This window comes from Bacteroidota bacterium, from assembly GCA_016711505.1.
GTDB lineage: Bacteria > Bacteroidota > Bacteroidia > AKYH767-A > 2013-40CM-41-45 > JADKIH01.
On record JADJSV010000002.1, the window covers coordinates 346,029 to 403,699 of the forward strand.

General features: G+C 39.2%; 46 protein-coding genes (2 of these 46 cut by a window edge). 39 read left to right on the forward strand and 7 right to left on the reverse strand.

The genetic code is table 11. From position 1 onward, the window contains the following. The 19 genes from IPL24_05180 to IPL24_05270 all read left to right on the forward strand — a co-directional run. Positions 1-5,307, forward strand: partial view of an HYR domain-containing protein gene (locus tag IPL24_05180; GenBank protein MBK8363081.1) — the 3' portion only. The gene continues 447 nt to the left of window position 1, outside the view; only the last 5,307 of its 5,754 coding nucleotides appear in the window; its start codon lies off the left edge, out of view; the stop codon is at positions 5,305-5,307. A 256-nt stretch (positions 5,308-5,563) separates the two neighbouring features. Then, complete coding sequence (locus IPL24_05185; GenBank protein ID MBK8363082.1) at positions 5,564-6,322, forward strand: polysaccharide biosynthesis/export family protein; 759 nt, start codon at positions 5,564-5,566, stop codon at positions 6,320-6,322. Between the two features lie 13 nt (positions 6,323-6,335). Then, on the forward strand, positions 6,336-8,795 hold the full coding sequence (locus IPL24_05190; GenBank protein ID MBK8363083.1) for a polysaccharide biosynthesis tyrosine autokinase: 2,460 nt from the start codon (positions 6,336-6,338) through the stop codon (positions 8,793-8,795). Between the two features lie 39 nt (positions 8,796-8,834). Next, positions 8,835-9,515, forward strand: coding sequence for a WbqC family protein (locus IPL24_05195; GenBank protein ID MBK8363084.1), 681 nt, complete (start codon positions 8,835-8,837; stop codon positions 9,513-9,515). Next, positions 9,512-10,435, forward strand: a complete 924-nt coding sequence (locus IPL24_05200; GenBank protein MBK8363085.1) for a glycosyltransferase — start codon at positions 9,512-9,514, stop codon at positions 10,433-10,435. Before IPL24_05195 ends, IPL24_05200 begins: the two co-directional genes overlap by 4 nt. Further along, a complete protein-coding gene (locus IPL24_05205; GenBank protein MBK8363086.1) occupies positions 10,435-11,052 on the forward strand; it encodes a class I SAM-dependent methyltransferase in 618 nt (205 codons plus the stop codon). Before IPL24_05200 ends, IPL24_05205 begins: the two co-directional genes overlap by 1 nt. Continuing rightward, the gene (locus IPL24_05210; protein ID MBK8363087.1) at positions 11,053-11,712 is read left to right on the forward strand and encodes an acetyltransferase; all 660 of its coding nucleotides are present in this window, start codon (positions 11,053-11,055) and stop codon (positions 11,710-11,712) included. 8 nt (positions 11,713-11,720) lie between these two features. After that, complete coding sequence (locus tag IPL24_05215) at positions 11,721-13,610, forward strand: DUF393 domain-containing protein (GenBank protein ID MBK8363088.1); 1,890 nt, start codon at positions 11,721-11,723, stop codon at positions 13,608-13,610. A 3-nt stretch (positions 13,611-13,613) separates the two neighbouring features. Further along, entirely contained in the window at positions 13,614-14,747 is a 1,134-nt protein-coding gene (rffA, locus tag IPL24_05220; GenBank protein MBK8363089.1) for a dTDP-4-amino-4,6-dideoxygalactose transaminase, read from the forward strand. Positions 14,748-14,777: 30 nt separating this feature from the next. Further along, positions 14,778-16,232 carry a hypothetical protein gene (locus IPL24_05225; protein MBK8363090.1) on the forward strand — a complete coding sequence of 485 codons (1,455 nt, stop codon included), beginning with the start codon at positions 14,778-14,780 and terminating at the stop codon, positions 16,230-16,232. Position 16,233: 1 nt separating this feature from the next. Further along, positions 16,234-16,380 (forward strand): hypothetical protein, encoded by a 147-nt coding sequence (locus tag IPL24_05230; protein ID MBK8363091.1) that lies wholly within the window; start codon positions 16,234-16,236, stop codon positions 16,378-16,380. Positions 16,381-16,464: 84 nt separating this feature from the next. After that, a complete protein-coding gene (locus IPL24_05235; GenBank protein ID MBK8363092.1) occupies positions 16,465-17,469 on the forward strand; it encodes an oligosaccharide flippase family protein in 1,005 nt (334 codons plus the stop codon). Next, entirely contained in the window at positions 17,435-17,809 is a 375-nt protein-coding gene (locus IPL24_05240; GenBank protein MBK8363093.1) for a hypothetical protein, read from the forward strand. The genes IPL24_05235 and IPL24_05240 overlap by 35 nt, the downstream gene beginning before the upstream one ends. 1 nt (position 17,810) lies before the next feature. After that, entirely contained in the window at positions 17,811-18,554 is a 744-nt protein-coding gene (locus tag IPL24_05245) for a class I SAM-dependent methyltransferase (protein MBK8363094.1), read from the forward strand. Between the two features lie 184 nt (positions 18,555-18,738). Then, a complete protein-coding gene (locus IPL24_05250; protein MBK8363095.1) occupies positions 18,739-19,836 on the forward strand; it encodes a DegT/DnrJ/EryC1/StrS aminotransferase family protein in 1,098 nt (365 codons plus the stop codon). A gap of 6 nt (positions 19,837-19,842) precedes the next feature. Further along, positions 19,843-20,937 carry a GNAT family N-acetyltransferase gene (locus tag IPL24_05255; GenBank protein MBK8363096.1) on the forward strand — a complete coding sequence of 365 codons (1,095 nt, stop codon included), beginning with the start codon at positions 19,843-19,845 and terminating at the stop codon, positions 20,935-20,937. Further along, a complete protein-coding gene (locus IPL24_05260) occupies positions 20,934-21,473 on the forward strand; it encodes a GNAT family N-acetyltransferase (GenBank protein MBK8363097.1) in 540 nt (179 codons plus the stop codon). The genes IPL24_05255 and IPL24_05260 overlap by 4 nt, the downstream gene beginning before the upstream one ends. 18 nt (positions 21,474-21,491) lie before the next feature. Next, on the forward strand, positions 21,492-22,679 hold the full coding sequence (locus IPL24_05265; GenBank protein MBK8363098.1) for a glycosyltransferase: 1,188 nt from the start codon (positions 21,492-21,494) through the stop codon (positions 22,677-22,679). Positions 22,680-22,778: 99 nt separating this feature from the next. Next, on the forward strand, positions 22,779-23,762 hold the full coding sequence (locus tag IPL24_05270) for a hypothetical protein (protein ID MBK8363099.1): 984 nt from the start codon (positions 22,779-22,781) through the stop codon (positions 23,760-23,762). Between the two features lie 232 nt (positions 23,763-23,994). Here IPL24_05270 and IPL24_05275 read toward each other — a convergent pair whose 3' ends face one another. After that, positions 23,995-24,762 (reverse strand): crotonobetainyl-CoA--carnitine CoA-transferase, encoded by a 768-nt coding sequence (locus IPL24_05275; GenBank protein MBK8363100.1) that lies wholly within the window; start codon positions 24,760-24,762, stop codon positions 23,995-23,997. 233 nt (positions 24,763-24,995) lie between these two features. On the opposite strand from IPL24_05275, the gene IPL24_05280 reads away from it, so the two are divergent. The 9 genes from IPL24_05280 (at position 24,996) to IPL24_05320 (ending at position 36,885) form a co-directional block, all read left to right on the forward strand. Further along, entirely contained in the window at positions 24,996-26,015 is a 1,020-nt protein-coding gene (locus IPL24_05280) for a nucleotidyltransferase domain-containing protein (GenBank protein ID MBK8363101.1), read from the forward strand. After that, the gene (locus tag IPL24_05285) at positions 26,008-26,979 is read left to right on the forward strand and encodes a hypothetical protein (protein ID MBK8363102.1); all 972 of its coding nucleotides are present in this window, start codon (positions 26,008-26,010) and stop codon (positions 26,977-26,979) included. Before IPL24_05280 ends, IPL24_05285 begins: the two co-directional genes overlap by 8 nt. 4 nt (positions 26,980-26,983) lie before the next feature. Continuing rightward, positions 26,984-27,994 carry a glycosyltransferase family 4 protein gene (locus IPL24_05290; GenBank protein MBK8363103.1) on the forward strand — a complete coding sequence of 337 codons (1,011 nt, stop codon included), beginning with the start codon at positions 26,984-26,986 and terminating at the stop codon, positions 27,992-27,994. 4 nt (positions 27,995-27,998) lie between these two features. Further along, on the forward strand, positions 27,999-29,903 hold the full coding sequence (asnB, locus tag IPL24_05295) for an asparagine synthase (glutamine-hydrolyzing) (protein MBK8363104.1): 1,905 nt from the start codon (positions 27,999-28,001) through the stop codon (positions 29,901-29,903). Between the two features lie 2 nt (positions 29,904-29,905). Beyond that, positions 29,906-31,045, forward strand: a complete 1,140-nt coding sequence (locus IPL24_05300; GenBank protein MBK8363105.1) for a glycosyltransferase family 4 protein — start codon at positions 29,906-29,908, stop codon at positions 31,043-31,045. A gap of 78 nt (positions 31,046-31,123) precedes the next feature. Further along, positions 31,124-32,449 carry a hypothetical protein gene (locus tag IPL24_05305; GenBank protein ID MBK8363106.1) on the forward strand — a complete coding sequence of 442 codons (1,326 nt, stop codon included), beginning with the start codon at positions 31,124-31,126 and terminating at the stop codon, positions 32,447-32,449. Beyond that, positions 32,446-33,540, forward strand: a complete 1,095-nt coding sequence (locus tag IPL24_05310; protein MBK8363107.1) for a glycosyltransferase — start codon at positions 32,446-32,448, stop codon at positions 33,538-33,540. The genes IPL24_05305 and IPL24_05310 overlap by 4 nt, the downstream gene beginning before the upstream one ends. Positions 33,541-33,544: 4 nt before the next feature. After that, positions 33,545-35,689, forward strand: a complete 2,145-nt coding sequence (locus IPL24_05315; GenBank protein MBK8363108.1) for a bi-domain-containing oxidoreductase — start codon at positions 33,545-33,547, stop codon at positions 35,687-35,689. An 8-nt stretch (positions 35,690-35,697) separates the two neighbouring features. After that, positions 35,698-36,885 (forward strand): hypothetical protein, encoded by a 1,188-nt coding sequence (locus IPL24_05320; protein MBK8363109.1) that lies wholly within the window; start codon positions 35,698-35,700, stop codon positions 36,883-36,885. A gap of 34 nt (positions 36,886-36,919) precedes the next feature. On the opposite strand, the gene IPL24_05325 is transcribed toward IPL24_05320, so the two are convergent. Genes IPL24_05325 through IPL24_05335 form a run of 3 tightly spaced genes read right to left on the reverse strand, consistent with a single transcriptional unit; the run spans position 36,920 to position 38,445 of the window. After that, complete coding sequence (locus IPL24_05325) at positions 36,920-37,216, reverse strand: hypothetical protein (GenBank protein MBK8363110.1); 297 nt, start codon at positions 37,214-37,216, stop codon at positions 36,920-36,922. 29 nt (positions 37,217-37,245) lie between these two features. Further along, on the reverse strand, positions 37,246-37,917 hold the full coding sequence (locus tag IPL24_05330) for a DUF354 domain-containing protein (protein ID MBK8363111.1): 672 nt from the start codon (positions 37,915-37,917) through the stop codon (positions 37,246-37,248). Between the two features lie 6 nt (positions 37,918-37,923). After that, on the reverse strand, positions 37,924-38,445 hold the full coding sequence (locus tag IPL24_05335; protein MBK8363112.1) for an acyltransferase: 522 nt from the start codon (positions 38,443-38,445) through the stop codon (positions 37,924-37,926). A 105-nt stretch (positions 38,446-38,550) separates the two neighbouring features. On the opposite strand from IPL24_05335, the gene tnpA reads away from it, so the two are divergent. Beyond that, on the forward strand, positions 38,551-39,012 hold the full coding sequence (gene tnpA / locus IPL24_05340) for an IS200/IS605 family transposase (GenBank protein ID MBK8363113.1): 462 nt from the start codon (positions 38,551-38,553) through the stop codon (positions 39,010-39,012). A 1,204-nt stretch (positions 39,013-40,216) separates the two neighbouring features. Here the strand turns inward: tnpA and IPL24_05345 are convergent. Continuing rightward, the gene (locus IPL24_05345; GenBank protein ID MBK8363114.1) at positions 40,217-41,035 is read right to left on the reverse strand and encodes a polysaccharide deacetylase family protein; all 819 of its coding nucleotides are present in this window, start codon (positions 41,033-41,035) and stop codon (positions 40,217-40,219) included. Between the two features lie 658 nt (positions 41,036-41,693). On the opposite strand from IPL24_05345, the gene IPL24_05350 reads away from it, so the two are divergent. Next, positions 41,694-42,854, forward strand: a complete 1,161-nt coding sequence (locus IPL24_05350; protein MBK8363115.1) for a sugar transferase — start codon at positions 41,694-41,696, stop codon at positions 42,852-42,854. Positions 42,855-43,055: 201 nt separating this feature from the next. After that, the gene (locus tag IPL24_05355; protein MBK8363116.1) at positions 43,056-44,612 is read left to right on the forward strand and encodes a hypothetical protein; all 1,557 of its coding nucleotides are present in this window, start codon (positions 43,056-43,058) and stop codon (positions 44,610-44,612) included. A gap of 375 nt (positions 44,613-44,987) precedes the next feature. On the opposite strand, the gene IPL24_05360 is transcribed toward IPL24_05355, so the two are convergent. Then, positions 44,988-46,166 (reverse strand): chromate transporter, encoded by a 1,179-nt coding sequence (locus IPL24_05360; protein MBK8363117.1) that lies wholly within the window; start codon positions 46,164-46,166, stop codon positions 44,988-44,990. Continuing rightward, positions 46,166-47,179, reverse strand: a complete 1,014-nt coding sequence (locus IPL24_05365) for a sulfotransferase (GenBank protein ID MBK8363118.1) — start codon at positions 47,177-47,179, stop codon at positions 46,166-46,168. Before IPL24_05365 ends, IPL24_05360 begins: the two co-directional genes overlap by 1 nt. A 171-nt stretch (positions 47,180-47,350) precedes the next feature. Here IPL24_05365 and IPL24_05370 point away from each other — a divergent pair, with 171 nt between their 5' ends. From IPL24_05370 to IPL24_05405, 8 genes are all read left to right on the forward strand, one after another. After that, entirely contained in the window at positions 47,351-48,862 is a 1,512-nt protein-coding gene (locus IPL24_05370) for an aryl-sulfate sulfotransferase (protein MBK8363119.1), read from the forward strand. Between the two features lie 969 nt (positions 48,863-49,831). Then, positions 49,832-50,143: a hypothetical protein gene (locus tag IPL24_05375; GenBank protein ID MBK8363120.1), complete on the forward strand. Its 312-nt coding sequence runs from the start codon at positions 49,832-49,834 to the stop codon at positions 50,141-50,143. 40 nt (positions 50,144-50,183) lie between these two features. Beyond that, positions 50,184-50,687, forward strand: coding sequence for a hypothetical protein (locus IPL24_05380; protein MBK8363121.1), 504 nt, complete (start codon positions 50,184-50,186; stop codon positions 50,685-50,687). 250 nt (positions 50,688-50,937) lie between these two features. Then, positions 50,938-51,906, forward strand: a complete 969-nt coding sequence (locus IPL24_05385; protein MBK8363122.1) for a hypothetical protein — start codon at positions 50,938-50,940, stop codon at positions 51,904-51,906. 7 nt (positions 51,907-51,913) lie between these two features. After that, positions 51,914-52,459, forward strand: coding sequence for a hypothetical protein (locus IPL24_05390; protein ID MBK8363123.1), 546 nt, complete (start codon positions 51,914-51,916; stop codon positions 52,457-52,459). A gap of 14 nt (positions 52,460-52,473) precedes the next feature. Next, positions 52,474-54,012, forward strand: coding sequence for a hypothetical protein (locus tag IPL24_05395; protein MBK8363124.1), 1,539 nt, complete (start codon positions 52,474-52,476; stop codon positions 54,010-54,012). After that, positions 54,009-54,212, forward strand: coding sequence for a hypothetical protein (locus IPL24_05400; GenBank protein MBK8363125.1), 204 nt, complete (start codon positions 54,009-54,011; stop codon positions 54,210-54,212). The genes IPL24_05395 and IPL24_05400 overlap by 4 nt, the downstream gene beginning before the upstream one ends. Continuing rightward, positions 54,200-57,671 carry the 5' portion of a lamin tail domain-containing protein gene (locus IPL24_05405; GenBank protein MBK8363126.1) on the forward strand. It continues 6,113 nt past the right edge of the window, so only the first 3,472 of its 9,585 coding nucleotides appear in the window; the start codon lies at positions 54,200-54,202; its stop codon lies off the right edge, out of view. Before IPL24_05400 ends, IPL24_05405 begins: the two co-directional genes overlap by 13 nt.

A 57,671-nucleotide genomic window follows, 5' to 3' on the forward strand; every position in this document is an offset into this window, starting at 1 on the left:
ACTGATATCCTTTGTAACGGTGGTACATCAACAGTAACAGTTTCAGCGGTTGGTGGAACAACACCTTATTCAGGTGATGGAACATTCACAGTATCTGCAGGAACACATAGCTACACAGTAACAGACGCTAACGGTTGTACTTCATCCACATCGATCACAGTTTCAGAACCGGCTGCACTTGTTGCATATTCTTCTGCAACTGATATTCTTTGTAATGGTGGAACAGCTACGGTAACAGTTTCAGCAGTGGGTGGAACAACACCTTATTCAGGTGATGGAACATTCACAGTAACTGCCGGAACTTATAACTATACAGTAACAGATGCAAACGGTTGTACATCTTCAACATCGATCACAGTATCAGAACCGGCTGCACTTGTAGCTTCGTCTTCTGCAACTGATATCCTTTGTAACGGTGGATCATCAACAGTAACAGTATCTGCAGTTGGTGGAACAACACCTTATTCAGGTGATGGAACATTCACAGTAACTGCCGGAACTTATAACTACACAGTAACAGATGCGAACGGTTGTACATCTTCTACATCGATCACAGTATCAGAACCTGCTGCACTGGTTGCATCATCTTCTGCAACTGATATCCTTTGTAACGGTGGAACAGCTACAGTAACAGTATCTGCAGTTGGTGGAACAGCACCTTATTCAGGTGATGGAACATTCACAGTAACTGCCGGAACTTATAACTACACAGTAACAGATGCTAACGGTTGTACATCTTCTACATCGATCACAGTATCAGAACCTGCTGCACTTGTTGCATCTTCTTCTGCAACTGATATCCTTTGTAATGGTGGAACAGCTACAGTAACAGTTTCTGCGGTAGGTGGAACAGCAGCATATTCAGGTGATGGTACATTCACAGTAACTGCAGGAACTTATAACTATACAGTAACAGACGCTAACGGTTGTACTTCATCTACATCGATCACAGTAACAGAACCTGCTGCACTTGTTGCATCTTCTTCTGCAACTGATATCCTTTGTAACGGTGGATCATCAACAGTAACAGTATCTGCAGTTGGTGGAACAGCACCTTATTCAGGTGATGGAACATTCACAGTAACTGCCGGAACTTATAACTACACAGTAACAGACGCTAATGGTTGTACATCTTCTACATCGATCACAGTATCAGAACCTGCTGCACTGGTTGCATCTTCTTCTGCAAATGATATCCTTTGTAATGGTGGAACAGCTACGGTAACGGTTTCTGCATTGGGTGGAACAACGCCATATTCAGGTGATGGAACATTCACAGTATCTGCAGGAACTTATAACTATACAGTAACAGACGCTAACGGTTGTACATCTTCAACATCGATCACAGTATCAGAACCTGCTGCACTTGTTGCATCTTCTTCTGCAACTGATATCCTTTGTAATGGTGGAACAGCTACAGTAACGGTTTCAGCAGTTGGTGGAACAACACCATATTCAGGTGATGGAACATTCACAGTATCTGCAGGAACATACAACTACACAGTAACAGACGCTAACGGTTGTACATCTTCAACATCGATCACAGTATCAGAACCTGCTGCACTTGTAGCTTCGTCTTCTGCAACTGATATCCTTTGTAATGGTGGATCATCAACAGTAACAGTATCTGCAGTGGGTGGAACAACACCATATTCTGGTGATGGAACATTCACAGTATCTGCAGGAACTTATAACTACACAGTAACAGATGCTAACGGTTGTACTTCATCAACATCGATTACAGTATCAGAACCGGCTGCACTGGTTGCATCTTCTTCTGCAACTGATATCCTTTGTAACGGTGGTTCAGCAACAGTAACAGTTTCTGCAGTGGGTGGAACAACACCATATTCTGGTGATGGAACATTCACAGTAACTGCAGGAACTTATAACTACACAGTAACAGATGCGAACGGTTGTACATCTTCTACATCGATCACAGTATCAGAACCTGCTGCACTTGTTGCATCTTCTTCTGCAACTGATATCCTTTGTAATGGTGGAACAGCTACAGTAACGGTTTCAGCAGTTGGTGGAACAACACCATATTCAGGTGATGGAACATTCACAGTATCTGCAGGAACATACAACTACACAGTAACAGACGCTAACGGTTGCTCTTCTTCTACATCGATCACAGTATCAGAACCGGCTGCACTTGTAGCTTCGTCTTCTGCAACTGATATCCTTTGTAATGGTGGATCATCAACAGTAACAGTATCTGCAGTGGGTGGAACAACACCATATTCTGGTGATGGAACATTCACAGTAACTGCCGGAACTTATAACTACACAGTAACAGATGCTAACGGTTGTACTTCATCAACATCGATCACAGTATCAGAACCTGCTGCACTTGTTGCATCTTCTTCTGCAACTGATATTCTTTGTAACGGTGGTTCAGCAACAGTAACAGTATCTGCAGTTGGTGGAACAGCACCTTATTCAGGTGATGGAACATTCACAGTAACTGCCGGAACTTATAACTACACAGTAACAGATGCGAACGGTTGCTCTTCTAGCACATCGATCACAGTATCAGAACCAAGTGTTTTGGTTGCATCTTCGTCAGCTTCTACGATCGATTGTATCGGTGGAACAACTGATGTGACTGTATCAGCAACAGGCGGAACAGCTCCATATTCAGGAACAGGATTGTTCAACGAAGCTGTAGGTACTTATACGTACACTGTAACTGATGCGAATGGTTGTACAGCTACGACAACGATCACATTGACTCAAGTCGATAATCAGGATCCAATCATCGTTGGTTGTCCAAATAATATTACGATCAACACTTCAGGCGCATGTACTCAGGTAGTGAACTGGATCACGCCAACTGTAACAGATAATTGTTCTGCAACATTGACCTCGACTCATAACTCTGGCGATGTATTCTTAATCGGAACTACTACAATAACGTATACTGCTGTTGATCCAAATGGAAATTCAGCTACATGTTCATTCGACGTTACAGTTGAAGATCACGAAAATCCTGTTGTAACTTGTCCTGCTGATATTGCAGTGAACAATGATGCAGGTGATTGTGGTGCAGTTGTAACTTATTCAGCAACTGTAGCAGATAATTGTTCAGCAACACTTTCGTATTCTCATGCTTCCGGTTCAACATTCGCTATCGGAACAACAGTTGTAACTGTAACAGGAACTGATGCTTTTGGAAATTCTTCCAGCTGCTCATTCAATGTTGTGGTTACAGATTCTGAATATCCGGTACTTACAGCATGTCCTGCAGATATCATTACATGTTCACCGGTTGTAACATGGACAGCACCAACTGCAACAGATAATTGTTCAGTAACAGTATCTCCTGACATTAATCCGGGATCTACATTCCCGGCAGGTACAACTTTAGTGACCTATTCAGCTGTTGATGCATCAGGAAATACAACTACATGTTCATTCAATGTAACCGTTAACCTTCCATCTACAGATCCGACATCCATTTCAAGTTCAAATGGTATTTCAATGTGTAACAGTGGAACAACAACACTAAGTGTAGTGGGTGGTTCATTAGGAACAGGAGCGCAATGGGTATGGTATAGCGGAAGTTGTGGCGGAACACCTGAAGGTACAGGTGCGTCGATCACTGTGACTCCGGGAGCAACAACGGATTACTTCGTTCGTGCAGAAGGTGGATGTGCAAACACAGCTTGTGCATCACAAACGATCACAGTTTATACAGGAGCTCCGGCAGGAGTTGTTAATACGATCAACGGTGCGATTTCAGTATGTCCGGGTTCTTCAGGAGTATATACTGTAAACGCAGTTCCAAATACAGGTTCATATGTTTGGTCTGCACCGGCTGGTACATTGATCAATGGATTACCTAGCCCGGTTAGTACGACAACAAATTCTGCAACGCTAACATTTGGTACATTACCAATTGGACAATCAGGTTACAATATCTGCGTGTTTGCAAGCAATGATTGTGGTTCTACAGCAGCGAAATGTGCATGGATCCGTGGAGATTTAAGTACGCCAAATTATTTCATCGCACCAACAGTAGTTTGTGCAGGAACAACGGTAACTTATGAAGTAAGTCCACTTGCAGGTGCATCTAATTATATCTGGACAGCAACAGGCGGAGCAACGATATCAGGAACAGGAACAAGTGTTCAGGTAACCTTCCCTGCTAACTATACTACAGGTACAGTTTGTGTTGCGGGTCAGTCGCCATGCGGATTAACAAGTGCACAACGTTGTGTAAGTGTTTCTTCAAGCCCAGGGCTTCCGGGAGTAATTACAGGTTCTGTGAAAGTTTGTCCAGGATCATCAGAAGTATATAGCATTGCAGCCGTGAATGGAGCAACATCTTATATCTGGACTGCACCTGTTGGCGCATCGATCAATGGTCCTTCAAATGGATTAAGCATAACGATAGATTATACGGCTGGATTTGTTTCAGGTCAGGTAACAGTTAAATCGGTTAATTCATGCGGTGCACAAAGTGGTGTTCGTGCTAAATCTGTATCAACAGGAAAACTTCCGACACCGGGTAACATTGTAGGTGATCCGACAAATGGAGTTTGTGGTCAGACCTACCAGTATTCGATCTCTTCACTTGCAAATGCGACAGCAGGTTATGTATGGACAATTCCTGCAGGTGTTACAGTGATCGGACCGGCAACAAGCAATAGTATCACTCTTCAGTTCCCTTCAAACTTCGTTTCAGGAGTATTGAGTGTAGCAGGTAATAACAGTTGTGGATTAGGTTATATGCGTTCGATCAATGTATATGGTAACCCTGCAACTCCGGGTGCAATTACAGGAGCAACAAGTGTATGTTCAGGTAGCGTAGAAATGTATTCATGGGCTCCGGTTCCGGGTACATCATACTATCAGATTCAGGCTCCGGTTGGTTCAACGATCTTAAGTGGAAATATTACAACTAACACATTCGTATTGATTCAATGGGGAACAACCGGTGGAAACATTGGAGTGAAAGCGATCAATGGTTGTGGTGTTTCAGGAACAAGAACTTTGAATGCTTCAATTGCTTGTCGTACTGCTGCAGAAGAAGTTCTGACTGACAAACTTGTTGTAGAAGCTTATCCGAATCCAAATCATGGTAAGTTCTCAGTAAGCGTGGATAGCAAAATTGATGCGACTTATACACTTCGTATTCTTGATCAGACAGGAAGAATTCTGAAATCTTCAGTGATGAATGCAACAGAAGGCATGAATATCCAGGAATTTGATCTGGATGGAATTGCAGCAGGTATTTATATCCTCAGATTAGAAACTGAAAGCAGAGAAGTGATCAACAGATCGATCATTGTTCAGTAAAAAATATACTTACGGGGTATAACTACCGGAACTATATTCCGATAGATATTAAAGGAGTCCAGGTTTGGACTCCCTTTTTTTGTGCCCAAAACGAAATAAGTTTGAGTTTGTAGTGTGTTGTGTGAACATCACACTACAAACTCAAAACTGAATTTAGGGACATTCTTTGCCATATTTCATTTTTTCCCCGAAACCTTTTCGCCCTAACCTAGTAGATATTCATGTGAAGCTATGTCTTCACAATGCCTTAAAAATGATGAAATTCGCACGAATCCCCTTTTTGATGCTTGCCTTTGCTGTAGCAATGTCTTCTTGTACACCGTATAAGAAGATTGTAATATTTCAGCCATCTGAAGCAGATACTACCGCCAGGGTCAGTAATGATGCGTATCGTCCTATTATCAGTCCTAATGATATCCTGGATATATACGTAACAAGCACAAGTCCTGAAGCAAGTAAGTACTTTAATTATTCAGAAAGCCCTGAAAACACTTCCGGACTTATGAATGGTTACCTGGTAGACGAAAGAGGGGAAATTCAGATCCCATTTATTGGATCTGTCAAAGTTTCAGGATTAAGCACTGCAAATGCCCGCGATACAGTTGCCGGTAAATTGGCAAAATACTTGGTCAGTCCATCCGTTAAACTAAGTATCCGGAATTTTAAAGTAACAATTCTCGGAGAAGTCATGCCCGGAATTTTTACAGTACAAAATGAGAAATTAACATTGCCTGAAGCTCTTGCTTTATCAGGTGATTTTACCATTTACAGTAAGCGCGATAAGGTAACCATCATTCGTGACAGTGCCGGTTACAAAACGTATAATTATGTTGATCTGAATTCACGTGATGTATTCTCTTCTCCTTTCTATACGCTTCATTCAAATGATATTGTTTATGTAGAACCATATAAAAAGAAAAGATTCCAGGGTGAAAATTATTACAGAGTCTTTCCTATTGTCTTGAGTACACTGACATTCATCCTGTCAATCTTATCATTTAGTAATAAAAATTAGTACACACATTTAAATGGCAACGGAAGAAAATTATGCCAATTCGGATTTGAATGCTGAATCTGAAAAGGTCAACATCAAACAAGTCTTTTACGACTATGTAATCCGTTACTGGTATCTCTATATTCTGACATTAATGCTTTCATTAATGATCGGATATTATTATGCATGGTATTCTACACCTGTATACAGTGCACGCGCTACTGTTCTCCTGAAACTTGCAAATCCGGGAGCTCAGAAAGGTGATATCATTTCAGCAATGAATGAATTCGATGATGATCGTAATCTTCAGAATGAAATTGAAGTAATCAAATCGCGTACTATGGTTGCCCGGACGGTAAAAGCGCTCAACTTTGATATATCTTATTATTATGTAGGAAATGTTAAAACAAGAGAAGTGTATCTGGAATGTCCGTTCAAAGTTATTAATGATTCCATTAAACTTAAGGCATTAAATGATCCGATTGAAATTCATATTATCAGTGATAAGAAATTCAGACTGACGTTTACCAATTCAAAAACGAAGGAATCATTTAGTAACATTTATTCATTCGATGAACAGATCCATAATGAATTGGGTAGTTATCGTTTGGTAAAACGCGGCTTTTTTAATGCCCGTGCTTATAACAATCCGAGATACGATAAACGTAATTATCTGGTCAGGGTACAGAACATGGAATCAGTTGTAGAGCGGTATCAGTCGTTGCTTACTGTTTCTGTTTTGACAAAGGCTTCTTCTATATTAAATATTTACATTGAAGATAAAGTACCTACGAAAGCAGTAGATTTTATCGATAAACTAATTGAGATCTGGATGCAATCCAGTATCGATCAGAAAAATGAACTTGCTACAAATTCATTAAAATTTATAGATGAACAAATCTTGTTGATCTCGCAGGATCTTAATAGTGTTGAAAAGGAGTTTGAAGATTTCCGCGCACAAAAAGGGATCACAGATTTGAATATTGAAGCACAAGGTTTTGTAAACAGTGCCCGTGAATATGATGTTCGTTTATCGGAAATAGATCTTAAGCTTAGCTTTCTGCAATATCTTCAGTCTTATGTTGAGGACGATAAAAACATCAGCGGTATGTCACCTGCTTCTATCGGAATTGATGATGCCTTACTTCTGAAATTGATCAGTCAGCTGAATGATCTGGAAAGTCAGCGTGAGATCATGCGTGCCGGAGCTACAGAAGAAAATCCAAGGATTCAGGAATTCAATCTGGCAATTCAGAATACAAAAAATGATTTGATCGAAAATATCCGGAGTATAGTTGCAGGGTTAACAGCTTCAAAAGCTGAAGCAAGATCACAATTGAATAGAGTAGAAGGGCACATTGCAACCTTACCGGGTACTGATCGTGTCATTGTAAATATCAAACGTCAGATGGAAGTGAAAGCAAATCTTTACACTTACCTGATGCAAAAACGTGCTGAAACTGCGATCATTCTTGCAGGAACGACTTCTGACAACCGTGCGATAGATCGTGCTGCAGCATCTTTTAATCCGATTCGTCCTGTTAAATCCGAGATCTATCTCATCTCTGTTTTTATGGGCTTGATTCTTCCCGCAGCATTTGTTTACTTCAAAAATATGCTGAACGATAAGATCATGGATCGTTCTGATATAGAAAAACAGACTAAGTTACCGGTAATTGGAATGGTAGGTATGAGTGAGTCTTCTAATGAATTTGTTATTCAGGAAAATTCGAAATCATTTATTGCCGAAGCGTTCCGTTCAATCCGTACCAATCTGCAGTTCTTTATCCGTAATCAGAATAAAGCAAAAACATTCCTGGTTACGAGCTCAATTTCAGGAGAAGGAAAAAGTTTTTGTTCGCTGAATCTTGCTGCAATCTTTGCATTAAGTGGTAAGAAAACAATATTGGTCGGATTCGATTTACGTAAACCCAAATCTATGAGTCATCTTGGACTTAAAGGTGAACTTGGTGTTACAAATTATCTGATCGGCTCCAGCACTGAAAAACAAATTGTGCAGACATCCGGAATTTCAAATCTGGATATCATTCTTACCGGACCAAAGCCGCCGAATCCTTCGGAGTTACTCCTTACTGAACGCATCGATGAACTTTTCGTTTTCTTAAAAGATAATTACGAATACATAATTCTGGATTCACCACCATTAGGATTGATCTCAGATCCATTGATCTTAGCGAAATATTCTGATACGGTAATTTATATTGTTCGCCAGAATTTTACACGACGTTTGCATCTCGATGCATTGAATAAACTTCATTCAGAAGGCCGAATTAAAAATGTCGGTGTCATTCTTAATGCCGTTGCTAAAAAATCTGTTGCTTATGGCTATGGATATGGCTACGGTTATGGTTACGGTTATGGCTATGGTTATGGTTCAAAAGCGAACGCAGGGTATTATGAAGATGTGATCGAAGATGACAAGCCGAAATCAGGTGGCATCTTCAGTCGTAAGAAGAAGAAAAAGAAAGAGTAGTCAAAATATCTTTCATATTCCATTCCGAAAACCTTCCTCGTGAAAAAGATCGCAATTCTTCAGTCAAATTATATTCCCTGGAAAGGTTATTTCGATATCATTAATCACGTCGATGAATTTATTTTTTATGATGATGTTCAGTATACAAAAAACGACTGGCGGAATCGGAATAAAATAAAATCTGCTAATGGTTCTTTATGGTTAACTATTCCTGTTCGGCAGGAAAATCTTTCGCAGAAAATTAATGAAACAAAAGTTTCGCAGGATAATTGGGCAGAAAAACACTGGAAGTCTATTTCGTTGAATTATTCCAAAGCTCCTTTCTTTCATTTATATAAAGACAAGCTTGAGAAATTCTACTCTGAGGTTAAAACTCCTTTGTTGAGTGAAATAAATTTGTCTGCAATCGAACTTCTCAATTCATTTCTGGGTATAAATACTGTTCTAACATCTTCTTCTGACTATAAACTGATAGCAGGAAAAAATGAACGGTTAATTGATCTGATCCTTCAAGCCGGTGGCACTCACTATCTGAGTGGTCCGTCAGCAAAGGATTACATCAAAGAAGATCTGTTTAATGAGGCAGGAATTGAAATCAGTTGGATGGATTATTCGGGCTACCCTGAGTATCCGCAAATGAATCCGCCGTTTGAACATGCAGTAAGTGTTCTTGATCTGATTCTGAATACAGGACCGGATGCATTGAAATATATGAAATGAAAAAAGTAAGTATTGTAACCACCATGTATCACTCGGCAAAATACTTGCCTGAGTTTTATGCCAGAGTCCGAAAGGCTGCTGAGCTTTCCGGTGTACAGTACGATTTCATTTTTGTAAACGATGGATCACCTGATAATTCACTGGCTGTAGCATTGCAACTGCGTGATGAATTTCCTGATGTAGCCGTTGTTGAACTTTCAAGAAATTTTGGTCATCACAAAGCGATCATGGCCGGTTTAAGGGAAGCAAAAGGCGACCTCGTTTTTCTGATCGATTGTGATCTGGAAGAGCAACCTGAATTGCTTACTGAATTTTACAGCAAGATGGAAGAAACCAAAGGTGATGTCATCTTCGGTGTTCAGAATTCCCGCAAAGGAAAATGGCGTGAGCGGATCTTTGGGCAGGTGTTCTATAAAGTATTCAATCATTTTGCAGAACGACCTATTCCTGAAAATATCATAATGGCCAGGTTGATGACCAGGAATTATGTAGAGGAATTGATCAGATACGATGAAAAGGAGTTTTTTCTTGGAGCAACATTTATGGAAGTTGGTTTTAAACAGATTCCTGTTTCTGTTGACAAGAAAGATAAAGGCTCTTCAACTTATAGTTTGAGTAAAAAGGTTGCATTGATGGTGAATGCCATCACAAGCACAAGTAATAAGCCACTGATCTATGTTTTTTACTTCGGCGCTTTGATCAGCTTTGTTTCATTCGCTTTCATAATCATTTTACTTTTTCGCCATTTCTTCATAGAGAAATTACTGACAGGATGGCCGTCATTGATCGTTTCTATTTGGTTTCTCAGCGGATTGATCATTCTTTGCATCGGTTTATTGGGTATTTATCTCTCCAAAATCTATATGGAAACGAAACACCGACCTACGGTAATCGTAAGAAAGAGATACGATGCCCGCTAATGGACAATAAGTTTCTCGACGAATCAATCAATTATTACCGCGATAAGATCAAACAATTTGGCAGTAGTGCTGAAGGAATGGATTGGAAAAATAGCGACACGCAATATTTGAGATTCGAAGTCATTTCACGCTATATCGATTTTTCAACAAGGCCTTCAGTGCTCGATGTTGGATGTGGAAATGGGGAATTCAATAATTTTATCCGTCAGTGTTCTAAAGCCATAATTTATTCAGGTATTGATGCTGTACCTGAAATGGTATCACTGACTAATGAACGTTTCGGAGAAAATACTGCATCACTCCATGATCTTCTTTCATGGGATACAGAAAAACGATTTGATTATGTTATTGCATCGGGAACTTTCAATGCAAAACTAAGTGCAACTGACGAAGAGTGGCAGGAATATTTTTATGGAAACATAAAAAAAATGTTTTCAATGGCAAATAAAGCTGTCATCTTTAATTGTATGACTTCGTTTGTTGATTATAGATACGATAGATTATATTATCCGACTGTACAGGAATTGTCTGATTTTGCAGTAAAGAATTTGTCACGGAAATTTATCATTGATCATTCATATCCGTTATATGAAGTAACAATGGTCATTCAAAAATAAATGAAGAATCTGGTAATAGTTGGAACAGGAGATTATGCACTTGTAGCTTTTCATTTTTTAAAGCAAACGGGATCGTATAATATCATTTCTTTTTCTGAAGAAATGAATTATATCCGTTTTGATATTGTCGAAGGGTTGCCGAATATAGCATTTGAAGAACTTGAATTTAAAGCGCCACCGGAAGATACAATGTTGTTAATTGCAATCGGTCCGAATAAAGTGAATTCTGTGCGCGAAAGATTGTATTTAAGTGCTAAAGAAAAAGGATATTCATTCATAAAATATATCAGTCCGCAGGCAACTGTCTGGGACGAAAATGCCATAGGAGAAAATTCTTTTATATTTCCCAATTGCGTAGTCGAACCTTTTGCTAAGGTCGGTAATAATTCTGTTTTATGGTCAGGAGCAATTCTTGCACATCATTCTGAAGTAAAAGATCATTGTTTTCTCGCTCCCGGTGTATGCATTTCCGGACGATCGGTGATCGGTTCTAATTCTTTTATTGGTATAAATGCAACGATCAGAGACAATGTTACTGTAGGTGAAAGATGCATAGTAGGTGGTGGAGCATTGATCAAAAAGAACATTGAAAATGGCGGAGTATATTCTCAATCAGGAACTGCGAAGTACAATGATGATAGTTTCAACACTAAAGTCTGAGAATTGTTATGTTGCGCCGGAGCTCTTCACTAATTACACGTCTGTACGATAAACAGATCGATGCAACCGGACTTGCACTTTTCCGCATTTTATATTTTACAAATTTGTTTTTTGAAGTACTTCAGATCTTCAATTTTCGTCACCTCATATTTGATAAAATTCCATTTGTAGAAGGAAATGAAATTGCAGTAGGAATCGGACTGGTAGTCTGGTTATGTGTAATTGTGTTGCTTGCGTTAGGATTGTTTACAAGAGTTTCGGGCATTCTGAATTATTTGCTTACAATAATTTTTTTCGGCATGGCCGGAGAATTTGCCTATCATATGTATTATTTATATACAGGAATAAATTTATTGATCTTGTTCCTGCCGGTAAGCAAAGTAATTTCTATTGATCGTCTGCTTACAAAGTTAAAGTACTCGTCTTCGCGATTTCGCTATGAGCCACCAACAACGGTAAGTGCCTTGTCATATCTGATCCCTGCTATGATTGGAATCGGTTTTGTTTACTACGATTCCATTCTCTATAAACTGGTTTCGCCATATTGGCTGAATGGGCTTGGAATGTGGCTGCCTTCCTCATTGCCAATGATCGCTCATGTGGATATGTCGGCAATATTGAATTTAAAATTCCTGATGAAGTTCGTCGGATACTTAACTCTGATTTTTGAGTTTGCATTTTTATTTTTATTCTGGCACAGGAAGTGGCGTTTCCCGCTCTTCCTTATTGGTATAGGATTACATCTTGGAATATTACTTGAATTTCCGATTCCATATTTCGCTATAGGAGTTGTTGCACTTTATATTTTAATGGTTCCTGTTTCTTTCTGGAAAAAAATAAAGTTTAACAGAAGTGGAAAGAGGACACTGGCATTTTATTTCGATGCAGAATGTCCATTATGTGTACGAACAGTAATTGTTCTTAAACATTTCGATATTTTCAGAAGAATAGATTTTATTTCAGTGCAATCTTCTTTAGGAAAAGTTCCTGCGCTTAGTAGTTATACAGAAGATCAGTTATTGAACGATATTCATAGTGTAACTGAAGGAGGAATTGTTTCAAAAGGTTACGATACCTACCGCAAAGCATTTTCTGCAATGCTATGGTCTTTGCCGCTTTCATGGTTGATGTACTTGCCGGGCATCTCACATATAGGGCGTGCAATTTATTCTTACATAGCGGAGAACCGGACCAATGAAAGATGTACTGATGAGACTTGTGGTTACGAGCCTCCTGTGTTTCCTAAGAATGACAATGAATTTAAATTGCTGCATAACCTGACCTTACGTAAATTGAAAATATTTTCAATAAAAGTACTTATCGGATTGGCAGTGTTTCTTCAGATCGCAGTTTCTCTGAATGCTTCACTGGCAAAAAAGGTCAGACATTCAGGAATTTTAAAAGATACTTTTTTGGATGGAGGTGTGACTTCATTTTCGTCTGACATAAAATCAGTCGCAAGGCCATTGCTGGGAATTACGAATCATCCGGTATTTATGGACTTTCATTTCAGGAACTACAATCACATTGTTGCAATCGTATACAAAGGCAAAAAATCAATTGAGTTTTTACCCGTAATAAATGAAAATGGACAACCCGGAAACTATTTAAAGGGCGGAAATTTCGTTAATTGGACATTTAAAGTGAATTCCGCCGACATAAATCAGGCAAAACTATCTGCAGGTATTTTGCGTTACACAGCATTCTGGGCAGGCTCAAACGGGCTTACTTTAAAGGATCTTCAGTTCGAAATAGTTGTTAAAAAAATTGATAATTATAACGATTGGGAAATGAATTTTCTGCACGATCAGCTCAATGCACCTTGGCAAATTGCCGGAACTGCAGAGTGGTCAGATGGAGTATTCAGCGTGAACTTGTCCGATATAGAAAAAATGTAATTTATGATTCCATTCAACAAACCGTTTCTTACAGGTAAAGAAACAACTTACATCAAAGAAGCAGTGGAGTCAGGGAAAATTTCCGGCGACGGAATATTTACTAAACGTTGTCACGAATTTTTTGAGTCAAAATATGGTTTCAAAAAAGTGCTTCTTACTTCATCATGTACGGATGCATTGGAAATGGCAGCATTACTCTTGAGAACAGAGCCGGGAGATGAGATCATTGCACCAAGTTATACATTCGTTTCCACTGTCAATGCTTTTGTTCTTCGCGGAGCAAAAATTGTATTTGCTGACAGTTCTGCTGAGAGCCCGAATATTGATGTAACAAAGATCGAATCGCTGATCACTCCAAAAACAAAAGCAATTTTACCCGTGCATTATGCCGGTATTGCATGTGATATGGATGTGATCATGGATATTGCAAACAGACACAATGTGTATGTTGTGGAAGATGCAGCGCAGAGTATAGATGCATATTACAAAGGCCGGCCGTTAGGAAGTATCGGACAGCTTTCTGCTTTTTCATTTCACGAAACAAAAAATATTATTTCCGGTGAAGGCGGTATGCTTGTGATGAATGATTCGTCGTTTATTGCAAGAGCTGAGATCATTCGGGAAAAAGGCACTAATCGCTCGGCATTTTTCAGAGGAGAAATCGATAAATATGGCTGGGTAGATATTGGCTCATCATTTCTGCCGTCTGAAATTATTGCTGCATTTCTTTTTGCACAATTAGAGAATATGAATAAGATCCAGGCTAAACGTAAATTCAGCTGGGAAACTTATCATGATTCATTGAAGCCACTGGCAGCTAAGGGTTATTTCAAGACACCGCACATTCCTTCGTATGCGACTAACAATGCACACATTTACTATATTGTTTGTAACACTCCGGAAGAACGACAACGATTGATCTCTGTTCTCAGGCAGGAAAATATTTATTCAGTATTTCACTATTTGTCATTGCATAAAAGTGAATTTTATAAAGACAAATACAACGGTCCGGAATTGCCTAATTCTGACCACTTCTCCGATTGTCTTATTCGTTTACCAATGTATTATGATCTTTCAGAAAAGGACATTATGCATGTAGTGAAAGTGATCAAGAAGTTTTATAACGGTAATTCTTAATTCATGAATGCAGTAGTCAGGAAATCGATTATGACAGTGCTACTGCTGTTTTGCGTCTATGGTTTTTTCTTTCCGCAGCTGCCGGTTGTAAATGCAGATGAATTGTGGGAAACATCGCGTGGATACTATATGAAAACGATGCACAAACCCGGAGAGCCTCTGTTGCCGGAATCTGTCGCGCCCTTTTATTCGTCTATTGGAAATATGGGTTGGAAAAGCTGGTGTATTTTATCGGTAAAGACAGGGACATTCGCAGCAATGATGTATCTCCTTCCATTCGATGAACTGACTGCTATGCGTTACGGAATGTTTTTCTGGAGTCTGCTAGCATTGCTGTTTACGTTTCTGGTTGCTAAACAATTTTCCCTTAGTAAGTGGTATGCATTGTTCGCCGTCGCTATTCTCATTGCCCTTCCTGATTTTTTTTCGCAGGTACACCGAGAACGTTCTGAGATCATGATCTGCGCTTGTCTTATGATGGGAGTTTTTATTTTTAACAGATTAATTCAGTCTGAAGAAAGCACAAGGAAAAATATTTATCTTCTCCTGTTTGGAATTATTTCGTGGTTACCATCATTGTTGATTCATCCATCAGCAATCGTAATACCGGCAGTAGCCGGACTGTTTTATTTGTATTACGAAAAGCAAACATTTCTGAAACTTCAGACCTTTGTTTTCGGAGCAGGATTGATGATTGGTGCTGTTTTCTTTCTTTATATTATGAATGAAATGAAGGAATTTGCAATTGCAGCCGGAGGTGGAAATTATTTTTTGTATCAAGGGCCGCCGGTTCTTGTTAAAGGATGGAAATATGTTATTTCTATTCCGTACGCTTTCTATAACAAATTCTTTGTAGCCAATCCGGTTTCACGGCCTGTTTCATTCCTGATATTTGTGTGCAGTTTCATACTTATCCTGATGCAGGCGAAAGGGAAGATAAGATCCATTTCAGTTCAACGTGATTTTATTTTGATCTGTATCTCCGTTTTTCTGACTCTAACAGTTTTATATCTGCTTTCAGGAAGTTTCGGAAATTTCAATGTAATTGTAGCACCTTTCGTAGCAATAGTCATTGCCGGATATTTTAGTAATGTAGAGCAGAGTAAAGGAAAATCTGCAAGAACAGCTATGATTGTTGCTTCACTGCTCCTGATCACTTTTGTAACAAATGCAATAGGTATAGGACAGGATGTAAGAATGGCCAAAGAGTATAAAAGGATTACAACACATGTCCGGTCGATGATCGACGAGGATTCTGCTGTCCTTGGATTGGCACTTTATTATAACCCTTTCAAGGATCAGCCGTATTATTCTAATTCATGGTTTAATCCTTATGGCGGTCGCATTGAGCAGTCGTTCAGCGATGCTGTAAAGGCATTAGATGTAAAATATGTAATTGTAGATGATGCCTTCGTAGGCCGCGCTCTTCTGGATCGTGGTCGCGGATGGACTGATTCTATGTTTACGTATTTGAAAAAATGGTGAAGTGATCGATGAGATCCCAGCAAATTATTTTGTAGGAAATCGTGTTCCTGCACCTGAATTCTACGGCGAACAATGGCAATACCCGGATCAACGTAAGCGGTTTATTCGGAAGATAAGAATTGTGAAGTTGAATGAAAAATTAAATTAATATTCGAAAGTTGATAATTGCTGGTAGTTAAAATCAAGTCGTAGTTTTGCTATTACTACTCACCAATTACTACTCATTAAAAAAATGTTCAAAGGAAAACTCGATACTCAAAGCAAACTACTGTTTAAGAACAGTGGATGGGTATTCTTTTCTAATTTTTTCAGTACGGGACTGGCATTTTTGAGATCGGTGATCATTGCCCGGGGTTTAGGTCCGGGGATCTATGGAACATATGCAATTGTTGTCGCCTTTGTGGGCTTGATCCAGGAATTTCTGAATTTGAATATAGGTACAGCATTGATAAAATTCGGAGCAGTTTATCATACAGAGAATAGAAACGATAAGCTAATGGCCTTTGTTAAATCGGGCTTGCTTGTTAGTTTTATTATGGCTGTATTTTCAGTGATCGTTATTGCACTGCTTTGTTTTATTTCATACGATACGTTTATTGATAAGCCGGATCTTGAATGGTTTATCATTTGCTATGCAATTGCAGCGAGTATTACTTATGTAAACTCGATAAGTAAATCGATGCTGCGGTTGCATTATAAATTCAGGATGAGTTCGATCATTCAGATGATCATGGATGTAGTCGAAACGCTGGCTATAGCACTGGCAGTTTTTATTTATCCGAAAAACCTGAATGTATTTTTTGTAGCAATAATTGTAACCAGATTTCTCAACGGATTTATCTGCAATCTCCTTGCTTATTATGAATTGAAAAATGAATTGATGCCACATTTGAGTGCTCCAATGGTTCTGATCAAGGATGAGAAAAAATCAATAATGGATTTTATATTTGGTAATTCAATTGGTAATTCATTGAAAACGATCATCAGTCAGGGCGATATACTTTTGCTTGGAATTCTGACATCTCCACAGCAGGTAGGTTTCTATGCTGTCGCAAAAAAACTTGCTTATTCAGTTCTTACTTTATCGGATCCATTGGTTTCTTCAATATATCCACAGCTTTCAAAATTGCTCGCAGAGAAAAAGTTCAAAGAGATGAAAAATATGCTGGTACGTATTACATCTATAGCAATGGTTCCGGGATTTGATCTTTATTGTAGCAACATTCTTCCTCAATGAATGGATCATTAAAACAGTTTACGGCCCGGAATATTTACCGGCAACTCAGGCATTTTTCTATTTTGTGATTGGTGCAGTACTCGGTGCATCTACCTTCTGGACTTTGCCGTTAGTTCAAAGTCTGGGTATAGTCAGAATTAGAATAAAAGTTTACATTGCAACTATTATTATCGGTACTACTTTGGCTTACATACTTGTACCAACTATGCACAACGCCGGAATGGCTTTGGCTTTAATGATTACAAATATTATGAATATGCTTATCTTCATCTATGTCGCAGAGAAGAAAGTGAATGAAAAAATATTGATTCAGGATTCAACACAACCACACCACAATTAATATGATCATCCAATACACCAAAACTACTTTCCTTACTCATCCTTTTGCAATATTGAATTTTGTAAGAGGACAAAAGCAAGACCTGCACGAAGCAATGATTGTAAAGGCAGCCAAAACTTTGTTAGGGAAAAAGTATGATAGTACAGAAGCCAAAAAGTATCTTCAGGAAATCCGCTCAGGGGAATTTGTTCCTATGAATACTTTGCCGGGAGTTTCCTTGCCCGGAAATAAACCTGTCCATCTGTTTGGAAAGTTCCTCTACTTCATCGTCCGTTGTGCAAAGCCGCAAGTGATGATTGAAACAGGTGTTGCTCATGGTGTATCATCGTGGACGATATTAAATGCAATACATAAAAACGGAAGCGGCAAATTATATTCCATCGATCTTCCGAACCTTGATCTGAAAAGTTACAATCCGCAGAATATTTCTCAGCAGAGTGGATGGGCTGTACCGGATATTTTAAGAAAACACTGGGAATTACAATTAGGGCCATCGAATGAATTGCTTCCTGTACTTGTTCAGAAACTCGGCAAGGTTGATATCTTCTTTCACGATAGCGATCATTCATATCAGAATATGATGTTTGAATTCAAAGCTATTTTTCCTGCATTGAAAGACGACGGCCTGATCATTTCTGATGATGTACACAAAAATGAATCATTCAGGGATTTTGTGAATGCTGAACAGATTGTTGGTATTCAATTTTTAACTAAAGGTGGTGCGGCGGTAAAACGCACATCATAAGCTAAGACAAGCAGGATTTCTTCTTCAAACTTAATCTTAATCTTACTCTTAAACTTCCAGATACTCATTGAATTTGCCCTGATTATATGAATAGTTTAAGTGTAAGGTTAAGAGTAGGTTTTAAGAGACAAACACCTCCCTTTTTCAAGTAACTTTTTACTGCTTTTTTCAGTAAAAACCGGGTATGTTACCCATCTACCAGCCATATTTGCCGGCTTCTTGCTTGCAGTATGCTCATGACGCATTGGATTCAACCTGGATTTCTTCTCAGGGTGTTTACATAGACAAGGCTAAAGAAAAACTGAAGGAAGTAATTGGAAGTAAATATCTGATTCTTGTCAATAATGGAACGTGTGCCACGCACATGCTTGCATTAGGTTTGAAGTTCAAGTATCCGAATCTAAAAAAGATCATTGTTCCTAATAACGTTTATGTAGCTGCCTGGAATAGTTTCTTGTTTTCAGGAGGTTGGGAATTTGAAGTGATCGATGCAAATGAACATACCTGGAACATCGATCATTCAAAGATCAAAGATGGAGGCAAAGACACTGCATTTTTAGCAGTTCATAACCTCGGTAATATCATAAATGTCCCTGCTCTGAAGAAACGATTTCCGGAAATGCTCATCGTTGAAGATGATTGTGAAGGCTTGTTCGGTAAGTACGACGGAAAATATTCAGGAACAGAATCACTCATATCATCATTATCGTTTTTTGGAAATAAGACCATCACCAGTGGTGAAGGCGGCGCTGTGATAACTGCTGATGAAGAAATTTTCGAATACCTGAATTCGATTCGCGGACAAGGTCAATCCAGTATGCGTTATATTCACGATAAACTCGGATATAATTATCGCATGACCAATATTCAGGCAGCATTGCTCTATGGACAATTGATGATCCTTGATGAGATCAGAGAAAAGAAATCAGCTGTATTTGAATTATACAAAAATGAATTATCGGGTATAGAAGAAATATCTTTTCAGCAATTAGAGCCGGGAACGGAACATGCGCAATGGATGTTTGGAATTCGGTTGAATAAATTTGATTTTGTGAAAAAGCGGATGCTCGAATTATTTCTTTTCGAGAATAATATTGAAACCAGACCAATGTTTTACAGCATTAATCAGCATGCGCATCTTTCTGAAATAAAAAGTGATAATACTGTTGCAGATCTGCTCAATCATCAGTGTCTGATTCTTCCAAGTTTCCCTGAATTGACAAGAAGTCAGATTCTTACTGTCACACGTAAGATCAAAGATTTTCTCCGAACATCTAAATAATACCAAGTGAATTCCGGAGCCGAAAAAATTACTGTCCTTACTTCATCCGATAAGGTGGAGTGGGATAATTTTTACGATCAGCTTCCGGCAGAACTTCGTGATGTCAACTTTTCTTTTGATTACAATTTCATCTATGAAAAAAACGGTGATGGAAGTATCAGGCTATTTGTATTTGAACAAAATGACCAGATTTACTTTTATCCATTCCTGATCCGCGAAGTTTATTCCGGAAACGAACAAACGGATTACAAAGATATAGAGACAGTTTACGGTTATACCGGACCTGTTTCAACAACTCAGGATCCTGAATTTATAAAGAATGCTGACAAAGCATTTTGCAAATATTGTCTTTCTGAAAGGATCATTTCAGAGTTCATCAGATTTCATCCGTTACTGCAGAATCAAAATGTGTTCAATGAAATCAGTTCAGTTAAATTAATTGCATTGCGTGACTATGTAGCTGTTGATCTATCGGCAACAGCTGATAAGATCTTTGAAAACTATTCAAGTCCGAACAGGAATAAGATCCGTAAGGCAGAGAAGGCCGGAATCGAAATTGAATTTGATCATGAATGCAAACGGTTCGACGACTTCAAGTCAATTTATCTGGAGAATATGAAGCGGCTGAATGCAGCTCCAATGTATTTTTTCAGTTCTGACTTTTTTAACGGCTTAAATGCTCTGGCCAAAAAAACAGGCGTGCTTGTAAATGCCCGCGAAGAAGGAGAAACGATCGGTTCGACTGTATTTCTTAAAGGAAGTTTTTTTGGACATTATTTCCTTTCTTCTGCAACCGAAAGAGGTCGCAGTCTGGCAGTTTCAAACCTGATGCTCCACCAGGGAATACTCTGGGCTAAAAAGTCAGGATTACATTCTATTCATTTAGGAGGCGGAGTTACAGGAGAAGAGACAGATCCATTGCTCGTTTTCAAAAAAAATTTTTCAAAAAAAACCTTGAAATTTTATATTGGAAAGCGAATTCACAATGAAATGGCCTATAATGAAATTGTAAAGAGGTGGGACGAAAAACATCCTGTTGAAGCTATTAAATATAAATTTATATTGCAGCGTTATCGATTTAAAGAAGCAGATCTGGTATGAGTTTGGAAAAAGATAAAAATTCTGTTCGGTTACGGGCCCTGACCATGGACGATGCGCGCATCACCTGGAAATGGCGTAATCAGGAAGAAGTACGAAATGATTTCAGCGGACATCCTTTCCCTGTAAGTCTGGACGAGGAAGTTCAATGGTATGAAAAAAATATCAAGGTCAACTTTCCAAATACATGTTTCGGAGTTGAAGAGGTGAAAGGTTCACACCTGGTTGGAATGACTTTCCTGAAAAACATTCACATGATCTTTCGTCATGCTGAATTTTCTATTTTGATTGACGGCGCTCAAAAAGGAAAAGGTTATGGAAAAGAAGCGTGTTATAAAACTCTTGAATTCGGATTTCGTCAGCTGGGATTGAATAAGATCTATCTGAAAGTCCGTACTGACAATACATCAGCGATCAGAATCTATGAGTCATGTGGATTCAAAGTTGAAGGGACGATCCGTGAGGATATTTATAAGCAGGGAAAATATATCGATCAGTTTTGTATGGGCATTTTGATCAGTGAATTTGAAAAACTCTGATCTTCTGTTGAATCCTCTATGAGCGAACAGCCACTTTCAGTATATGTTTTTTCTCCTTTCTGTTTATTAAGGCCGACTACTAACCGCATTTTCGACATGCGTATGTGCGATAGTATGGCCGCAAACGGAGCAAAGGTGGTAATTGTTTATCCATATACTTACATGAAGGAAAATATTCGCAAAAGCGAAATCCCTGCAAGCTATGGTTTAAGGAATAATTTCAAAACACGAATGCAGTATACGTGGTTGCTTGAAAATTCAACTTCGCTTTATCGCTTCATTGTTATGATGATCGCCTTTTCGTTTTCATCTGTCAGAATTTTGTTTGAACGGATTTTTTCAAAGAATGAAGCGATCATCCTTTCCAGAGATGCGAAATCACTTATTCCTGCAATCATTATCAGAAAACTCACAGGCAGATTATTTAAAACCAAAATAATATTTGTTGCTGCAGAAGTCAAAGATAAACCGATATATAAATGGGTAGTAAAAAATTCTGATGGAGTGTTTGCCGGTGTAACAACTACACGCAATGCCATTATGAAACTTGTACCGGTTCCAAAAGAGAAATTTATTTTATCACTTGCACCGGTACCTGTTTATTCTAACGATGTGAGCAAACAGGAAGCACGGAAAAATATTCACTACACCGATTCCGCTCCATTGATCGTTTACACAGGAAAGCTAGGATTGGATGTGCTTGAATTAAAATTCATTCTCAAAGCTGCAAAGCTTCTTCCTTCATATAAATTTCTTTTTACCGGGGGAAGAGAGAGCGCAGTTCAGAAAGTAAAAGACTATTGCAAAGAGATCGGAGTAGAGAATGCAATATTTACAGGGTTCTTCAACGATAGCACACAGGTGCGGAATTATCAGTTGGCCGGAGATGTACTTGTTAGTTATTACACTTCCAATGACCATCTCATCGAATTCAATTATCCGCAAAAGATCAATGAATATATGTCTACAGGTAATCCGATCATCACTCCTGATTTTCCTGCAACACAAGATGTCTTGAATAATAAAAATGTTTTTTTTGTTGCTCCTGACAATGAAGTTGCTTTAGCTGAAGGAATCAGACACTTGATCCAAAATCCGGATGTAAGTTCCAGATTGGCCGCACAGGCGAAAGAAGATATCAAATCACTCACATTCGACAGCAAAACAAAAGAGTTGTTGAATTGGGCGCGCGGATTGTCCTATTAAAAACTATAGTAGAAATTTCCGGACACTTTGGGCAACATGAAATCCTCATGGGTAATACCAGTTTTTAAAACTATCTTCCGCCCTCATTAAAATGTAAAAATGGCCAAGAAGAAGGTAAAGAAACCATTGAGTAAGAAGGTAGTAAAGAAGGAAACAGGTAAGAAGAAGAAAACGGTCAGAAAGAAAGCGGTAGTAACACGCAAGACTGACAATAATTTAAATTCTGATCTGGTACTTTCTGTCATTGATCCGAAGGCTCCGACGAAAGAAGAGCTGCAGGTCACAATCGAAAAATTAAGCTTTCAGCTTGAGCAGGCAAATACCCAACTCGATCAGTTTTCTCATACAACAAGTCACGAATTACAGGAGCCGTTAAGAAAAATAATAACGTTCTCAAAAGTACTTCGTCAGACTGAAAAAAAACTCAGTGAAGAAGAGTTTGAGATCTTTTTAGCCAAGCTGGAAAATTCTGCGTTAAGACTCCGGAAGTTGATGGCAGAGATGTTGAATTTCGCCCGTGTTTCTAATTATGAAAAATTGGTTGTTAAAACTGATCTGAATGAAATACTTAAGAATACACTATTCGATCTTGAACTTTTAATAGAAGAAAAAAATGCAAAATTCATTCTGAATAAATTACCTGAAGTTGAAGCTGTACCTTTTCAGATGAGCCAGCTTTTCTATGACATCATACATAATTCATTGAAATTTTCAAATCCTGATATTCCATTAGAAATTGAAATTTCAACACGTAAAATAAAAAAGAAAGATTTGCTTTCTTATCCTAATCTCAAGCAGGAATTACAATATTGTGAGATCTGTTTTAAAGACAATGGTATCGGCTTCGATCAGAAATATGGCGAGCAGATCTTTACTATGTTTCAACGACTCAGCAGCGCCGGAGAATATCCCGGTACAGGAATTGGCCTGGCAATCTGCCGCAAAGTAGTTCAGACTTATTTTGGAGAAATTTATGCCGAAGGAAAAGAAGGCGAAGGGGCTGTAATCCATGTAATACTTCCACTTGAACAACCCAAAAAACTTCCGGATGATATTCCTACGATTTTGAAAACGTGGCTTTGAAAAATTGTAATTCGTAATTCGAGATTTGTAATGATATAACACCGATTTTAGGAATAGCAAAGACGTACATACGTAAAATAAAACACTAAGATCACTAAAAATCGTCACAAGAACACATTATGGCGCTTAGCTTGACTGTGTTCTTGTACTAAAAACTTAGTGATCTTTGTGTTTATCTTCGAGCAGTGAGCAATATTTAAGATTCGCAAATTACGAATCACGAATTACGATTTCACTCAATCACAACATAGGACTGATAATGACTAAACGGACTCCGTTTAATAGAGTATTTGTCCAGTCCAAATACCTCGCGAAGGGCAATTGTTTCACCCGGGAATTTAGGTTGATTCAATTCGTCAAAAACTAAAATAGATCCTTTTGTAAGATGTGGTTTAATTAACTCAAGGCAATTTTTAGTTGGCTCGTAAATATCAAAATCGAAATAAGCCAATGAGATTATCGTCTCCGGATGATACTTCAGATATTTAGCAAGTTCAACACTTGCGTCACCTTGAATGAGTTCAAATTTTTTCATGTGATCAAGCGGACTTTCTTTTTCAAGATTGCTCAGCACTTTATCCAGATAAACTTTATAATCTTCAGCAACATTGTAGGCGCCTTTCATTGCATAAAGTTCAATGCCGTCTTTCTCATGAATGGAAGGGAAGCCTGACCACGTGTCGAAGCCAATGATCTTACGACTATAGTTGAACGGTTCATAGATCGATCGTAGCGACTGAAAGAGATTTATGTTCTGACCCCATCTCACACCAAATTCCATGATCACTCCATGGATCTCAATATTTTTTTGGTAAATGTCATTTATAAAAAGAAACTTTTTAAGATCAGCAGGATTTAAGAAGAGTCCAAGGTTTCGCATCATTTCCTCTTCAGGGAGAGGACAATTCTGAAACAGCCCGATCAGGTCATTTCTGTTTTCAGCTTGCTTGTCGGAAACTATACTCGGCGCTATGTACAGATCATTATTCTTCGAGCTCATGAGTTCTATTTATTTAATGCAATGTATTCGGGGTTACAATATGAGTCAAATATTTTTTATTATTTCCCTATATTCAGGGAATCTGTAACATTTGGCGCTATTCAACATATAAAAATAGTTCTTTAAAAGTAGAAAGTAAAGCCCATCGAATGATTATTTTTGTGTTTTACACTGAATGATCGTTTTTACTTCGCAAAAGGAGCTTAATCGGTCGCGAATAGGGACAAATAATTATGGTTACGGGACAAAAACGGATATATTTTCTGAATCGATACATAAACGGCGGGTATTTCACGCCGTCAGGAGGTATGTTGTCTGTCTTTTCTCCTAATTTCCTGTTTCGCAGAAATTCTGCTGTTATCTGTAAACTCTATAGTGGCCATAATTTCAAGTCTGAAGCTGACAAGGAATTCATCGATATTCCGGCCTACACCGGTAGCAATCAGTATCTGGCGCAGATGGCTAAAGCACTAACTGCTCTGAAACCTTCATTGAAAGCAGTGCTTGTTCATGGGAGCTATGCAACAGGTGAAGAAATTGCCTACAGCGATTTCGATGGTTTGATCATTATCTCAAAAGAAGCGTTGCATAACAGAAAGCAACTTTCGGAGGCAGCATATAATCTGCATGAATTAAGAAAGTACATGCATCTCATCGATCCATTTCAACACCATGGCTGGTTTGTACTTTCCGAATATGATCTTGCAAATTATCCTGAATGGTTTTTGCCAACAGCTGTTTTACACCATAGCAAATCGTTGTTGGGAAATACAAGATTAGAGATCAATGTTCAGGAAGTACCTGATGTAGATTTTAAAAGATCCTTCCTGAGACTTTGTGATAGTTTGAAAAGAAAACTTTCTGCTTCCAAATCAGATTGGAATATTTATCAGTTGAAGGCCATCTTCAGTGAATTTATGATGTTGCCGTCAGCTTATGTTCAGGTGCGTGATGACAAAGGTATTTTCAAAAAATACAGCTTCGCAGAAATGCGCCGGGATTTCACGGATGATGAATTTGCTGTGATGGATGAGGTTTCAAATATTCGATTGAACTGGATGGTTGACCTGACCGATAGACAGAAAAAGTTTTTTGAAAGAATTGATTTCTTAAGTTGGAAAGGCCGGCAAAAAATAGAATTAAGTACACCTGTTTTTATTGAGCTTTCCATTAACAATGGAATTTTTTCGAGGATGAATAATTTCACTGCATTGGTCAAACACACGATTCTTAACTCAAACAAAAATGAGTAAGTATTCGCTCATAGATCTTCCTGTATTCGTCAGGCCGGAAATGTATGAGATTAACATTTCAGCCGTGGCTTCTGCATTGATGAATCACGGCAAGGTTGAGAGTGTATATCGTATCGGAAGTGTTACAGCTCCCGGCATTTCAGATCTTGATATGTTTGTGGTTTTTAAGGATGGAACTTCAACTGTTCATGATCCTTTGAGAAAACTGGATGAACAAGGCCATTATCTTTTTGTTCATCGTTTGTTCGGAGCTTCATACAGCCATTTTCAAAAAGCAGTAGGCCTGACTCAATTTCATAACTATCGCCTGATAGGGGGTAGTGAAAGCAGGTCAGAAGGACATCTTTCTCCTGCAGATGATACTCTTGTAAAAATTCAGACTGCACTGGAGTTTATGATAAAGATGTTTATGGTCATGAATTTTCAAAAAGTGTATCGCATAATTAAAGTCCGTGCATTTCTGCTTGAGTCAAGAGCAATGGAGTATGATCTTGAATATCTTGGTGTGAAATCAGGGCCGCTGTTTGATGTCGTGCAGGAAATAATTAACCTCCGTAAAAGATGGTTTCTGTCTGAAAATAATTATCTGAAAATTGATGATCTTTTCGACAGATTTTACATTCACTTGTTAGCATTCCTGGAAGATATTTTATTGAAGGAAAAATTTTATACTCCTCATCTTACGAGTGGACGATTTGTAAAGAATGTCCGATGGGCCATGAGTGAAAAACTCTCCATTTCAAAACGAGGAATACCTTTGCCTTCATTTCTTGCAGGTATTTTTCACAGGAAGTATTTTAATATGATGAATAAAGTGACAGGATTTTCTGTCAGGTTGCCGCTTAGTCCTGATCCTCCTGCTATTCTCGAGCAAAGATTTTTATTGTTGAAAGAAATGGCAGTATATAATAAAAAGCATATTCCTGAATTTATGCCTCCCGGTTCCAGTCTTAACATCACATGACTTTATGAATATACTATGGCAAAGTAAAAGTTCAAAGGTGTTGCAGGCTTTCTATGAGGGAACTGTTGCAGACGGTATCAATGGTGGAAATGCCTATGATGTACAATCTGCATTGGCCCTTGCCAGGGATTTCAAAGTGGTAATTGATCCTGTTACCATTCGTAAAAATGAATCAGTATTTTCATATTGGCGGAGAATGCGCAACTATAAACCGGTTGCCGACCTTCTGATCATGGAGCCATATCCTGTTGTATTTGGAAAACGAAGTGAGTCACAACTGTCAATCGCAGTAATTCATCACATCGACCATTTTCTTGCAAAGAAATCAATTTATCATCGTTGGTATTTTTATAATTTGCTGAGGAAGATAAATAAATGCAATGCAATAGTTACTGTTTCTGAGCATTGGAAAAAGTATTTTGAATTACGTGGATGCAAAAATGTTTCTGTTATTTATAATTCATTCGATCCTGAATTGTATGGAAAGTCTGAAGAAGATGAACAATCATTCAGGCGAAGAAATGGTATTCCATCTGACAAAAAAATTGTTTATATTGGTAATGCTATCCGTGAAAAAGGCGTGGTAGAAGTATATGAAGCATTAAAGAGTTCCGGTTTCCATCTGGTAATGACAGGTCCGAGAAACAGAGTTCCGGAATTGAATGTTCAATACCTGAATTTAAAAAGAAAAGAATATTTACAATTACTGACTTTTTCTTCAGTAGTAGTTTGTTTTTCTCTGATGGAAGAAGGTTGGAACCGAATTGCACATGAATCCTTATTGTCACACACACCGGTAGTTGGAAAAGATAGTGGCGGTATGACTGAACTCCTGAATAAAGCCGGACAAATTGTAGTCCGAGACAGAAGCGAGATCAGAGATGCTGTTACTGAAGCGATGGAGAAGAGAGGTCAATTAGCTGATTCAGGATTCAATTACGTAAAACAATTTGATCTGAATTATTTTGAAAATGCATGGAAGAATATAATCAGATCAGTTATAAAAGAAAATTAATAGTATGTGCGGGATTAATGGCATAGTTAGTTTTGGTAGTAGTATCGACAACGGAAAGGAACTCGTTGCCGCTATGAATACTGCTATTGCTCACCGTGGTCCTGATGATCTTGGCTATTGGGCAGATGAACAACGGAAAGTTCATTTCGGTCATCTTCGGCTAAGCATCATTGATCTTTCACCTGCAGGCCATCAGCCCATGATCTCTGCAAATGGGAATGTTATAATTTTTAACGGCGAGATCTATAATTACAAAGAACTTAAAACTAAATATTTCAGTGACCATCAATTTAAGGGCGATAGTGATACGGAAGTTCTCTTAGCACTATATGAAAAGTTTGGTGAGAATTGTCTTAATTACCTCAATGGCATGTTTGCATTTGCCATCTGGGATTTTTCTAAAAAGCAACTCTTTATTGCAAGAGACAGAGTCGGAAAGAAACCGTTCTATTATTCCATGCAGGATGGAAAATTTTCTTTTTCATCAGAGATAAAAGGACTATTGCGTTTGCCATGGATGAAAAGAAAGCTCGATGAAAATGCAATGTATCATTTTCTTACTTTCAATTTGCTTGCTCCGCCACAAACCATGTTCGATGGGATTGATAAGCTGGAGCCCGGATGTAAGCTTACCATTGATTCAAGGGGAGTAGTGAGCAAGAAAGAATACTGGGAAGTTAATTATTCGGCAGAGATCGAAAAACTCAGTGAAGAAGAATCGCAAATAAAAGTTGAGCGCGCCCTGGAAAAAGCGATTGAACTGCGAATGGTTTCTGATGTTCCTGTCGGGGCTTTTCTCAGTGGTGGAGTTGATTCCAGTGCTGTAGTTGCTTACATGTCAAAACTGACATCAAAGCCGGTAAATACTTTTTCAATAGGCTTCGATGGCCAGCAGGAATACGATGAACGGTTCTACGCAAATAAAGTATCAAAATTATTTAATACAAATCACAGTGATATAGTTGTTACTTCTGACGACATAGAAAGTTTCCTGCCTGAAGTGGTCAATATTTTTGATGAGCCAATGGCCGATGCAACATGTATTCCAATTTATTTTCTTTCGCAGAAAGCAAGACAGTCGGGAAGCATTGTCGTTTTAACAGGTGATGGAAGTGATGAATTATTTGCAGGATATAGAAACTGGAAAAAATTTATCCGGTTGTTTCCCTGGTACAATCAATATTCAAAGCTTCCTGATTTCGTGAAGCAGGGAGTTTTGAAAGGTGCCGGAGTATTTGCTTCTGATAATGCATATGAAATTTTATCGAGATCGGCACGAGGTCAGGATATGTTCTGGGGCGGAGCAAAAAGTTTTAAGGAAAGTACAAAGACAAAATTCTTGTCTGAAGAATATCTTGAGCGTTTAGGTGTAAATGATTCTTACAGCGTTATTCAACGTTATAAAGAACGTTTTGAAATGATAAAAACACATTCGAACAGAAAGTTTGAATATGCTGACTGGATGTGCTATCTGGGACTGAAATTTATGGTCCCGAATTATTATTTGTATCGTATGGATCATCTTGGGATGGCAAATTCGATAGAGATCCGTTCGCCTTTTCTTGATTATGAATTTGTGAATACGGCACTTTCAATTTCGTCTAAATATAAACTCAATAAAGAAGAGCCAAAATATATTTTAAAGAAGGCGCTTGAAAAAGTTTTACCTGCAGAAATTCTTTATCGGAAGAAAATGGGATTCTGTGTTCCGCTAAAAGAGTGGGCCGGCGATCTGATGATTGATTACATTGAAAAAAATCTCAGATCTTTTTGCAATGATCATCCGCAATTCAAATATGATGAATTGAATTCTCTTCTCAAGCAATTGAAAGCAGGCGATGAATCAACGGTGAATCGATTATGGACCTTATATTTTCTGATTGCATGGTTTAAAAAATGGCTTGATTGATCATGAAGATTCTGGTAATAACAAATATTCCTAATCCATACCGGATTCCACTTTTCAATGAGTTAAATATTCAGTTGCGTGAAAAAGGAATGGATCTCAAGGTTATCTTTGCAGCAGAAACTTATAGCAGAAGAAAATTTGTGATCGATCTGAATGATTGCAAATTTGAATTCGCATTTTTAGGTTCTGAACAGATCAGCTTTGGAAATTCTGAAAAGACCACTTTCCGATATGGCAATCTGACAGAAGTTCTGAAGAGTGAAAATCCCGACCGGATAATAGTCAGCGGATTTTCAATGGCCACAATGAAAGTCTGGTGGTACACGAAATTTTCAAAGGCAAAATATCTGATCTGGAGTGGCTCTGTGACCACCATAGGAAAAGGAGCGTCATTCATTCGTTCTTTACAAAGAAAGGTTTTAGCAGCCAATTCCGCGGCATTTATCGTCTACGGTAAACGGGCAGGCAAGTACCTCGAAAGTCTTGGAGTGCAAGCAAAAAGGATCTTTAAGGCAATAAATACTGTCGATACGACCTTTTTTCGGGAAAAAACTGTTGAATTGCAAGGAAAAAGCCGTTTATCAGATAACAAACACCGACTTTCTTACGTAGGCTACCTTAGTAAAAGGAAGAATGTGGATCAACTACTGATCTGCATCCGGCAGTTGGCAAATGTTCGTCAGGATTTTGTTCTTGACCTCATCGGCGACGGCGATCATTTAAGCGATCTGCAACGGCAGGTCGTTGAATTAAAACTGGAAAGTTTCGTTCAGTTTACCGGCTTCAAACAAAAAGAAGAACTCCCGGAATACTATGCGCAAACGGAGGTGTTTCTTTTCCAGACCGGATTTGATATCTGGGGTCTGGTCTTGAATGAAGCAATGGCAGCAGGATTACCTTGCATAGCTTCTCCAAATGCAGGCGCAGTAGATGACCTGATCGAAGATGGTAAAACAGGATTCATTGTTGATTTCAATAATGTCGATCGTGTACTTGAAAAAATAAATTTCCTGCTCGATAATAAAGAACAGGCAAAAATAATTGGAATGAATGCGTCTCAGTTCATTTTGCATAATGCGGGAGTAAAGCAAAGTGCGAAAGGGTTTGTGGATGCAATTGTTTATTCAAATAATAACGAATAATTAATATCGAATAGTGATGAATAGTCTAAAGTAAGCAAAGCCTGGCTACTCACTACTCACTAATTACCAGAAAAAAGAATGAGCTTTAAAGAATGGAAAGCGTATTGGAAAAAGATCAACTGGACCAGAAAATGGTTTGCGGTCTTTGTTTTATTGCGGCCATTGGTTGATAATTTTTATAAGTTAAAAGAAATTTCAACCTTCCTTTCTCCGATTTATATCATGGGTGTATTGACACCTTTGCTTGCAATCTGGGCAATGCTTTCAATGCGCGAGAAAAAAGAGAGTAGTGCCGGCGGTGAACTTTTCCGTTTTTGGGGAATCATCATATTTGTGAATTGCATCGTGCTATTGGTCTCATTTTATTCACTCGACAGTTTAGGAAATTGCATTAAATATTTAACACCTCCTTTAGTTTTCTTTTATCTCAGAAAAGCAATCCGTGATAGAGAAGATCTGCATTTTATTCTTCAGACATTTTTGTATTCCTGTATCTTCCCTTTTGGAATGATGTTTTACGAAGTAATTTTCGGCGCAATCACTCCTGAATATGCTTCAGCAGGAAGAGGTGGTGGAGCACGGATCCGCGGCGAGTATGCAGATAGTATGAACTATGCATCATTCTTAGTCGGTTCGTTTCTGGTAGTAGCATATTTTTTCCTTGAAGGATTGCATTCAAAGGCGAAAAAGAAACATGTTAATCTTCCCAGATTAGTGATATGGGTACTTGTCAGTTTTGTTGCTGCAATTTCTCTCCGTCACGTTTCAACATGGGCGGTATTTCTCACTTTGATGGGATTGCTTTTATACTTCAATTCGAAAAATCTTAAAGGATTGGTGATCGTTGCATTTGTTCTTGCAATGACATTGCCATTCTTTGCAAGAACTATTTATGACAAACAGATCTACCCTTTGATCGCAAAAGAATTCAATGTACTTAACGGAGATCAGGATGTTCAGTATGCATTTAATGGCCGTGTATCGCGATGGGAAAGATATTTCGAGATCTGGGGAAGGATGCCTGAAATTTCACATTATCTGGGAGTTTCGTTCTCAGGTTTCAGACAAGCACCGGTAATGGTTGGAGGTGGAATGCACAATGACTATATCAGGAACTTATTTCTCACCGGATTTATAGGAACCGGATGCTACATATTGTTTTTCGTCTTTGTATTCTGGAGAAGAACATTTCTGCGACCTCCTGAAAAATTTCTGGTCATGGGCTCAGTGGCAATCGTCACATTGTATTCGATCAGTACATTGCCTACGATATATCCCGGATTATTCTGTCTTGCGTACCCTATCTATTGCTTTGCATTACTGCCCGTAAAACAAGCATATGCAGTTAAGACACCAAAAATCAGGTCGAGAGTTCAGCGGCCGGAAACTCTGGCAGTTGAATGAAAAAACGAATAATGATACTCGGAAAAATTCCGCCTCCTTATATGGGACCATCAATTGCAACACAGATCATTCTCGAATCTTCTCTGAAGGAGCGTTTTGAATTGTTGCACATCGATACCCGTGTCAATACTTCATTGGATACAATGGGCAGATTTTCATTGAGTAAAATTATCCGAAGTATTTCTATCTGGATAAAAATGTTTACGACGATCCTGACGAAACGTCCGGCACTGGTTGTAATTCCGATTTCGCAATCTACTGCAGGATATTTAAAAGATCTTATTTTTATTCTGATTGCGAAAATTACATTCCGGAAAACTCTTATTCACTTGCGTGGAAGTAATTTCAGAAACTGGTTGAATTCTTCTTCAGCTTTTACCAGATTCTTTGTCACAACTACTCTTAAAATGAATAATGGTGTGATCGTACTGGGAAATAATCTGAAACAACTTTTTTCCGGAATTTTTTCCGGAAAAAATATTTATGTATGTCCTAATGGTGGGAATTATTCAATACCTGCATCTTCAAGAAAAGATTCAGACGTAAGGATCTTATACCTTGCCAATCTGCAACCTTCAAAAGGAATTGAAGATGTACTGAATGCCATAAAAAAATTGAAAACGAGAATCGCATCAGGATATACACTCGTTGTTGTAGGATCCTGGCGGTCGAAAATTGTGGAAGAAAGTTGTATTAAACTTGTAACAGAAAATAATTTGCCTGTGGTTTTTCTTCCACCTGCAACAGGCGACGACAAATTTCAACATTTAGCCGATGCCGACATTTTTGTTTTTACTCCGCGTGAACCTGAAGGACATCCCTGGGTGATCGTAGAAGCTATGGCTGCCGGACTTCCAATAATTTCTACAGATAAAGGCGCAATCATTGAAAGTGTTATAGATGGAATAAATGGTTATATTGTTCCTACCGGTGACCCCGATGCAATTGCAGAGCGGTTGTATAAATTGATATCAGAACCCGGGCTTCGCTCTGCAATGAGTGTAGCTTCAAAGAAAGCATATCAGAACGGATTTACCGAAGAGAAAATGGTCGGTAATCTGACAACAATATTTGAAAAAGTAATTAACTGAAAGTATGGAACAACTTGTACAAAGTTTAAATGACGGAGCAATGCAGATTCTGCAAGTGCCATTCCCTGCTTTACAATCAGGTTGTATTCTTGTGCGTAATCATTACTCAGTGATCAGTGCAGGAACCGAAGGTAAATCTGTTAAGGATGCGCGCTTAGGTTATGTAGCAAAAGCAAGAGCACGCAAGGAAGAAGTTGGTAAGGTGATGAAGTCTGTTCAGAATTTTGGATTGTTGCCAACGTATAAGATGGTAATGAACAAACTTGAAAGCCCGTCACCATTAGGTTATTGTTGCGCAGGCGAAGTGATCGCTGTTGCAGGCGATGTACAGGATTTTCGTATAGGTGATCTCGTTGCTTGTGGTGGAAACACTGCTGTTCATGCAGAAGTTGTTTCAGTCCCTGTTAATCTTTGTGTCAAACTTCCGGCAGGAATTGATGTCCGTCAGGCTGCATTTGCTACACTCGGTGCTATTGCAATGCAGGGTATCCGTCAGGCTGATCTGCGTCTGGGGGAAAATGCAGTTGTAATAGGATTAGGTTTGATCGGACAGCTTACAATTCAAATGCTGAATGCGGCTGGTATACGTACGATCGGTATTGATATCGATGATCGCATGGTAAAACTTGCAGCCTTGAATGATTGTGAATTAGCGATCAACCGACGTTCAGAAACATTGGAGAATGATGTCATGCAATTCACTTCCGGTCATGGTACCGATGCAGTGATCATCACCGCAGGTACCGACTCAACAGATCCTGTTGATCTTGCAGGAGCATTGTGCAGGAAGAAAGGTAAAGTGATCATCGTTGGTGCTGTTCCCACAGGATTTAAACGTGCAAATTATTTCAAGAAAGAACTTGAATTGAAAATGTCTGCATCGTATGGCCCCGGTCGTTACGATAGGGAATATGAAGAAGACGGAATTGATTATCCTTATGCTTATGTCCGCTGGACAGAAAACAGAAACATGGAAGCATTCATTGAATTGCTTCGTAAAGAGAAGTTGAATATAAACGGACTTATCACTCACGAATTTTCATTTACAAAGGCTGAAGATGCCTATAAGATCATCGTTGAAAAATCAGAGCCATTCACCGGAATGATTTTGAAATATGATTCAAAAAAACAAATTGCATCGACAATAAAATTGTCGGATAAAAAATATTCCGGATCGCAACCGGTTGTTGGATTTATAGGTGCAGGTTCTTTTGCTCAGAATTATTTATTGCCTTCGGTAAAAGATAAAGCCCAGCTTGCAATTGTAGCTACTGCACGTCCGAATAATGCGCGGTATATAGCAGACAAATATGGTTTTGCTTCCTGTACAGGAAATGCAAGCGAAGTTTTTTCCGATAAAGATGTGAATACGATCTTCGTTGCAACCCGGCATGATACTCATGCAGAGTATGTAATTGAGGCATTAAAAAATAACAAGAATGTTTTTGTTGAAAAGCCTTTATGTCTGAAGCCGGAAGAACTTGAAACGATAAGGACACTTTACAATTCAAAAAATGTTCTGTTGATGCTTGGCTTCAATCGTAGATTTTCTCCATTCACGGAACAGTTGAAATCATTCATTTCAAAAACAGTTAATTCTGCCGGCTCATCTGCAATCTCCATCAACTACAGAGTAAATGCAGGAATGGTTGCCGCAGACCATTGGGTGCACGATATGCAGATCGGTGGCGGAAGGATTCTTGGAGAGGTTTGTCATTTTATTGATCTGTGTACATTTATCGCCGACTCCAGAGTAACCGGTGTTAGTGCAATGGCCATGGATTCAGCAGATAAAAAGCAAGATACTGTGACGATCAGTTTAACGATGGCCAATGGAAGCATTGCGAGTATCAGTTATTTTTCGAATGGACAGAAAGATCTTGCAAAAGAAAAGATAGAAATATTTTCAGGTGGAGTAGTAGCAGTCATTGACGATTTTAAATCAATTACTACCTACGGAAAAAGCGTATCGGAGAAATCAGGAAAACAGGATAAAGGACATCAGAAAGAAGTTCAGTTGTTTCTTGAATCATTACGTGAAGGAAAACAATCGCCTATACCTTTCGAAGAAATTTATCATTCGATGCTGGTAACATTCAAAGTACTTGAATCTATAGCAAGGAATGGTGAACTTATAAAAATTGATTAATTTTCAGAATGAAAAAAAAGGTCTTTATTTCTGATTCTTTTGAAAAGCTGCGAAAGTATGTAGCCAATGAAGAATATAAAGGCTACGATCCATACGATACTTTATGTTCTCCGGTGCCGTTCAGATCGTTCACCTCATGGGGACCGGTTATTGCAACACAAGTTCAGAAACGGAATCCATATAATATCCGGAAACTTCTGAGGATTGAGAAAGGAATAAATCCTAAAGCGATGGGTTTGTTTCTCGAAGCTTATGTGGTACTCGAAGAATCAGGAATCGGTGAGTTTACATCGCAATGTGATTACTTTTTTCAATGGTTGAGTGAGAATCAGTCAACGGGATACAAAGGAAATTCCTGGGGATATAATTTTCCCTGGGCTACAACAGAAAAATATTTACCTGCATTCGCTCCTACGGTTGTTGCAACAGCTTTTGTAGTGCGTGGATTGTTTGCATACCATCGGCTTACAAATAATCCGAAAGCGAAAGAACTGATCCTTGGTGCAGCAGAATTTGTACGCAAAGAACTTGCCCGGACAAAATTTGATACAGGGTTAGCGATCAGTTATACCCCTTTGTTTCCTGACTGTTGTTATAATGCAAGCCTGCTGGGAGCAGAAGTTCTTGCCTATGCAAATTCTATTGTAGCCGATAAGGAAGATGAGAAAATTATCCGTGATGCCGTTAGTTTCGTTTTGGCAAAACAGCATGCTGATGGTCATTGGAATTACAGTATGGATCTGAAAACAGGTGAAGAAAGAAGTCAGATCGATTTTCATCAGGGTTATGTGCTTGATTCAATACTCATCATATCACGGCTATTAAAAGTAAATGATGCAAAGTGGGAAGCCGCTATGTTTAACGGTTTGAATTATTATAAAGAGAAACAATTTTTCCCTGATGGCCGCAGTCTCTGGCGAATCCCGAAGGAATATCCGGTAGAAATTCATAATCAGAGTCAAGGCATCCTGACTTTTCTTAATTTTTCGCATTTAGGTGATGAGTACACTAAATTTTCCAGAACCATTGCAGACTGGACAATTGAAAACATGCAGGATGAAAGTGGTTATTTCTACTATAGAAAATTAAAATTCTATACCAATAAGATCAGCTACATGCGCTGGAGTAATGCGTGGATGTTTTTGGCACTAAGCAGGTGGATGCACCGGAATGCAACTTTTAAAAATAATAATTAATATATTATTGAAATTTACGATTAATTATGAATATTTAAAAACAATCTACAAAAAAATCCGAAACATCAATTTTATCGCCGAGCATTTTTTTGCGTTTTGCTTCCCAGAGAGTTTTGATGTCTTTTGTGTTAAGTAATTCATTTACTTTTCCCAGGAGGATTTCCTGATTGCCGGGTTTTATTCCGAAACCAAGGCCGTAGTTTTCTTCAATGTCTTTCAGGTAACCGATTCGTCCTACAAAGTCATTGTATCTGATGAAAGGAATACCTAATACCCCCGCTTCAGCTGCCATGGTCTGACTGTCGCCAATGTAAAGAGAGGCGAAGGCCATAACATGATGCATGTCGATTGGTTTTATATTCAGACGGTAGGGTTCAAATTCTTTTTCGAGTTCTCTTTCGGCAGTAATAAATACTTAGAAGCTGTTTCTGTATCAATTCCCTGAACTCCCGAATCATGATGTGCTTTCAGTTTTGCAAAGCGCAGAATGAAATATTTTTCATCAGGATTAAAATATTTTCTGACAATATTTTTGTCGGCTGAAAAAACGTTAGGATGTAAGTACGCCAGTTCGTGATAGCCTCTGTATGTAATTGTTTTATGTGGTTCACCGGTTTCGCAGACATCAGGTGATAAGAGATGCATTGCAAAAGGATGTGCTAATTTTTTCACCAGCGGAATAATATCAGCATCATCTTCATTGACGAAGATATTCGGAATACGAAGAAGATAACCGATGTGACAGATCTCTGTCGATGTTCCGATCAGAAGATCGGGTCTGTCTTTGAGACATTTTCTAAGCAGGCGGAGATCCTGTTTAATTAATCCGAATGCAATTGAAAACTTATTGTCTTTCCTTCCGTGCGGAAGAAAGTTTTCATATTCCCAGCCTTCTGTTTTTATAAGATCTTCGAGAACGTCTTTTTTTGTTGCAACAATTCTGATATCATGTTTGAGAGCAATCAGTTTTCTGATAGAATGTTTGAACAAATGAAAATGCGCAGGATGATGTAAATAGAATAAGATCTTCATATCAGATCAGTTCTTAAAAGCATCATGAGTGGAAAGATCCTTTACTACTTTTGCAGGTACACCTGCGGCCAGACATCTTGGAGGAATATCTTTTGTAACAACAGAGCCTGTTGCAATAACAGCTTCATCACCGATCGTAACCCCGGGCGCTATAATAACATTCGGCATGATCCATACACCATTGCCTATGCGTGTCTGCATAACTTGCCGTGGATAGATCTTTTTCAAGCGCGTATCAGATGGAATATTTGCATGCGCCGTGATAATAGTTCTATCGCCGATAGAAGTGTTGTCACCGATAAAGATCTGATCCGTAAACACCCTGTCAAACATCACCTCATGACCAATGTAAACACCTTTGCCGATGTTCACACCACGCCATCTGTGGATGGTAGTTCTCCAGCTCTTGATAAAGCAAAAAAAGGCAACCTTATCCAGAAAAAACCGCCACACAAATTTTACCGCATAGCGCATCTTCCCAAAGAAACCTTTGTAACCATAAAAGTCGAGTACTTCTTGTGCAGGCATGTTAGGAATAGAAAATACTCATATAATACGAAAGGTTGACTGTTTTGTTCGTTGAAACCTGAATTTTTATTCATTTGAAAAATGTAAAAATTTAATCAAATAACTATGTCAAATACCTATACTCAAGTTCACATTCAATTTGTTTTTGCTGTGAAATACAGGAAAGCGCAATTGTTACCAAATTTTAAAATCGAGTTATTGAAGTATATCACTTCCATAATTCAAAAGTACGGTCATAAAATGCTTGCAATAAACTGTGAGCCGGATCACATTCATATTTTTATAGGAATGCGACCGACACAGTCAATTTCGGACTTAATGCAAGAGGTGAAGGCAAGTTCGTCAGGATGGATCAATGCCAGAAATTTTTTACCGGCGAAGTTTGAATGGCAAGGTGGATATGGTGCTTTCGCCTACCATAAAAAACAGATCCCAAGTGTGATTGATTATATCCAGAAGCAGGAAATTCATCATCGGAAAACTACTTTCATTGAAGAGTTTATAGAATTCCTGAAAGAGCACGATATAGAATACGACGACCGATACATTTTCAAAGATATGATATGACTTTCCTTCACCATCGATAGGGCGTCCCTGACGGGACTTGGGGGCGTGGGATGTGGAGACTGTGTGGTTATATACAAAGGTTGTTGCTTGTTGTGACTGTTACCGATAGGGCGTCCCTGACGGGACTTGAGGGCGTGGGATGTGGAGACTGTGTGGTTATATACGAAGGTTGTTGCTTGTTGTGACTGTTACCGATAGGGCGTCCCTGACGGGACTTGAGGGCGTGGGATGTGGAGACTGTGTGGTTTTATACGAAGGTTGTTGCTTGTTGTGACTGTTACCGATAGGGCGTCCCTGACGGGACTTGAGGGCGTGGGATGTGGAGACTGTGTGGTTTTATATGAAGGTTGTTGCTTGTTGTGACTGTTACCGATAGGGCGTCCCTGACGGGACTTGAGGGCGTGGATGTGGAGACTGTGTGGTTTTATACGGGTTGTTGCTTGTTGTGACTGTTACCAAGGGCGTCCCTGACGGGACTTGAGGGCTTGGGATGTGGAGACTTGTGGTTATATACAAAGGTTGTTGCTTGTTGTGACTGTTACCGATAGGGCGTCCCTGACGGGACTTGAGGGCGTAGGATGTGGAGACTGTGTGGTTATATTCGAAGGTTGTTGCTTGTTGTGACTGTTACCGATAGGGCGTCCCTGACGGGACTTGAGGGCGTGGGATGTGGAGACTGTGTGGTTATATTCGAAGGTTGTTGCTTGTTGTGACTGTTACCGATAGGGCGTCCCTGACGGGACTTGAGGGCGTGGGATGTGGAGACTGTGTTGTTATATACGAAGGTTGTTGCTTGCTGTGACTGTTACCGATAGGGCGTCCCTGGCGGGACTTCGGGGCGTAGGATGTGGAGACTGTGTGGTTTTATACGAAGGTTGTTGCTTGTTGTGACCCTGACGGGACTTGTGGGCGTGGGATGAAGAGACTGTGTGGTTTTATACGAAGGTTGTTGTTTGTGGAGACAGTTGCCAATGGGGCGTCTCAGACGGGGACGGACCTACAATGTTACACCCTCACACGACGTACGCCCCCAAGTCCCGTCAGGGACGCCCTATCGGTAGCCCAGTAACCCCCACGCACCCCCTCCCCAAATAGAAAGGTGTTGCCCCCCGCATCCCGTTGCCAGAATGTAAAGGGTGAATTGAAATTGATGTTGGAATGATCAGGAAAAGTAAAATGAATCCAAAGGATTATATCGGAACAATCAACGCATAAATCTCCGCACATACTCCCCCACCGTCAAAAACTCATACCCCTGATCGGCATAATAGCCGATGAAATCTTCGTAGAGGGGGATGGCTTTTTTGCCGAGGTTTTTTATTTTCATTTTGCCGCGGATGACGTCGCTCAATAGATATTTTATTGGATTGGATGTACGACGGGTGATGATGCGGCGTTCGGAATGTTCGTCGATGAATTCATTCGGGTGGACGTCGAAGACCAATGGCTTTTTATTCATTCCTGTTTCAAGGTTGAACAGGCGTTGCTGCATGGACGTGATCTTCGGAAACAAGCGGAGTGTAGTACCAACGAATGGAAAAAGAAATGCCGTGAGTGGAATTTCTACTAATGAACTGTTTCCTTTTTTAAAAAGATTGTCTTCTGCAGTTTTGTAAGGTAGTCGTGGTGCGCGCAGCCAGTTGAGTTTTTTTAATCCGCCGAAAGAAAGAAATGCATCGAAACGTTGTGAAGCAACAGAACTGTCGGATTCAAAACCTGTTTCAATTAATGCACGCGGAGTATTTTGGTTGACACGCAAAGCCGGTGCTCTGAATGAAACAACTTTTTGTTTACTGATATCTTCTAAAATATTTTTTGAGCGAAGCAGATGTTCTTTTTGCTGATCAAAAGTCAGAACATCAAATGCCTGATCGACTTCATGTGTCCATCCATGCGATGCAACTTCATGTCCGTATGGTAAGATCATTTTTACTACATCCGGAAATTTTTCAGCCATATCGCCGACAAAATAAAATGTGCTTTTGATGTTGAACTTTTTATAGATCTCCAGCAACAAAGGCATGCCTTCTTCCAGAACTTTTACACCGGTCCCATCACGAAGTGTGTTAAACCAGATGCTGTGTGTTTCAACATCGTTTGTAAGCAGGCAGAATTTTGACACAATATTTTTTTTAATTAATTGGAATTATTCATAAAATTAATTGTAATTATTTTAATGATTTCATCCAAAACAAATAGCAAAATTGGCAAAGGAGAATTTTCATTGCGACCATTTGGGGAACGTTTTACGTCAGGTTGCAACAAAAATTCTTTTTGCCGACAACTGTTTTTACACAGTTAGGGCCATAGAGTTACCCTAAAACGGCTTTATTTGTCCCATTTTCCCCCGCTTTTATTGTACTTTTACGGCATGCACAGGCCCTATGGCCGAATTCTCTTGCATTTTCCATTCCAATACATTAGATTTGAGTATCAATAATTCAAAACACCACCACGTTCTGAATCCCGCTCTCCAAAAGGCTTTCGCCTGAGGTGTTCAGAAAAAATTGCAGTGTACTCCTGCGAGCCAGTACATCAACCATAGAAGAAAAATAAAGCGATTAATTAAATAATTTAATTAATTAATTCGGAATTATTTTGCTCATTGTAAGAAATGAGCAGGATTATGAAACATAACATGAACACAGATCTTATGTTTGTTCCGGGAACGAAATAGTAAAATGAAAAAAGAGAAGAATACAAAAAATGTATTGCGTCAATTTTCGTTCCGCAACAATCCGGTTGTAGGCTCTTCTGCAATTGCCACGAAAAATTTTCAGCGATCTAAAAAACGTTCACACAACTTCCGTCCGCATCTTGAAAAGATCGGCGGGATGGATGCTGATGTTAAAAGATACATTTCTGATTTTTGCAATTTGAAAACAGAAGGAACTTTTGTAATGCGTTCATCAATTGCTGATAGCGTTAACAACCTTCCCGCAAATGCAAACACGATCATCAACCTCAAACGTGTCAACGATATCCGCGGCATCAATAATTTTTTACATAAAGTAAATGATCATTTGGTTGAAGGCGGATTGTTCATCGGTTGTGTTGAAACGAAATACTTAAGAAAGCGCCGCATCATGAATCGCTTTCCTGCCGGCTTTGCACACATATATTATGTACTCGACTTTTTCCTTAAACGTGTTTTCCCGAAATTCCCGGTAACACGCTCTTTATATAAAGTACTTGTCGGCGAAAGAAATAAAGTTCTTTCACGTACAGAAACATTAGGCCGTTTATACGCTGCCGGATTCGAGATCAAGTCAATGAAGTTCATCGGCAAAAATCTGTTCTTCGTAGCTTCCAAAGAAAAATCACCGCTGTTCGATTATGAACCGGTATATGGACCGATCTTCAGAATGCGCCGCCATGGTAAAAATGGTAAAGTGATCCATGTATATAAGATGCGTACCATGCACTCTTACTCTGAATACATTCAGAAGTATGTATATGATATGAATAATCTGGCCGATGGTGGCAAAATGAAAGACGACTTCCGCGTATCAACACTCGGAAAATTCTTCCGCCGATACTGGATCGATGAACTTCCAATGATCATCAACCTGCTCAAAGGTGACCTGAAAATTGTCGGTGTTCGTCCACTGAGTTCGCACTTCTTAGGTTTGTACTCAGAAGAACTTCAGGAAAAACGCCTTCATCATAAACCGGGTCTCATTCCACCATTCTATGTGGATATGCCCAAGACGATGGAAGAGATCCAGGCCTCCGAAATGAAATACCTCATCGCTCACGAAAAAAGTCCGCTGATGACGGATGTGAAATATTTGCTGAAGGCTTGTTACAACATCCTTATTAAACGGGCACGAAGTAAATAACGAAAAGTGAAAAGTGAAAAGTGAAAAGTGAAAAGTGAAAAGTGAGTAATTCTGGGTTGCAATTCTAATCAAGCCACGAATTACGAATTACAAATTACCAATACACGCCTAACGCCACTTATGTTCAGAAAGTTTACGCACACCTTTCTAATATTATTTTTATTGCTTTCTTTCAAAACCTCTTTTTCACAGGAGGTTTATGTGCATGTAAATAATACTGACCTTTACGATTTTATTGATGAGCTGACGAACAGTCGCATCATTACTGTTAATACTACGATCAAACCGTATTCAAGAAATTTTATTGCTGCAAAATTGCAGGAAGCGGATCTTCGTCGCACAGAATTAAATAAACGGCAGCAAGGTGATCTTGATTTTTTTCTGAAAGACTACAACAAAGAACTTAAAGCCGATAAGAATTTTAATAAACGACTCGACTTACTATATTATAAAGATTCGCTGTTTACTTTTTCTGTGAATCCGATCGTCGGACTTACTTATTTCAATAATGACAGTGGTTCGTTTTATCGCAGGTGGAATGGTGGCGAAATGTTTTCATACATCGGAAAAAATTTCGGCATCTATGCAAGTCTTCGCGATCAGCATGAAAGTATCCGCCTCAGTGATGCTGCATACTTAAATCAGGCTGATGCATCAAATTATAAACCGGATACAAAAGGCGGTGGCGATTATGATGAGATCCGCGGAGGTATGACCTATAGCTGGTCATGGGGAAGTGTCGGACTTTTGAAAGATCATTTTGTATGGGGCGATAACTATCACGGATCAAATATTTTTTCCGGACATCAGCCATCATTCACTCATTTGAAATTTCATATGAGTCCTGTAAAATGGTTCGACTTTAATTATGTTCATGGATGGTTAGTGTCTGATGTGATCGATAGTTCACGTTCATATTATAATGGCAATTCTATCCGTATCGTCTTTCAACCGAAATATGTGGCTGCAAATATGTTCACATTCACGCCTCTGAAAAACTGGTCGTTCTCAGTCGGTAACTCTGTTATATATAGTGATCAGTCTGTGAACCCTGCATATCTTATGCCTTTCTTCTTTTATAAATCAGTTGATCACTCACTGACTTCTTCAGGCAGTAATTTCCTTGGACAGAATTCGCAGTTGTATTTCAATTTAAGTACACGCGCAGTAAAGAAAACTCATCTATATATTTCTGCATTCATTGACGAACTTGCATTAGGTCGCGCACTTGATTCGGAAAAGCATACAAATTTTGTAAGTCTGAAAGCCGGTGGAAGAGTGAGTAACATCCTCAATAAAAATATAAGTGTCACTGCAGAGTATACACGTACTAATCCCGGCGCATACCGTCATTATTTACTTACAGGAACTTTTGCAAACTCATCCTATAATATGGGTCATTACCTGGGAGAAAATGCTCAGGAAATTTATCTCGCAGTTTCTGCCAGACCAATACCGAAACTTTTTGTAGAAGCTTCATATACTATTGCTCAAAAAGGAAAAGAGTATAATTATACCGGCAGTTCGAGAGATACACTGGGTGATGGAAAAGGTTTACCTTTTATCGACCTGTTGTATTGGGAAAGTTCTGAGATCGCTTTGAATGCGCGTTATCAGATCATCAACGATTGCTGGATCTATGCAGGAATTTTATTAAGTGATAAAACAGGAACTACCGCTCAACTCGATCAATATACAATGCCTTATTATAAAGGAAAGAAAACAACGATCTCTGTGGGAGCAAACATTGGATTTTAGATAAGTAAGTTCAATTGGTCAAAGGTTATGAAAAGAAAAAAAATAAACACTAAGTGCACTAAGTTCACAATAAGACCACTAAGTATTCCGTGTTCTTATTGTGAACTTAGTGCACTTAGTGTTGAAATTTTTCTCAGCGTTTGTACAAATTGAATGAAAATATATAATAGCGGCAATGGCCGGCTTATAGATCTTTGACATATTGAATGAAATTAGTATCCGATTTATCGGATGGTTTAATGCAGAAAAATTTTAACACTAAGATCACTAAAATTCGTCACAAGAACACATGTTGATGTTTTACTTCACTTGTGATCTTGTGCTAAAAAACTTAGTGAACTTAGTGTTAAAAATTTTCTCTGCGTTAAACATTTATTACATCTTCAAAAGCAACCCAATCAAAGCCGCCCCAAGAATAATATAAGGCTCTTTAAGTTTTTTGAAATTATACAAAAGTAAAAGCGAACAAATCGCAATCACTCCTGATTGAATGTCTCCGATCGAACGAATAGAAATTAAAATAGCTGCAGCGAATAGCGATCCGAGTATAGATGCCGTTATTCCTTCAACAAATATTTTTATTGATGGATTGGATGCCAGCTTTCTGAAAAACGGAGCAGTAATAATTGTAATAAGATAACACGGTAAAAAAGTTGCAACTGCTGCAACAACAGCTCCGGGAAATCCTGCAACCAGATAGCCGATAAAACCAACAGTCATAATTAACGGACCGGGTGTGATCATAGCGATTGCAACTGCATCAAGAAATTGTTGTTCGTTCAGCCAGTTATGCTGGATAACAACACCGGCATGAAGAAACGGAACAATTGCAAGCCCGCTTCCAAAAACAAATGCACCTGCATTTGAAAAGAAGTAAGCGATCTTCCAGAGTGTACCGGTTTCAAATTGCCAGAATCCGATTCCGCCGAGTAGCACAAGATTGGTTTTCATATTCCGCATCCATTTCGGCGGGGATTTGATAGCCATATAAGTGAGTCCGGCAATCAGATAGAGTATCGGACCCTGCGCAGGAAAGTAAAAAGTAAAAACAAGTGAGATCAGAAAGATCAGCCACAATAACCATTTCATACGAAATGATTCAAGTGTAAATTTTCCGATCGATTTCAATGTAAGTTTGATCGCACTGGCAAGAATAATTCCGACGACAGCCGAACTGATGCCATAAAAGATCGCCTGCATCCACGGTAAGCCACCAAATAATTTGTATGCTATTCCTAATAGCAACACCATAAAGAACGAAGGTGCAATGAAAGCTAAAATGGTAAGTGTTGCTCCACGGATTCCGTAATGAATGTATCCTAAATAAATTCCAAGTTGTGCAGCCAATGGTCCCGGCGATAACTGAGCCAAAGCCATTCCTTCATTATACTCCTCTTCAGTGATCCATTTTCTTCGCTCTACAAGATCGCGATAGATATAAGTTACAAGAGCAACCGGCCCGCCGAAACCTGAATAACCAAGTTTCAGAAAGTAGCCTGCAAACTGTTTAAGAGTAGCAATGTTTTTCCGGGGATGTGTTGCAGAGAGATCCATCAATTTCCTGCACGACGCGATTTGATATCGGAAAGAACTTTCTCCTGCGGAATTCTGGCAGTAGCATCTTTCACTAATAATGTCCGCGCCTGATTTTTCAGAAGTTCATTTTCATGATCGAACGCCTTCACTTCTTCTTCTGTGAATGGTGCAGCATTCAATGGATAATGTGTTTCATAACCAAATTGCAAAAGAGTTTCTCCTGCAATTCTTTCGAAGATCTCTATATCAAGTGGAGTAAGTTTTTCTGAATAATGTTGCTTGTTGGTATTGTCGACCGGACGAACAACATTTTTCCACATCTCTCCTGCAGCGGCAGTATTCTTCGCTTCATCGGATGTAAAATAATTCAGCATAGCATTGTCCCACTTCAAACCAATTTTTTCAAGAACAGGAGATAGTGATTTTTCAGGATCTTCAATAAATTGTTCATATAAAAGTACTGCTGATCTGTTTTTGCCATATCTGGAAATTACAGAGGTAGCAATCGCCTGTTCATTCTGCCATTGTTTGGCTAAATGATAAATATGTTTCTCACCGACAATTGCTCTTTTGAAAGAAGCAGCAACATCTCTTCCGTCACGCACCAGATGAATATAAAATGGTTCAAGTCCTTCTTGCTCTATTGCATCTGCAAAATATAAATTCGCCATACTCTTACAACACCAGAATGAAGCACCTTTCATTTCAGCTTTCACCTGGTAGATCGCTTTGAAAACCTGTACCAGTGTATTGCTCTCGCAATAACTTCTGATCTTATCTCTGTCAAATTCCATGTGAACCCATTTCACAGGATTCGCTTCAACAAATCTGGCAACATCATCAATCAGTAATCTGAAATTCGATTCAACAGAAAGATCACCATACAGATTCATTAATGGTGAAAATGTTAACAGTATATGAGGAGGATGCGGAGCTTCTATCGACTTCAATTGGTTCATCATGATCCGAAGAAGATTTGAGCCTGATCGCTGAGTACCAATGATTAAAATTGAGCCGACTTTATTTGCCATTTATTTTATAATTTGCGCAAAGAAAGAAAAATAAAGGCAATTCGTAAAACCGTTATCAGTACAAATTCTATAAATTAATCAAGTCATCATGAAATCAATCCGCATTATTCTTTCATTACTACTAATTGCATCTTTGCCAATGCAGAAATTAAACCTGCACCCGGCGCGAAGTTGAATTATACTCAGGTCATGCTTGAGTATGATCCGATCGAGAATGCAACAGAATATGTTGTGGAAATTTCTGCTGGACACATTGGGAGTACAAACCTTGAACGCATCAAAGAAGTAAAAGACAGATCAACTGCTACTCTTATTGAGAATCTGATTTTCGGAAGCAGCTATGTCTGGAGGTATGCCGGTATTGTTGCAGGACAACAAACCAAATGGAATGGTCCATATGAATTCAGCATTGAGATCGATACTACCATCGGGCTTGACAAACCAAGATTTAAAGTATCTGTGAATAATGAAGCAGAAGGAAAAAAAGGATTGATCGCAGTCGGGAGTTCGAAAACGATAATCGATAAATCCGGTTCCCCGGTATGGTATATGCCAAAAATCGATAAGACAATTTTTATCGAACAATCGAATATTACAGAATTCAGAATGTCGGATGTCGGTACACTCTTATTGTATTCGAGCACCGGTTTCAGCGCCGGAATTTCACTTGTTTGTGAAACTGATCTGCAGGGAAATATTTTGTGGAAAGCGCCAAACGACGGACAGGTTTCCGGTGATACGTCAGAATATTATCACCACGATTTTAAACGGCTGGCAAATGGAAACCTCATGGTACTGGGTTGTAAATATGGCTGGAGAAATGTTCCGCCTGATGTCGATCTGAAAAATATCAGGAAGATCAACATCGATTCGGTCAGCAATCCGCGCCGGATAAAATATCTTTTCAATACGATACTTGAATATAATAAAGCCGGAAAAGTGGTCTGGTCGTGGGATCTTAATGATCACATTGCCGACAAAGAATTATTCGCAACCGGTGTTGTAACAAATGCTGTGCGGAGAGAATTACCAGCAAGAGCAGAGTTATACGGACATATGAATTCTTTCGATGCAGAACCGGATGGAGATTATGTTTATGCCAACTTCAGAGACCTCCATGAAGTCTTCAAGATCGAGAAAAAAACAGGCAAGGTTGTCTATAGGCTTTCAGGAAAAAAAGAAGTTGCTGCCGACAGCAAAGAGATCTATTTTATGTCGCAACACGATGTAAATTATCTGCCGAACGGAAATCTTTCGCTCTTCAATAATGGTAATGCACAGAATGAAACAGAGCCATCTTCTGCAATAGAATTTACGCAGCCGGAGAACGGAAAGCCTGGCAAGATGGTATGGTCTTTCAGTTGCAAAATGGATTCAACCAACAATGGAAAAACTACCCGTTATGGCGGAGTTCAGGATCTGGGCGATGGAAATAAAATGATCAGTATGGGCGGACTCAACCGCATTGTAGAGGTGAGATCGAAAGACAATTCTATTTTATGGGATTGCAAATTTTTACAAGGGCATGAAGTCGGCGACAAATCAATTGCTTTGTACAGGGTCCATTTTATACCTTCATTATATCCATGTTATTTTACTGCGCACTGGACTTCAAATAAAGAAAAGGAGGGAACGGAGCTGATCGTTTTCAATGAAGGAAGTATGCAGACAGCTACACTTTGAAAGTTTATACTTCAAAAGGAGACCTTGTAAAAACAGTTGAACTCGGTAAGATTGCAGCCGGAAAAGAGGCACTCTTTTTGCCATGCAAAAACAGGATATACAGGCCTGGAAAAGGATCTGAAATTTGAAGTTGTGTCTGGGAAAAATCGGGTTTTAAAAGGAAGTTAAATTAATTAATGTTGAAGCTTTTAGGTTTGAAGTTAGGTCTTTTGCCACAGATAAGCCATCATGAAACCTGGAATAGGCTAGAAATATTGTGAAAGAAAGCGGACAGACAGTCAGATAAAAAAACGGAAAAAATCTCAGGCCAAATTAAAAGATTACGCGAAAATAAAAAAACGGTTGAAACAGCCTAATTTCATTCAAATCTAAAAACATCGAAATTTGCATAAAAACGAACAATTGACTAATGTTAAGTAGAAATGAAGATTCACCAATTAAAAGAGTCCATTCGCCAAAATAAGGGCTTCGAAACGACCCTTTTAATTGGAATATTTAACAATTTAGTTTAAGTTCGGTATCTCGTTGAAAGGCTTGTTAACACTGCGATTCAATTAACAAGGTGTTCAAAAAAATAATTGCAAATAAGAAATTAATTACCCACCTTTACGAAGCGACTTTTTACGGCCGCTCACTCAAGATAAAAAATACTCACACTAACGAAAAGACTATACGTGAACTATTACACGCGCAACTCTTATCTTTTACAGAAATTGAAGACCGTGATGAATTTATTTTCATTCACGGAATTTGCTATTTCTACCTATGAAAAGAATAAAAACAAAAATCAAAATCAATATAACTTAACCAACATGGAAAACAATTACAATCCAAAACGCACGGGGACAGCGTTCAATCGCTGGCTCTTGGTAGTGTGTCTCGTACTCACCACCTGCGTCAATTCCTGGGCACAGATTACGGTCACCGTAACCAACCCAACGAATACGACGCCGAATCTTTCAGGAACGTATGCTTCGCTTGCGAGTGCAGTTGCCGGACCTGAACGCAGTAACGGCAATGTCCGGTCCTGTGACATTGACAATGGATGCAGGAACTTCTGAGACTGCTCCCGCAACAGGTTTAGTAATTGGTAGTGCTTCACTGAATGCAGTGTTGAGCGCAACCAATACAGTTACCATCGATAAAACGGGTGGTACTGTAACTCTGAACGCTGGTGTAGGAACTGCAACTCCTGGTACTGCTTCACCGGATGGTATTCTTAAATTAGCAGGAGCTGATTGGATTACTATTGATGGTTTAACATTGACTGAGGGAACGTAACAAACCCGGCAACAATGGAAGTTGGTATTGGTATGTAAAGTTGAGTGCAACCGATGGTTGTAACAACAACACAATCCAGAATTGTACGATCAACGTTCAAAGAATCAACAACGCTTCAGGATCGGGTCCGATCGTAGAAGGTGCTGTTGGTATTGGAATGTATAACTCAATTCTGACTACTGCTTCAACAACTCTTACAGTTACTGCTGCAAGCGGATCGAACTCAAATAACAAATTCTATACTAACACAATTACCGGTGGTAATTATGGTATGGCACTTATCGGTTTTGCTGCGTCTACTCCTTTCACATTAGCTGATCAGGGGAATGATATCGGTGGAACTGCATCAGGTACAGGTAACCAGATTCTGAATTTCGGTGGTGGCGCTGCTACTAACCCTTCAGCAGGTATTCGTACTCTTGCTCAATATGGAATTAATATCCGTTTCAACACAGTTAATAATAATAACGGATCTGGTGTAAATCACGCTACAACATTACGTGGTATCTATCTGAATACAGCTACAAGTGCAAGTGCTACTTAAGTGATAACACTGTGACTGTGTCATCAGGAGCAACGACATCTACTTTCAGCAATTGAAAATGTGAGTGGAGTCTACGGCGGCTTCAAATACTATTAACATTAATAGTAATACCATCAGACTTGCTTATACTACAGCTACGACGGGTGTTATGGCAGCAATCACTTAACTCTGGTACACCAGCTGCAGTTAACATTAACTCAAATAACATTCAGGGGGTGCTTACAACTATCCTTCAACTGGAACTATAGCATTGATAGCTGGTGGTAGTCCTAACGGAACTTTAAGTGTTTCAAGCAACACCATCTCTAACTTTACTTTAACAGGTGCTAGCGGAACATTCAGAGTTATTACAGCTTCTACTCCGGTAGGTCTTTATACTTTAAATGGAAACACGATTGAAAATATCTCTTATACAACTGTTACAAGAACAGGAAGTATTACGGGTATTTACAATTTGGCAAGTGCCACTCTACAGAACATAAACAACAATATTATCCGAAACTTCTCTACGCCTACTACAGGTACATTGAATGGTATTCAGAATAATACTGTAGCTGGAACTTTCCAGGTTCAAAATAACCAGATCTACAATTTTACAACTTCTACAAGTGGTGGAGCAGGTGGATTTTCTGCAAATGGAATTACTTGGTCCAATGCGACTGCGGATATTTCAGGAAATTTGATTTATTCAATAAATAGCACTGGTACTACAGGTGGTACAAGCGGAAGTATTAATGGAATGACTGTTTCCGGATCAACTAATATTTATAGAAATAAGATCTATGATCTATCATCTAACAGTACGAGTCCTATAACCGGAATAGCCTCTAGTGGTACAACATCTAATATCTACAATAATATATTTGGAGACTTAAGAGCAACTGCAGCAAATGCAGCAAATCCGGTAATTGGTTTAAATATTTCCGGTGGTACAACAGTAAACGCATATTATAATACAGTTTACTTAAATGCTAGTAGTTCAGGCGCTCTCTTCGGATCAAGCGCTGTTTCTGTTTCTACTTCTCCGACAGTAACATTGAGAAATAACATCTTTGTTAACTTATCTACTACAGCTGGTGCAGGTCTTGCAGTTGCTCACCGTAGATCTTCATCTACATTGACAAGTTATTCTACAAATTCAAATAACAACTTGTTCTTTACGAAACTCTTCGTATTTTACAGATGGAACAAATACATATGCAACTTTTGCTGCATATAAAACAGCAATGGCAACTCGTGACCAATTATCGGTTACTGAGAACCCGACATTTGCAAGCACAACAGGATCTAGTTCAAGCTTCCTGCATTTTGCTGCTGCAACAAGTACACTTGCTGAAAGTGGTGGTGTTAACATAGCAACATTCACTAATGATTATGATGCCGATATCCGTCAGGGTAACGGTGGTTATACAGGAACAGGTGTTGCCCCTGATATCGGAGCTGACGAATTTGAAGGAACAAATCCTTCATTCGTAGCATTGGATATGGGAGCTACAGCTTTAGTTGCACCTTCAGCAACGGGCTGTTATACCGCAACTGAAACAGTAACTGTTACGGTTAAAAATTACGGAACTGCATTGATTGATTTTGCAGTTAATCCAACAACAGTAACTGTGAATGTTACAGGCGCTGTTACTACTTCTTTAAGTGCTACACTTTCATCAGGTACACTTGCAAGTGGTGCTACTCAGAATGTCAATATGAGTTCAACTCTTAACATGACAACTGCAGGTACTTATGTATTGAATGGAACAACAAGTGTTTCCAGGTGATGGTAATGCAACAAATGATGCAATGCCAAGCTGCAAACAGAACAGTTGTTGCTCCGGTTTCATTGCCACAACAAGTAAACTTCACTGGTTTTACAGGAAGTAAATTAACGGCAGTTTTCCCTAACTGGTATGAAGCACAAGGTGCTACAACACCGGCAGGAACAACTTCAGGCTGGACAAATACAACACTTTCCGGAACTACAACATCTAAGATCAACTTGTACTCAAACTTAAAAGTTGACTGGATGGTAGGACCGAAATTTACTGCTGCTTCAAGCACAGTATTAGAATTTAAAATAGCAATTACTGATTTCGCATCTACAGCTGCAGATCCGTCAGGAATGCAGGGAACAGATGATCAGGTAATTGTTAAGATCTCTACAGATTGTGGTGCAACTTGGAGTAACCTTCAGGTTTACAATGCTGCAAATACTGTATCGATCACAAATACATTAGTAACTCAGTCGATCAGTCTTGCATCTTATGCAGGTCAGGACATTATGATTGCATTCTTCGCTAGCGAAGGAGTTGATGATCTTCCTGATTATGACTTCCATATCGATGATATCAATATTGCTGCTACTTGTTCAGGTTCGCCAACAGCAGGTACAGCTTCGGCTTCACCGGCTGGTCCATTCTGCGGAACTGCAGCTTCAACGCTTTCGGTAGCAGGAGCAAGCGCTGATATCGGTATTTCATACCAATGGCAAAGTTCTGCAACTTCAGGTTCAGGTTATGCAAACGTCTCAGGAGCTACAATTACAAGTTTAGCTATCTCAGGTGTTACAACAACTACATATTATGTGTTGGCAGTAACTTGTTCTAACGGACCTACAACGGTTCTTTCAAATGAAGTTGCGATAGTAGTGAATGCTGCTCCAACGGCAGCTATTTCGCCATCTTCGTCAGATCTTTGTACAGGTTCAAGTGCAACCTTAACATCAACTCCAAGTGGAAGTGGTGAAACATATTTATGGTCACCTGGTGCAGCAACAACTGCAGCAGTTTCTGTAAGTCCTGTATCCAATACTACTTACACAGTAACTGTAACATCAGCAAATGGATGTACAGGATCTGCAACTGCGGCTTTAACAGTTCGACCGGTTCCGACTTCTGTGTCGGCTTCTGCTTCTGCATCACTAGTTTGTGCAGGTGGAACGGTTGACCTTACATCCTCAGCAGTTTCAGGAGAAACCTCTACTTCAACTATTGCAACTACCGATTTTGAATCAGGTCTTCCTGCAGGTTGGTCTGTGATAAACGGTGGAAGTGGAAACGACTGGACGGCAACAAGCTCTCCAAGTGGTTCGGCACATAGTGGAACAAGTGTAATGCAGTATTTGTATAATTCGGCTAATGCGGCAAACTCTTGGTTGTTTACAGAGGGTTATGCATTAAACGGAGGTACTACTTATACCATTACATACTGGGAATTGACTTCAGGTTCATTCCTGAAAGACTTAAAGTTACAGTTGGAACAGCAGCTTCGATTGCGGCTCAAACAACTACACTTCAGGATCTTGGTAGTCACACAGCGAGTACATATACTTTGAGAACTACTACGTTTACACCATCTTCAAGCAATACTTATTATTTTGCCTGGAATGCATATTCACTGGCTGACGAATATTATCTAGATCTTGATGATATCACTATTACTGCTCCGTTACCTGTTCCGGCAACTTTTGCCTGGACATCAACTCCATCAGGATTTACATCTTCACTTCAAAAATCCTACAGGTGCAGTACCTAGTGCCAAGCACTACATTTACAGTAGTTGCAAGTAATTCATTTGGCTGTACAGCTTCTGCTACAACATCTGCGGTTTCTGTAACTTCAAATACAGCTTCAATTTCAGGAACTCCAAATACAATTTGTCCTACAGAAACTATCGTGTTGACTGCATCCGGTTCAGGATCGATCACAGGATATCAGTGGAATGAAAGTGGAACTCCTATCTCAGGTGAAACAGCATCTACTTTTAATGCTACAGCACCGGGATCATATACAGTATCAATTACAGCAGACGGATGTACAGCTACATCTGCTCCTTTTGTAATTACATTCACACAATATACAATAGCAGCAAGTGCGGGATCAAATGGATCAATTTCTCCATCAGGTTCAGTATCTGTTGATTGTGGTGCGAATCAAACATTCACGATCACTCCAAATTCAGGATATCAGGTTCAGGATGTATTGGTAGATGCAGTTTCAGTAGGTGCAGTAACAACACATACTTTCACGAACGTTACAGCTGCTCATACGATCAGTGCTACATTCAGTCTGATTCCTTGTGCTAGCCCTGCTACTGCAAATGCAGGAACAGATGCTACAGTTTGTTCAGGTGATTATACTTTAGCCGGTTCAATTGGTGGAGCTGCAACAACAGGAACATGGACATCAAGCGGAACAGGTACATTCAATCCATCGAATGTATTCGGAACAGCAACTTCATATACTCCATCAGGAGCTGATCTTGCTGCCGGTACAGTAACATTAACGTTAACAACTGATGATCCAGACGGAGCCGGAACCTGCCTTGCAGCTTTCGATGACGTAGTGATCTCTCTTGGTACTACAATTTCAATTTCTCCTTCTTGTACAACAGTACTTGGTGGCCGTACTTCAACGCTTACAACTACAGCGACGAATGCAGCTTCATATTTATGGTCAACTTCAGAAACAACGGCTAACATTACAACTCCTGCTGTAGTTTCTGCAGGTACTCCAACTTACACAGTAACAGCAACTGCAGCTAATGCATGTACAGCTTCAGCTTCTGTAACACTTACAGAAGTAACAGCGCTTGCAGGAACATATGCAATCCCTGGAACAGGATGTACAGATTTCGCAACAATTGCAGCTTCTGTAATCTATATGAATACTTATGGAATCGCAGGTGCGGTTACATTTAACGTAGCAGGTGGTCACACTGAAACAGCAAATCCGCTTACCAATGGTATCGTGATGACTGCAACAGGAACATCAACTAATACAATTACTTATCAGAAATCAGGTGCAGGTGCTAATCCAAAAGTTACGGCTTTCGGTGGTGGTACTGGAACTTCATCATCAGCTACTCCAAACGGTATCTGGTCATTAGTAGGATCTGATTATGTAACAATCGATGGTATCGATCTTCAGGACAACAATACAGTGAATCCTGCAGCGATGGAATTCGGTTACGGATTATTCAAAGCAAGTGCAACAAATGGTGCACAAAATAATACGATCAAAAATTGTGTTGTTACATTGAACAGAGTAAATAACGCATCTGGTTCAGGTCCAATGGTAGAAGGTTCAATCGGTATCAATGTTGTTAACTCAACAAATACTGCTGCGGTAACTTCATTGACTCCTACAACAGTTGACGGAACAAACTCAAATAACAAGTTCTACGGAAACACAATTCAGAATGTAAACTACGGTATCGTGATCAACGGTTTCGCAGCAGCAACGCCATTCACACTAGGTGATACAGGAAACGATATCGGTTCAGTTGCCGGTAACAACATCCTGAACTTTGGTGGTGCAGCATCAGCAGCAAATCCTTCAGCAGGTATTCGTGTTAACAATCAGTGGGGAGTAATTATCTCTAACAACACTGTAAATAACAACAATGGCTCTGGTGTAAATCACGTAACAATCCTTCGTGGTATATATGGTGAAGCAGGTACAAGTGCAAATGCAACTATTACTAATAACTTAGTTACATTAACATCAGGTGCTACAACTGCAATCACAAGAGGTATAGAGAATATTATTGGATCAACAGCTGCTTCAAATACAGTTGATTTGAACGGTAATACAGTAGTTATTAACTCTTCTACACTTACAACTGGAGTTGTTACAGGTATCTTGAATACTGCAACAGCTGCAACAGTAAATATGAATGGTAATACTCTTCAAAACTGGACATTAAGTGGAACAGCAATTGACCTTGGAATTTCCGGAGGTACACCTACTACACTTAATATTAATAATAACCTGATCAGTAACATTAACCGTACAGGTGTTAGTGGAACTCAAAGAGGTATTATTGCGGGTAGTCCGGCTACAATGAATGTAGGTAACAACGTTATTGATGGAATATCATTCTCTGCTGCAACTTCAACAGGTAGTATTGATGGTATCTACAATCTTGCTTCTGCAGTCACTGTAAATATTACTAATAACATCGTACGCAATCTATCAACGCCAACAACTGGTACACTTACAGGTATCCGTGAAAACACGGTAGCTGGTACAAAAACGATCAGTTCTAATCAGGTTTATGGATTCACAACTACATCAGGTGGTGTCGGTGGTGCTTCTATGAACGGTATCGTTTGTACAGTAGGAAACGTAAATATGAGCAGTAATGATGTTCACTCATTGAATAGTACCGGTACAACAGGTGGTACAGGTGGAACTATCGCAGGTATTACATCTGCAGGTGGTACAACTAATAACATCTTTAAAAACAAGGTTTATGATTTATCATCAACTTCAACTGGTCCTTCAGTTTGGGGTATCTTCTTAAACGGAGCTACTACAAATAACGTTTACAACAACGCTATTGCTGATCTACGTGCACCGGCTGCAACAGGAACAATTTCTGTTGCCGGTATCAATGCTAACGGAGGAACTACTGACAATATCGTATTCAACTCAGTTCATTTAAATGCAACTTCAAGTGGTGCTAACTTCAGCACTTCTGCGATGTATTCATCTGCAACTCCGACTACGATCGTTCTTCGTAACAACATCTTTGTAAATAATTCAACTCCGAATGGTACGGGTGTAGCTTCTGCTTACCGTCGTACTGCTGCAGCGTTAACTAACTACTCAAGCTTGTCTAATAACAACTTGTTCTGGGCAGGTGCAACGCCTTCAGCAACTACTGCGATATTCTATGATGGAACAACAGCTCAGGCAACTTTAGCTAACTTCCAGACATTAGTAGCAACTCGTGATAATTCATCAGTTACAGAAAATCCGGCATTCATCAGCACAACAGGTTCTTCAGTTGATTTCTTACAAATCACTGCAGGTACTTCAGTTGCTGAAAGTGGTGGTGTGAATATCACAGGTATCACAGACGACTTCGCATCGGTAATCCGTGCAGGTAACCCTGGATATCTTGGAACAGGAACAGCTCCTGATATCGGAGCACGTGAATTTGAAGGAACTAACCCGGTAGCTTGTACAACGGTTGACGCAGGTGTTA

Coding starts and splice junctions, on each gene's coding strand:
- IPL24_05185 (MBK8363082.1), top strand. CDS start 5,564: ATGAAATTCGCACGAATCCCCTTTTTGATGCTTGCCTTTGCTGTAGCA.
- IPL24_05190 (MBK8363083.1), top strand. CDS start 6,336: ATGGCAACGGAAGAAAATTATGCCAATTCGGATTTGAATGCTGAATCT.
- IPL24_05200 (MBK8363085.1), top strand. CDS start 9,512: ATGAAAAAAGTAAGTATTGTAACCACCATGTATCACTCGGCAAAATAC.
- IPL24_05205 (MBK8363086.1), top strand. CDS start 10,435: ATGGACAATAAGTTTCTCGACGAATCAATCAATTATTACCGCGATAAG.
- IPL24_05210 (MBK8363087.1), top strand. CDS start 11,053: ATGAAGAATCTGGTAATAGTTGGAACAGGAGATTATGCACTTGTAGCT.
- IPL24_05215 (MBK8363088.1), top strand. CDS start 11,721: ATGTTGCGCCGGAGCTCTTCACTAATTACACGTCTGTACGATAAACAG.
- rffA (MBK8363089.1), top strand. CDS start 13,614: ATGATTCCATTCAACAAACCGTTTCTTACAGGTAAAGAAACAACTTAC.
- IPL24_05225 (MBK8363090.1), top strand. CDS start 14,778: ATGACAGTGCTACTGCTGTTTTGCGTCTATGGTTTTTTCTTTCCGCAG.
- IPL24_05235 (MBK8363092.1), top strand. CDS start 16,465: ATGTTCAAAGGAAAACTCGATACTCAAAGCAAACTACTGTTTAAGAAC.
- IPL24_05245 (MBK8363094.1), top strand. CDS start 17,811: ATGATCATCCAATACACCAAAACTACTTTCCTTACTCATCCTTTTGCA.
- IPL24_05250 (MBK8363095.1), top strand. CDS start 18,739: ATGTTACCCATCTACCAGCCATATTTGCCGGCTTCTTGCTTGCAGTAT.
- IPL24_05260 (MBK8363097.1), top strand. CDS start 20,934: ATGAGTTTGGAAAAAGATAAAAATTCTGTTCGGTTACGGGCCCTGACC.
- IPL24_05265 (MBK8363098.1), top strand. CDS start 21,492: ATGAGCGAACAGCCACTTTCAGTATATGTTTTTTCTCCTTTCTGTTTA.
- IPL24_05270 (MBK8363099.1), top strand. CDS start 22,779: ATGGCCAAGAAGAAGGTAAAGAAACCATTGAGTAAGAAGGTAGTAAAG.
- IPL24_05275 (MBK8363100.1), bottom strand. CDS start 24,762: ATGAGCTCGAAGAATAATGATCTGTACATAGCGCCGAGTATAGTTTCC.
- IPL24_05280 (MBK8363101.1), top strand. CDS start 24,996: ATGGTTACGGGACAAAAACGGATATATTTTCTGAATCGATACATAAAC.
- IPL24_05285 (MBK8363102.1), top strand. CDS start 26,008: ATGAGTAAGTATTCGCTCATAGATCTTCCTGTATTCGTCAGGCCGGAA.
- IPL24_05290 (MBK8363103.1), top strand. CDS start 26,984: ATGAATATACTATGGCAAAGTAAAAGTTCAAAGGTGTTGCAGGCTTTC.
- asnB (MBK8363104.1), top strand. CDS start 27,999: ATGTGCGGGATTAATGGCATAGTTAGTTTTGGTAGTAGTATCGACAAC.
- IPL24_05300 (MBK8363105.1), top strand. CDS start 29,906: ATGAAGATTCTGGTAATAACAAATATTCCTAATCCATACCGGATTCCA.
- IPL24_05305 (MBK8363106.1), top strand. CDS start 31,124: ATGAGCTTTAAAGAATGGAAAGCGTATTGGAAAAAGATCAACTGGACC.
- IPL24_05310 (MBK8363107.1), top strand. CDS start 32,446: ATGAAAAAACGAATAATGATACTCGGAAAAATTCCGCCTCCTTATATG.
- IPL24_05315 (MBK8363108.1), top strand. CDS start 33,545: ATGGAACAACTTGTACAAAGTTTAAATGACGGAGCAATGCAGATTCTG.
- IPL24_05320 (MBK8363109.1), top strand. CDS start 35,698: ATGAAAAAAAAGGTCTTTATTTCTGATTCTTTTGAAAAGCTGCGAAAG.
- IPL24_05325 (MBK8363110.1), bottom strand. CDS start 37,216: ATGGCCTTCGCCTCTCTTTACATTGGCGACAGTCAGACCATGGCAGCT.
- IPL24_05330 (MBK8363111.1), bottom strand. CDS start 37,917: ATGAAGATCTTATTCTATTTACATCATCCTGCGCATTTTCATTTGTTC.
- IPL24_05335 (MBK8363112.1), bottom strand. CDS start 38,445: ATGCCTGCACAAGAAGTACTCGACTTTTATGGTTACAAAGGTTTCTTT.
- tnpA (MBK8363113.1), top strand. CDS start 38,551: ATGTCAAATACCTATACTCAAGTTCACATTCAATTTGTTTTTGCTGTG.
- IPL24_05345 (MBK8363114.1), bottom strand. CDS start 41,035: ATGCCTTTGTTGCTGGAGATCTATAAAAAGTTCAACATCAAAAGCACA.
- IPL24_05350 (MBK8363115.1), top strand. CDS start 41,694: ATGAAAAAAGAGAAGAATACAAAAAATGTATTGCGTCAATTTTCGTTC.
- IPL24_05360 (MBK8363117.1), bottom strand. CDS start 46,166: ATGGATCTCTCTGCAACACATCCCCGGAAAAACATTGCTACTCTTAAA.
- IPL24_05365 (MBK8363118.1), bottom strand. CDS start 47,179: ATGGCAAATAAAGTCGGCTCAATTTTAATCATTGGTACTCAGCGATCA.
- IPL24_05375 (MBK8363120.1), top strand. CDS start 49,832: ATGCTTCGCTTGCGAGTGCAGTTGCCGGACCTGAACGCAGTAACGGCA.
- IPL24_05390 (MBK8363123.1), top strand. CDS start 51,914: ATGGCAACTCGTGACCAATTATCGGTTACTGAGAACCCGACATTTGCA.
- IPL24_05395 (MBK8363124.1), top strand. CDS start 52,474: ATGATGCAATGCCAAGCTGCAAACAGAACAGTTGTTGCTCCGGTTTCA.